Raw genomic sequence first — 56,142 nt, 5'->3', positions numbered from 1 at the left:
AGCATTAGGCCGATGATTGTGTAAATGGTTGTGCTGGTAGGCCAACAGGACGCCTTGAATTGCTGCAATCATCAACATACTATAGGCAAGTAAAGCGGAAAAAATATGCACACCTAAGCCGCTCATCAATACCAGTTTGGTTTCTTCAGAGACTGGAACCGATAATTGTAGCAGCAGCGATAAGGCTATAAACGGAATAGTGAACAAGTTCAGGCTTTCCAGTCTATGAGTGATCGCTGTAATGAGTAGGATTTGCCCTGCCAGCCACATCACATGTGACGCAGCACTGAGGAAGTCCAGTGCCAGATGGTGTTGGTGGAATAGAGGGGCATACAGATAAGCGGCATGGCAACTTGCTGCGACTAACCACATCCAAAGATAATGCTTGCTATAAGCTGGTGGCGGTGTTTGTTTTAAATTCGCTCGCCAGCGTGTCGCCAAAGTTGCCCAGGCGGCTGTATAAAGGAAAATAGCAATGATGCCGATTGTTATCATTATTTTGGTTCAGGTGAATATTCTCAGGGCATAATGGTATAATGGAACCCGCGTTGTGCATAGGGCGTAATCAATAGAATATTCACTTCAAGCTGTTGCGTTTGAAAGAGTCTTGTCAATTTGACATCACATACAACTAATAAGTAGTCAAAAATATGTTTGAAAATCTAAGCGATCGTTTATCTCATACGGTCAAAAAACTTCGCGGCCAGGCGCGCCTCACTGACGAGAATATTAAAGACACGCTGCGTGAAGTGCGAATGGCGCTGCTTGAGGCTGACGTGGCCTTGCCGGTTGTGCGGGAGTTTGTCGCACGGGTAAAAGAGCGTGCCATTGGTAAAGAAGTATTGTCTAGTTTGTCGCCGGGTCAGGCGCTGATCAAGATTGTTAATGATGAGTTGGTTGAAACCATGGGTCAGGCGAATGAGTCGCTTGACCTGAATGCACAGCCTCCGGCAGTCATTTTGATGGCGGGTTTGCAAGGTGCTGGTAAGACAACAACGGCCGGTAAATTAGCACAGCTTTTGAAGTCGCGCGAAAAGAAAACGGTTGGTGTGGTTAGTTGTGACGTTTACCGTCCGGCGGCAATTAAGCAGTTGGAGACTCTGGCAGAGCAAACGGGCGCAGTATTTATCCCGAGTAGTGTTGATCAGCCTCCGGTAGCGATTGCTCAAGCAGCCCTTGCTGAAGCCAAAAAACAATATTTAGATATCTTAATTGTGGATACGGCAGGTCGTCTGCATATCGATGATGAGATGATGAAAGAAATTCAGTCGGTACATGCTGCGATTACACCCGTAGAGACGCTGTTTGTTGTCGATAGCATGACTGGTCAGGATGCCGCGAATACGGCTAAGGCGTTTGGTGATGCCTTGCCACTAACCGGTGTTGTTTTGACCAAAGCAGATGGTGATGCGCGAGGTGGTGCGGCACTGTCGGTTCGACAAATTACTGGTAAGCCGATTAAATTTATCGGTATGGGTGAGAAGCTTGATGCGCTTGAGCCTTTCCATCCGGATCGTATTGCATCACGAATTCTTGGCATGGGTGACGTACTGTCGCTGGTTGAGGAAGCACAGCGTAATGTTGATCATAAGCAAGCGCAAAAGCTGGCGCGTAAGATTAACAAGGGTAAAGGCTTTGATCTTGAAGACCTGCGTAATCAAATGCTGCAAATGGAAAAAATGGGCGGCATGGGTGGCTTAGTCGATAAGTTACCGGGTATGGGGAAGATGGCTGATGTCGTTAATCAGGAGTCAACGAATGTGCAGGTAAAGCGCATGGTTGCTGTGATTAACTCTATGACGCCGCAAGAACGTCGTTTTCCTGACTTAATTAAAGGCTCACGTAAGCGCCGTATCGCTAATGGTTGTGGCTTACAAATACAGGATGTAAATCGCCTGTTGAAGCAGCATAAGCAAATGAGCAAGATGATGAAGAAATTCTCTGGCGGTGGTCTGAAGAAGATGATGCGTGGCATGAAAGGTCAGTTGCCGCCGGGTATGGGTGGTGGTTTCCCCGGAATGTAAAAAATACCGGGAGGCTGCGTGGTAGTCTCCCGATCTTGTCTACTCTGCGACTTTGAGTGCAAGGTATTGATTAGTGCTAGAGCTTATAAGTGTATTGAACACCGTAATTTGATTTGCCGATCAGGGCTCTGAATTTTTGGTTTTTCCTGAGGCGTAGGCTTGTCAGTCGTTTAATGACTCGCTTCGCTCCCAATATGCGTTGATGCATAGATGTCCTTGAGTGAGTCTGTTTATTATTTTTATTTTCAGCTTCGCTCTAAAGCGTGTAGGCAGTCTATTTTATAATGTGACTTGGGGTGAAAGCACGCCTGCCTAAGTCAACTCTATACCGTAGCATCCGGTGCGCCAATGTTTCTCTATACTAGCGGTATATTCTGTAAAATCGCATCTTTTCGGATTTTCTTTGAAAATTCCTCTTTTATTATTTGAAGATTAGCGTACAATTCCGCGTTTCCTTTTCTGGCAGGGTGCTTTGTGCTGTCCTGACAAACTGACTGAAGATATTAAGTATGGTTACAATTCGTATGGCAAGAGGCGGTTCTAAGAAGCGTCCATTTTACAATATCGTAGTAACAGATTCACGTAAGCCACGTGACAGTGGTTACATTGAGCGTTTGGGTTACTTCAATCCTGGAGCACGTGGTCAGGAAGTGCGTTTGCACCTTGAAGACGAGCGTGTTGCACACTGGGTTTCTCAAGGTGCACAGACTAGTCAGCGTGTGACTACATTGTTAAAAGAAGCTGCTAAGGCTGCTGCAACTGCTGCATAAGTGGTCGTTTGACAATGAGTGAGATACAGGATGAGCTAATCGAGCTTGGCAATATCAACGGTGTGTTTGGTATTCAGGGTTGGGTTAAAGTCTTTTCTCATACTTCTCCTCGCATACAAATTACTGATTATCGTCAGTGGGTTGTAAAGCATCAAGGGAAGACGACTGAATACCGGGTACTTCGGGGTCGGGTTCAGGGTAAGGCTATTGTTGCGCAGCTAGAAGGTATTGATGATCGTAATCAATCCGAAGCAATGGTTGGTGCAATTATTTATGTTCGCAAAAGTCAGCTTGAAAAGCTCGATGAAGGCGAATACTACTGGTCAGAGCTGGTCGGTCTGCAAGTCAAGAATCAGGAAGGTGTTGATTTAGGCGAAGTGGAATGGTTGTTCGAGACAGGTAACAACGACGTGATGGTTGTCACTGGGGATAAAGAGCGTTTTATTCCTTACGTCAAAGATCGCTTCGTGAAAAGTGTGGATACTGATGCAGGGACGATTGTCGTTGATTGGGACCCGGACTTTTAACTCATGCAGATTTCAGTCATTACACTGTTTCCTGAGCTAGTGAAATCAGTGATTGCTGAAGGTGTTGTTGGTCGGGCTGCAAAACGTGGCTTGGTTGAATTGAACTGTGTTAACCCAAGGGATTACACAGAAGACATTCATCGCACGGTTGATGACAGGCCGTACGGAGGTGGGCCAGGAATGGTGATGCGTCCGGATTGTTTGTTAAAGTCGATCAGAGCGGAGCGTAAACGTCTTGGTGAAACCAAAGTTGTTTACTTAACGCCTCAGGGTAGGCCGATAAAACAAGATATGCTGAAGTCTCTGAGTGAAGTGGATAGTGTTGTTTTGTTATGTGGTCGCTATGAAGGTATAGATGAGCGCGTGATCGACCTTGAAGTTGACGAAGAGTGGTCGCTTGGTGATTTTGTATTGAGTGGCGGTGAGTTGGCGGCAATGGTCGTGGTTGATGGTGTAACGAGGTTGTTGCCAGAAGCTTTGGGACATGATGACTCTGCCCTGGAGGACTCATTTAGTGATGGTTTGCTAGATCATCCACACTATACGAGACCAGAAAAAATTGAAGACCTTGAGGTGCCAGAGGTTTTGTTGAGTGGAAATCACCAGCATATTAAAAAGTGGCGCAGGAAGCAGGCGTTAGGGCGTACTTATTTAAGGCGACCAGATGTATTGCAAGAAAAAGATTTGAGCAAGCAGGACATGGTTTTGCTTGACGATTTTATGAAAGAAATTAAGACTTCAGAGGTTAAGTCATGAGTTTAATTATTCAACAGCTCGAAGCTGAGCAAATGAACAAAGAAATCCCACAGTTTGGCCCTGGAGATACCGTTGTCGTTCAGGTAAAAGTACGTGAAGGTGATCGCACTCGTCTTCAGGCTTTTGAGGGTGTGGTAATTGCTAAACGTAATCGTGGTCTGAACTCAGCATTCACTGTTCGTAAGATATCTTACGGTGAAGGTGTTGAGCGTGTATTCCAGACATACAGCAACCAGATTTCAAGCATCGAAGTGAAGCGTCGTGGTGATGTTCGTCGCGCTAAGCTTTACTATCTACGTGGTCGTACTGGTAAAGCAGCAAGAATCAAAGAAAAAGTGTAAGGCTACTTACGTTTTTTATACAAAAGGCCCGTGCTGTTACCAGTACGGGCCTTTTTTTATGCGTTCAGAATAGCGTCGCTAAGACGGCTATACAGCACTGATTAAGTTGGAGTGGGGTATAAAGCAAACTACATAAAATAAAAATAAGGTTAGTGGTAAATTTTGGACTTCCTAAAAGACCAAGCAATGTTGTTAGTGGCCGCTATCGCTGCGTTATTGGTAGTGATGTTGTTTATGGTCTTAAAGAAACGCAAGCGGGGCGACAGCGCGAGTAGTGCTTGCTCTGAAGCGCTTGCAGTAAAAGAAGAAATTCTCAAGATGGTACCAAACCCAGTGGTGTTGCTGACAGGACAATATACATTGGTTTACCTTAATCCTGCGGCTGAGAAGTTATTAGACAGTCCGCTTCGTCGAAACCTCGGTAAGCCAGTTAACGGCTTATTTCAGTTATTCAACACCCAAACTAAACTTCCGGTTAAAGATTATCTGGATTTGAATCATGCTGGTGCGTCAGTGAATCAGGCTAAGTTAATTCATTGCATTGTGAAGTATCAGCAATCCATCAATGCGTGGATGAATGTCACGATACAGCCAATTGAGCTGCATGAAGATCCCATGAAATCACAGTACGCGATCTTCCTTGAAGATGTGACGGCAACCAGAGCTGTTGAGTCACAGCTTAATTATATGGAGCGGCACGACAGTCAGACTGGTCTTCTTAATCGTAAGGCATTCGAAGCGGTGTTAAAGGCGTCCATTGATGATGCGAAAAAACATGGTTCATCACACGTGTTTATGGCGCTTTCAATTGATCAGTTCAAGACCATTAATGACACGGTTGGTTATGCGGCTGGCGACTCACTAATTACTAAGGTTGTTTCTGTGCTTAAGCAAACGGTTGCGGGTGAGGGTGATAATATCGGTGGCCGCTTAGCGGGAAATGATTTTGGAGTACTGTTTAAGGAAAGCACACTGTTCTCAGCGGCGAATAAAATGAAAATCATTCGTGATGAGATAGGTGCCTTTCAGTTCAACTGGAATACACGCACCTTTCCTGTGACATTGAGTGGTGGTTTTGTTGTCATCAAAAAAGATACCAGCTCTGCTGCACGAGTACTGACTGAATCTGATATTGCTTGCCGGACTGCACGTAACCACGGTGGTAACCGGGTGATTGCGTATCGCGCTGAAAGTGCAGAAATGCGTCAGGAACAGAGTAATATGGAGGGCGTCTGGAATTTAAAGAAGGCGTTCAAAAATAATAGTTTCGAATTGTTCGCACAGCCTATTCATCCGCTAAAAGAAAGTCAGTTCGGCAAGCCGTTTAGTCATTATGAGTTATTGATACGCATGGTGGGTGAGGACTCTAAGTTTGTTCCACCCGATGAGTTTATTCCGGTTGCTGAGTATTACTCAATGATGCCTGAGCTTGATCGCTGGGTAGTGCGTGAGGCATTTTCGTATATTGCTCAAGTTGAGCCCACTGATAATCCACCAGTATTTGCAATTAACTTGTCAGGCCAGAGTTTGGATGAAGCAAGCTTCAGAGACTTTGTGATGGATGAGTTAAAGACCAGTGGTGCAGATGCGCGTATGATTTGCTTCGAGATCACGGAAGCTGTAGCCGTAAATGACTTAACGCTGGCGACTCGTTTCATCAGTAGTTTAAAGGCTGAAGGCAGTAGTTTCTCACTGGATGACTTCGGCACTGGCGTTAGTTCATATGGTTATCTGCAGTCATTGGATGTTGATTACCTCAAGATAGATGGCATCTTTGTGAAAGATTTGATTAGGGATGGGATTGCCCGAAATATCGTTGAGTCTGTGACGCAGGTAGGTCATTCTATGGGCTTAAAGATCATTGCTGAGTACGTCGAGGATGACAAAATTATTTCTCTGTTGCGTAAGATGGGTGTCGACTACGGGCAGGGTTACGGTATCTGTAAGCCAAAGCCACTAGAAGAAATGATTGTTCCTCATCTTGCTGCAAAGAAAAAAACTGCCGCTGCGGTCTAGGTTCTACAATAGATTTAAGCGGCCTTGTGCTAGACTTTCACCAACGGTGAGTATGGTTTGCACAAGGAGTCTTTATGTTACAGCGAGCGTGGTTGCAGTGCCTTGGCATTGTTATAATTCTTAGTACGCAATCTGCGTGCACATCATTATCAGCAGATATAACCGGTGAAACACCTCGGATTGGCAATGTTGAGCGAACATCATGGGAAAACACTAACCGTGGCATCTATCGGTTCAATAAGGGTTTAGACCGAACGGTTGTAAAACCAATTGCTAAGGGGTATCAAGCTGTCACCCCTGCTATTGTTGACCGTGGCGTGACAAACTTCTTCGGTAATCTAAGTGATGTAAAAACCACCATCAATTCATTATTACAACTCAAAGGCAGAAGTGCAGCCAGTAGTGCCGGTCGCGTTGTTGTGAATTCAACGGTTGGTCTGGGTGGTTTTTTTGATGTGGCTTCAAAGCTCAAGTTGAAAAAATACGATGAAGACTTTGGACAAACCATGGCTCGCTGGGGAGTAAAGTCCGGGCCGTACGTAATGCTACCGTTGCTTGGGCCTTCCACGGTTAGAGATGCCGTTGGATTGGTTGCTGATGGATTTATTGATCCCTCTAGTTACGTGAAATATCCTGTTGCTTTAAATGCAGTTAAAGTCATCGACAAGCGAGCAGACCTGCTGCCAACAGAAAAAGCATTGGAAGATTTGTCGGCTGATCAATACAGTGCGCTACGTGATGTATGGTTGCAGCGAAGGGCATATCAATTGCGTGATGGAAAAGAAGACGCTGCCAGTGAAGAAAAAAGCAATGATATGATCGATTTATTAGAAGAATTGGAAGACGAATAAGAATGAAAATCCATATTTTGGGTATTTGCGGTACGTTCATGGGTGGTATCGCTGCGCTAGCAAGAGCAGAGGGGCATGAGGTCTCTGGCTCTGATGAAAATGTATATCCGCCGATGAGTACATTGCTTGAGTCACAAGGCATCGAAATACAACAAGGCTTTCATGTCGAAGATATCCCTGCTGATGTCGATCAGGTAGTCGTAGGAAATGTCATGTCGCGCGGCAAGCCTGTCATTGAGGCGATGCTTGATAAGGGTATCCCTTATACGTCCGGCCCTCAGTGGTTGTTTGAAAATGTATTGCGAGACCGTTGGGTATTAGCCGTTGCAGGTACACACGGTAAGACAACAACTGCGAGTATGTTGGCGTGGATACTTGAATACGCCAAAATGTCACCGGGTTTTCTGATAGGTGGTGTACCCGAAAACTTTGGTGTGTCAGCACGTTTGGGTGAGACACCTTTCTTTGTCGTTGAGGCTGATGAGTACGATACTGCTTTCTTTGACAAACGCTCGAAATTCGTTCATTACCATCCTAGCACATTGGTATTAAACAACCTTGAATATGATCATGCTGATATTTTTCCGGATCTTGAATCCATCAAAACGCAATTTCATCACTTAATGCGCATGGTGCCGGGTAAAGGGCTGGTCGTAGCTAATGCTGATGAGCCCAACTTACAGGATGTTTTGGATAAAGGCTGTTGGACACCTGTTGAGTCTTTCTCGTCCAGGTCCATTGATGCGAATTGGCGAGTGAAATTGCTAGAGCCATCAGGGCAGCAATTTGAGGTTCAATTTGAGGGTGAAAGCCTTGGTGTCGTCAATTGGTCTTTGATGGGGCAGCACAATGTAAGTAATGCGTTGGCATCAATTGCAGCGGCGCGTCATGTGGGAGTGCCACCGCAACATGCTATTGCTGCGTTGAATGAGTTTGAAAATGTAAAGCGTCGCATGCAACTACGCGGTGAAGTCGGCGGCATACGCGTTTATGACGATTTCGCTCATCATCCTACAGCGATTGAGACTACGCTGTCAGGCCTGAGGAAAAATGTTGGCAATCAGAAGATCGTGGCAATTTTAGAGCCTCGATCCAATACCATGCGTATGGGAGTGCATAAGGCAAAATTAGCAGATTCTTTACAGCTAGCTGATGAAGTTATTTTGTATCAGCCAGAAGGTTTGGCCTGGGATTTAGATCAAGTCACTGAAGGTCTTGGTGATAAAGCAAAAGTCTATTCATCTGTTGATAAGATTGTTGCTGATATGGCGGAGACCTCCTCTACGGGGGATCAGTTGCTAGTCATGAGTAATGGTGGTTTTGACGGTATTCATGACAAACTGTTATCCGCTTTAGAGTCACGATGATGATGCAATCAGCCCCTAAAATAGTAACGTTGATGGTCACTGGTGCCTCTGGTGTGCAATATGGATTGCGCCTGCTGGAAGTGCTGGTTAAGAAGGGCGTGACCGTGAATTTACTGCTGTCGCGCCCCGGCCAACTAGTGATTAATATGGAAACGGATCTGAAAGTACCGTCCCGGGCTAAGGAAGTGCAAGCCTACTTCACTGAGTTATATGGTGCAAAGGAGGGGCAGATCCGTGCATTTGAACGTGAGCAGTGGGTTGCGCCAGTAGCCAGCGGTAGTGGTGTTGCGGATGCAACGGTTATTTGTCCGTGTACCACTGCAACGCTGTCTGCTGTAGCGGTCGGTGCCAGCCGAAGTTTAATAGAGCGTGCAGCGGATGTGTGTTTAAAAGAACGCAGGCCGCTGATCATGGTGGTCAGGGAAACCCCTTTTTCTGATATACATTTAGAGAATATGCTGAAGTTATCAAAGATGGGGGCCGTTATTATGCCGGCCAATCCCGGCTTTTACTGGAAGCCGACATCTATCGATGAATTAATTGATTTCATGGTGGCGCGTATTTTGGATCACCTGAGAATTGAGCATGACCTGACTGCAAGGTGGGGTGATACTCGCTGTTTTTCTTGAAATTTAAAGGCCAAGTCCCTATATTCTTGCGTTCATATAAAATTTAAGGAGCCTGTTGTGGCGACCGTTGATATTACTGCAGAAACGTTTGAAGAAACTATTGAAAAGAACGAGATTGTTATCGTCGATTTTTGGGCGGAGTGGTGTGGGCCTTGTAAGTCTTTTGCGCCTGTTTATGAAGAAGTTTCAAACGAAAGCGAATACGAAAATATCGTCTTTGGTAAAATTGATACTGAAGCACAGCAGGAGCTGGCGGCACACTTCCAGATTCGCTCTATTCCAACACTCATGATTTTCCGTGAGCAGGTTGTCTTGTTCTCTCAGCCGGGAATGTTGACAAATCCACAGTTGAAAGAAGTCATTGGCAAAGTACAAGAGTTAGACATGGCAACTGTCCATGCAGAAATTGCTAAGCAGCAAGACGCTGCAGAGTAATTCATTCTTCATAAGCTTCAATATGTAGTCCGTTAACTGCAATCGTCACGTTTGCGGTTAATTTGAGGATTGTAAGGAAAATACATAGCATGAATCCAGATTATCTAGATTTCGAACAGCCCATTGCCAAGTTGCAAGCTCAGATTGATGAGCTTCGTACGGTTAGTGATAAAGATATTAATCTGGCCGATGATGTGTCGCGCCTTGAGAAAAAGGTGGAGTCGCTGACGAAATCAATTTTCTCAAAGTTGTCTGCAAAACAGGTTGGGCAAATCGCCCGTCATCCTAAGCGTCCTTACACATTAGACGTCGTTGCTGGTCTGTGCACAGATTTTCAGGAGCTGCATGGTGACCGTGCTTATGCTGATGATCATGCCACTGTCGGGGGTATTGCTCGTTTTGAAGGTCGTCCGGTAATGATTATTGGTCACCAGAAAGGCCGTGATACGAAAGAAAATATTCGTCGTAATTTTGGTATGCCAAGACCTGAAGGTTATCGTAAGGCATTACGTCTGCTTAGATTGGCAGAGAAGTTTCACCTGCCGGTTTTGACCTTTATCGATACTGCCGGTGCCTATCCGGGGATTGGTGCGGAGGAGCGGGGACAAAGTGAAGCGATCGCTCGTAACTTGTTCGAAATGGCAAAGCTGAAAACACCGATCGTCGCAACGGTAATGGGTGAAGGCGGTTCTGGTGGTGCATTGGCAATTGGCGTTGGTGATGTGGTGCAGATGATGCAGTATGCTACGTACTCCGTAATCTCACCGGAAGGTTGCGCTTCAATTTTGTGGAAGAGTGCAGATAAGGCTGCCGAGGCTGCTGAGGCGATGGGGATCACGGCTGAGAAGTTACATGCGCTTGGTTTGGTTGACCGTGTTGTCCCTGAGCCTTTGGGTGGTGCTCACCGGAATTACGAAGAAGCGATCGCTAACCTGAAAGAAGCGATTGCCAGCAGTCTGCGTGAAGTGGGTGCATTAAATACTCAGCAGTTATTAGACCGACGCTATGAGCGTTTAATGAGCTACGGTCAGTTTGAAGCATGATCTGCTAGTTGGAATTACGCCGCTGTTTTCCATTCTGGAGCAGCGCGATTTTCTGGTCGCCTACAGTGGTGGACTGGACTCACATGTATTGCTACATCTCATGAGTCGATTGCCCGATATCAATGTTCGGGCAATTCATATTGATCACGGGCTGCAAGATGCTTCGCCTTGGTGGGGGCGTCATTGTCGTGAAATCTGCAATGAGTTATCGGTTCCATTCGAGCGTGTTTCCCTGAATCTGGATGTTCCAGAGGGTGCGAGTCTTGAGGCATACGCGCGGGACATGCGTTACCAGGCGTTTAAGGCGCATCTGCTTGAGGGTGAGGTGTTAGTGACAGGGCATCACCAAAACGATCAGGCTGAAACATTGATGATTCAGTTGTTACGAGGTGCCGGGGTGGCGGGGCTTGCTGCTATGCCAATGATCACGAGCTTTGCTGCAGGTAATCATATGCGGCCTTTGCTGAATTTCTCACGCGAACAACTCGAGTCCTACGCGCAGCAACATCATTTAAGTTTCGTCGAAGATGGCAGTAATGCCGATTTACGATTCGATCGAAATTACTTGCGACATCAAATTTTACCTCAGATAGCTGAGCGCTGGCCTGGTTGTTATCAGACGCTGTCTCGCTCTGCCTTGATTCAGGCGGAGACCCAGCGTTTATTGGATTATTATGTTGCGAAAGATCTGGACGCTATGACAGGTTCTGTGGACGGGACACTGTCAGTCAGTGCCTTGATTCAGTGCGAGCCAGACCGGAGAAGGGCGTTATTGCGGCAATGGATAGTGGTCTCTGGTTTTCGGGTGCCCTCAGCGAAAAAACTACAGCATGTCGTGTCGGATGTGCTGTTTTCAGCGGAAGATGCAATGCCTTGCGTAAACTGGTCTGGTGCAGAAATTCGGCGCTATCAGGGCGATATTTACGTCATGGAACCGTTGTCTGAGCATGATCCGGGTCAGGCCTTTTATTGGGGGTTAGAAGAAGACCTAATGATTGAATCTTTGGGTGTTGTGCTTAAGATGGAGTCATTGGATAGTTGGCAGGAAAAGCTGACCGAAGATCCTGCGAAAGAGATGGGGCTAACAGTTAAGTTCCGGCGAGGTGGTGAGTCAATCTTGCCAAAGGGCAGAAATAAATCTATCCCCCTCAAGCAAATTTTTCAGCAGTTCGCTATTCCACCCTGGATGCGCGATCGAATTCCATTGCTCTATCTCGGTGATGACTTAATTATTGTCTATGGCCTGTGTCAGGTCGAGCCGTAGTTGGGGATTACTGAAAAGCGAGTAAGTCTGATTCGTTCAATTCTTTATTGTCGACTTTAAGGTAAGCAATACCTTCATCAACCGCGATGGCGACTTCTTTTACGCCAGCAACACGGTTAAGTGCTTCGCTCGTTGCTTGTCCATTGGTCAGCATTGCGTGATTCAATTTCAATAACCTGCTCTTGTAAAATTTCGGGGCAGGTAATGATAATGTCAGCGTCAGCCACAGTAGGGCAGCCACTGCGCCAAAGATAAACACAGCGGCTTGTCCAAATTGCTGCAGTAAAAAACCACCGATCACGCCGCCTACAAATATTCCCATAAATTGCGATGTGCTAAATACACCCATTGCCGTGCCTTTGATATTGACGCCAGAGTATTTAGCTACAAGTGATGGTTGTACTGCTTCGAGAAAATTAAAGCTGATAAAGAAGATCAGGAAGCTAAGCAGGAGTAGCCATATTATATTTGAGCTGGCAGCCATGCCAAGTTGGGCTAGTAATAATGCTGCAATGGTGCCAATGAGTAGTGGTTTTATCTTTTGGTACTTCTCTGCAAGGATGATCATTGGAACCGCAAAGATAAACGACAGCCCGAATACCGGTAAGTAGATTTTCCAGTGGGAGGCGCTTGCCAGCTCAAGCTGGTTTTTGAATATTAGCGGTAAGATGGTGAAGTTTGCGGTCATGACCATATGGAGCACAAAGACACCTGCATTCATTCGCAGTAAATTGGCATTCTTAAGCGCAGGCAAGATGTAATCGCCAAGTACGCCAGCATCGCGGTGATGAAAGAGTTTCTTTGGTTGTGGGACCACAAAAGCCACCAAGGCAATGCCGATCAGTGCAAGTAGTGCTGTGATCCAAAAGATGCCTGATAAGCCGTACCATTGATCAAGTATCGGGCCGACAACCATCGCGACTGCAAATGCGACGCCGATGGTCATGCCAATACTGGCCATCACTTTGGCGCGATTATTTTCTTCGGTCAGATCAGCCGCTAGTGCCATAGTGGCAGCTGCAATGGCTCCCATGCCCTGAATAGCCCTGCCAATAATAATGCTATAGATGTTGTCTGAGAGTGCGGCAATCACACTACCGAGTGCAAAAATCAGCAAGCCTCCAATAATAATTTTCTTACGTCCAAAGCGATCAGATAGTAAGCCCAGAGGGATTTGGAATGTCGCCTGTGTTAATCCGTAGACGCCAATCGCTAGGCCGATCAGGAAGGGTGTGGCGTCCTCGAAGCGCTCAGCGTATAGCGGCAGTATCGGTAGGATCATAAATAAACCGAGCATACGAACAGCATATACAGCAGCAAGGGATAGGGCGGTACGTTGTTCGAGTTTATTCATGGAGATTTATATGAGGGTTGTCATGAGATGAGCAAGTCGGCATATTACCAGATAATTTTTTGAAAGCAGAATATCTCATTGTGAAAAAAATCAGTTTGCGCGGGGCGCGTACCCATAACCTCAAAAATATTGATATCGACCTGCCGCGTGACAAGCTGATTGTCATTACCGGGTTGTCCGGCTCGGGAAAGTCATCACTAGCATTTGATACGATTTTTGCGGAAGGTCAGAGGCGTTACGTTGAATCTTTATCGTCCTATGCCAGACAGTTTTTATCCATGATGGAGAAGCCGGATCTGGATCATATCGAAGGGCTTTCACCGGCGATATCGATTGAACAAAAAACTACCTCGCATAATCCACGCTCAACCGTAGGGACGGTGACTGAGATCTACGACTACCTCCGCTTATTGTATGCACGAGCTGGTACACCATGCTGTCCGACGCATGGTCAGGCGCTGGAGGCGCAAACAGTCACGCAAATGGTTGATGCGGTGGTTGCTTTGCCAGAGGGGTCAAAGCTGATGCTGCTCGCACCTGTTGTGAGAAACCGCAAAGGGGAGTACGCCAAGCTATTTGATGAGCTACGAGCGCAGGGTTTTTTACGGGCCAGAGTTAACGGGACAGTTTATGACTTGGACGACACACCAACGCTTGAGTTGCGAAAGAAGCACACCATTGAAGTCGTAGTGGATCGCATCAAGGTGCGGGAAGGCCTTGAGCTGAGGTTGTCTGAATCCTTTGAAACTGCTTTGCGCTTAGCGGATGGTCTGGCGAGTGTGGCGTGGATGGATGATGACTCTCAGGCTGATTTATTGTTCTCTGCAAATTATGCCTGTCCGCATTGTGGTTATTCATTGCCAGAACTAGAGCCAAGGCTGTTTTCATTTAACAGCCCAAGTGGGGCTTGTCCGACGTGTGATGGCTTGGGTGTGCATCAGGCGTTTGATGAATCGCGTGTGGTGACCAAGCCTGAGTTGAGCCTGGCTGAGGGAGCGGTCAGGGGTTGGGATCGTCGCAATGCTTATTACTTTCACCTCATTGATTCATTGGCAGCAGCTTATGATTTCGATGTTGAGACACCTTACAAAGATCTTCCTAAGTCTGTTCAGAAAGTGTTGATGCAAGGGAGTGGTCGAAAAGCGATTGAGTTTCGCTATGTCGGTCAGAAGGGGCAGGTCTATCAAAAGACGCATCCTTTCGAAGGCATACTGAATAATCTGGATCGACGCTATCGGGATACGGACTCCAATAGTGTGCGTGAAGAGCTGATGAAGTACTTATCGACTAGGCCTTGTCCAAGTTGCCATGGTGCTCGTTTGAATGAGGCAGCCAGACATGTCTTCGTCGCGGATAAGAATTTGTCAGAGATCACTGAGTGGGCTATTGGCGAAACGCTGGATTTCTTCAAAAACCTCGAATTGCCCGGTAAGCAGGGTCAAATTGCAGAGAAAATCCTACGCGAGATTAGTTTGCGGTTGGAGTTTTTGGTGAATGTGGGATTGGATTATCTGTCACTAAGTCGCAGTGCTGATAGTTTGTCTGGTGGAGAATCACAACGTATACGTCTGGCTTCGCAAATTGGTGCTGGCTTGGTGGGTGTCATGTACGTTCTGGATGAGCCATCGATAGGTTTGCATCAGCGTGATAATGACCGTTTGCTGAAAACACTGATTCACCTGCGTGATTTGGGGAACACAGTTATTGTTGTAGAGCATGACGAAGATGCGATTCGTCTGGCGGACTACGTGGTTGATATCGGTCCCGGTGCTGGTGCGCACGGAGGAACGATTATTGCGGAAGGTACACCGGAGGAAGTGATGGCGGTACCTGAGTCTTGCACGGGGCAATTCCTGTCTGGTGAGCGGGTAATTGAGGTACCAAAAAAACGTCATCCGGTTGATACAGAGAAAATGCTACGTCTCATTGGGGCGACGGGGAATAATCTGCAGAATGTCACTGCAGAAATTCCAATCGGTTTGATGACGTGTGTGACGGGGGTGTCTGGTTCAGGTAAATCGACCCTTATCAATGCAACCTTGTATCCAAATATCGCGAAGCATTTGAATGGTTCGGATGTCACGGGTGCGGCAGTTAAGAAAATTGAAGGTTTGGAGCTTCTTGATAAGGTGGTTGATATCAATCAAAGCCCGATTGGGCGTACACCGCGCTCTAACCCTGCTACTTATACAGGGGTGTTTACACCGATACGGGAGTTGTTTGCGGCGACACAAGAAGCACGCTCCAGAGGGTATACGCCGGGGCGCTTTAGTTTCAATGTCAAAGGTGGGCGCTGTGAAGCTTGTAGTGGGGATGGTGTGATCAAAGTTGAGATGCACTTTCTGCCTGATGTGTATGTCCCCTGTGATGTTTGTAATAGTCAGCGCTATAACCGTGAAACACTTGATGTTCGCTTTAAGGGTAAAAACATCAATGAAGTCTTGGCGATGACCGTTGAGGAGGCGGTGGAGTTCTTTAGCGCGATACCTGGTATTTATAATAAGTTATCAACGCTTATGGATGTGGGTCTGTCTTACATCACGCTTGGGCAGAATGCGACGACTTTGTCGGGCGGGGAGGCGCAACGGGTTAAGCTTGCAAAGGAACTTTCTAAGCGTGGTACAGGTAAAACGATCTATATATTGGATGAACCCACCACGGGGCTGCATTTTCATGATGTTGATGTATTGTTGAAGGTTTTACATCGATTGCGTGATGAAGGAAATACGGTTGTGATTATAGAACATAATCTGGATGTGATTAAAACAGCAGACTGGGTCGTTGATCTTGGTCCGGAGGGTGGAAATCGAGGTGGAAAGGTTGTGGCGGTAGGAACGCCAGAGCAGGTGGCAAAAAAGAAAGGTTCGTACACCGGATATTATTTGAAGCCAATTTTAGCGAAAGTTTAAGCTTTATAAGTGCTTACAAAATAGTGAGTGCTTTTTCTTCAAATATGTTTAAAAAAAATAACAATTAAATGTTGACAGTCCGGAGGGTCTCGTACAAAATGCGGCGCTCGTTTGGAGGGATTCCCGAGCGGTCAAAGGGGGCAGACTGTAAATCTGCTGCTTCGGCTTCGGAGGTTCGAATCCTCCTCCCTCCACCAAATTTTGCATGTACGGATTTGCATTAGCTTGTAAATCCGTATTTGTATGAGAAGCTTTGCTTCTTGCTGTAAGAAAATGCGGGTGTAGTTTAATGGTAGAACTTCAGCCTTCCAAGCTGACTACGTGGGTTCGATTCCCATCACCCGCTCCATATTGCAAGAAAAGCTGAGTTAGAAAGCAGGAAGGCCCATATAGCTCAGTTCGGTAGAGCGCATCCTTGGTAAGGATGAGGTCACCGGTTCAAATCCGGTTATGGGCTCCAAATTGAAAGAATGTGAATTAATCTCTACTACTCAAGGTGTTGCGAGATGTCTAAAGAAACTTTTGTACGTACGAAGCCGCACGTTAATGTCGGCACAATTGGTCACGTTGACCATGGTAAAACTACGCTGACTGCAGCATTGACTAAGGTCATGGCTGAGAAAATGGGTGGAGCGGTTAAGGCATTCGATGAAATCGATAATGCTCCTGAAGAAAAAGCACGTGGTATAACGATCTCTACGTCACACGTAGAATACGAGTCAGAGACTCGTCATTATGCACACGTTGATTGCCCGGGTCACGCCGACTACGTTAAGAACATGATCACTGGTGCTGCGCAGATGGATGGTGCAATCCTGGTTTGTGGTGCAACTGATGGTCCTATGCCTCAGACTCGTGAGCACATCTTGTTGTCACGTCAGGTTGGTGTTCCATACGTTGTTGTATTCCTGAATAAAGCTGATCTTCTTGCAGAAGATTGTGGCGGTTTCGGTACTGAAGAGTACAACGAAATGGTTGAGTTGGTTGAGATGGAGCTTCGTGATCTTCTGGATACTTACGAGTTCCCAGGTGATGACACACCTATCGTTGTTGGTTCGGCGCTAATGGGTCTGAACGGCGAAGATGCTGATGGTCTTGGTGTTTCTGCGGTTGTCAAGCTGGTTGATGCACTTGATACGCACATTCCAGAGCCAGAGCGTGCAGTTGAAGGTGACTTCATCATGCCGGTTGAGGACGTATTCTCAATCTCGGGTCGTGGTACGGTGGTAACTGGTCGTATCGAGCGTGGTGTAATCAACGTTGGTGACGAAGTTGAAATCGTTGGTATTCGTGATACTCAGAAGACAACGTGTACTGGTGTTGAAATGTTCCGTAAGCTTCTTGATCGTGGAGAAGCAGGTGATAACGTAGGTATTCTACTTCGTGGTACGAAGCGTGAAGATGTTGAGCGTGGTCAGGTGCTTTGTAAGCCTGCTTCAATCAACCCACACACTAAGTTCGAAGCAGAAGTTTATGTTTTGTCAAAAGATGAGGGTGGTCGTCACACTCCTTTCTTCTCAAATTACCGCCCACAGTTCTACTTCCGTACGACTGATGTGACTGGTGCTTGTGAGTTGCCAGAGGGTGTTGAGATGGTTATGCCGGGTGATAACGTTAAGTTGGTTGTTACTCTGATTAACCCGATCGCAATGGATGAAGGTCTACGCTTCGCGATTCGTGAAGGTGGACGTACAGTTGGAGCGGGTGTTGTGGCGAAAGTTGTTGAGTAACATCAACTTTCTGTTATAATCGCGTCCCATTTGTTCGAAGGCGAGGGGGTGTTTCTCCCTCGTTTTGTTGTTTCAGCTAGTTTAGATGTATTTTAAATTAGGCCAGTAGCTCAATTGGCAGAGCGACGGTCTCCAAAACCGTAGGTTGGGGGTTCGATTCCCTCCTGGCCTGCCATCTGAAACACAATAAATTAAATTACAAACAGGTGAGTAAGTAAATGGCAACTAATGCAGAGCCAAAAAACTCAATGATAGATACTATTAAGTTGTTAGTCGGCTTGTTGCTGTTAATTGCTTCAATCGTTGTTTTTTATTTATTCCCGGATGCATCGCTATTATATCGAGTACTAGGTTTGCTGGCTATAGCAGGTGTAGGTGCAGCGATAGCGTTGACATCAACTAAAGGCAAGGGCTTGCTAACCTTTATGGGTCTTGCAAGAACTGAAGTTCGCAAGGTCGTCTGGCCTTCACGTCAAGAGACAATGCAAACCACGCTAATGGTTTTTATCATTGTCGTGATTCTGTCAATATTTCTTTGGTTCGTCGATATGTTCCTGGGTTGGGGAGTTAAAGTACTTCTCGCGACTGGGAGTTAATTGATATGGCTATGAGATGGTACGTTGTTCATGCTTACTCGAACTTTGAAGCTCGTGTAAAAGCTTCTATTGAAGAAAGAGTAGAGCGTCTGGGTTTACAAGAGTACTTTGGCAGTATTCTCGTTCCGACTGAAGAAGTCGTTGAAATGAGAGATGGTCAAAAAAGAAAAAGCTCACGCAAGTTTTTTCCAGGGTATGTTTTAGTTGAAATGGACATGAACGATGAGTCATGGCATTTAATTAAAGATACGCCTAAGGTTTTAGGGTTTATCGGTGGTACCAGTGATAAGCCGGCTCCAATTTCTGAAAAAGAAGCGAATGCGATTATGAATCGCATAGAGGAGGGTGTAGATGCTCCTCGTCCTAAAGTTCTCTTCGAAGTTGGTGAAGTGGTACGTGTTAAAGATGGTCCGTTCAATGACTTTAATGGTGTTGTTGAAGAGGCTAACTATGAGAAAAGCAAATTGCTTGTCTCAGTACAGATTTTTGGACGCTCAACGCCAGTTGAGTTGGAATTCTTTCAGGTTGAAAAGATCTGATTTTAGATAATCTACTGGGGAGTCGTAAGACGTTTGCACCCACTGGAGAGTAATAATGGCTAAGAAAGTACAAGCATACATCAAACTGCAGGTTCCTGCGGGTCAAGCTAATCCAAGTCCACCGGTTGGTCCGGCGCTGGGTCAGCACGGTGTTCAAATCATGGAATTCTGTAAGGCATTCAATGCTGCTACACAGAACGTAGAAAATGGTTTGCCGATTCCTGTTGTAATCACAGTTTACAATGATCGTAGCTTCACATTTATTACGAAGACTCCTCCTGCTGCAGTACTGATCCTTAAGGCGTTAGGCCTTAAGAGTGGTTCTGCTACGCCGAACAGCGTTAAGGTAGGTAAGATGACTCGTGAGCAGGTTGAAGAAATTTGCAAGATGAAAGAGCCAGATCTTACAGCAGCCGATATGGATGCAGCGGTTCGTACAATTGCCGGTACTGCTCGCAGTATGGGTATCGATGTGGAGGGCGTGTAAAATGGCTAAGTTAACTAAGCGTCAAAAAGCGATCGCTGAAAAAATCGATCCAAATGCTGTTTACGCGATTAGCGAAGGTTTTGATCTTTTAAAGGGGCTGCCTCAAAGCAAGTTTACTGAGAGTGTTGATGTGAGTGTCAATCTTGGTGTAGATCCTCGTAAATCTGATCAGGTTGTTCGTGGCGCTACTGTGCTTCCGAACGGTACTGGTAAGACTGTACGTGTTGCAGTGTTTACACAAGGCCCGAATGCTGATGCAGCTAAAGAAGCTGGTGCTGATATCGTAGGTTTTGAAGATCTTGCTGAAGAAGTCAAGAAAGGCAATATGGACTTCGATGTTGTTATCGCTAGCCCAGATGCAATGCGTATCGTTGGTCAGCTAGGTCAGATTCTTGGTCCACGTGGTTTAATGCCAAACCCTAAGGTTGGTACTGTAACACCTAATGTTGCTGAAGCTGTTAAGAATGCTAAGTCTGGTCAGGTTCGTTTCAGAACAGATCGTGCTGGTATCGTACACTGCCGCATCGGTAACGTTGATTTCGATTCTGCTAAGTTAGAAGAGAATCTAGTTGCTCTGTTGGGCGCTTTGAATAAAGGCAAGCCATCAAGTGCAAAGGGTGTTTACTTCAAGAAAGTATCAGTATCCACAACAATGGGTCCTGGTCTGATTGTAGATCACTCGCCAGTTAAGTTTTAATTAGAATTAATATAATCCGGCTCTGCTCATGGTGGAGCCGGATTTGTTGATGCCCTCTGGGCTGCCAGAAATGGCAAACAGATATACTTTTTAGTATGTCGTCCAAGACCGTAGGTGTTTTCAGATGTTTTGGAAACTTAAACGCTCCATTGCCTGCGCAGATGACGTAAGCCAAGTCAGTAATGGTTTGGGGCACGTCACTATAATCATCTTGTTGTTTGAGGTGTTTGATTAACGGTGGTTTGTGCACCGAATTAGAGAGGTAGATGCTGTGGCATTAACTTTGGAAGACAAAAAGAAGATTGTCTCTGAGGTCGCTACGGTGGCTGCAGAAGCTCATTCCGCGGTAGCTGCTGAATACCGTGGTTTGACTGTGGGTGAAATGACAGAAATGCGTGTTAAGGCGCGTGAGACTGGCGTTTACCTGCGTGTTGTAAAGAATAATCTGGCTAAGTTAGCTGTTGCGAATACAGAATTTGAATGTATGAGTGAGAGTTTTTCTGGTCCGTTAGTACTGGCATTTTCTCAGGAAGATCCGGGTTCTGCAGCACGTTTAGTTGAAGCTTTTGCAAAAGATCATGACAAGCTAGTAGTTAAGTCTTTGGCTGTAGGTGGGGAACTTTACCCTGCTTCTGAGCTAGAGCGTTTGTCCAAGTTGCCTACACGCGATGAAGCGTTGGCGATTTTGGCTGGTACTCTGAGAGCACCGCTGGACAAGTTGGCACGTACTATTAACGAAGTGCCTGGAAAGCTTGTACGTACTGTTGCCGCTGTGCGTGATCAGAAAGAAGAGACAGCAGCCTAATTGTAGGTTGTTTGTTTATTAAACTGTTTATACTGACTTAAAGTTTTAGGAGAAATACAATGGCTCTTTCTAAAGAAGATATTCTAGAAGGCATTGCTGAGTTAAGCGTTATGGAGATCGTTGACCTGATCTCTGCAATGGAAGAGAAGTTCGGCGTATCAGCTGCTGCTGCAGTTGCTGCTGCTCCTGCTGCTGGCGCTGCTGCTGGTGGCGAAGCTGCTGCTGAAAAAGATGAGTTTGATGTTGTTATGACTAGCTTCGGCGATAACAAAATCGGCGTAATCAAAGTTGTTCGTGCTATCACTGGTCTTGGCTTGAAAGAAGCTAAGGCAATGGTTGAAGGTACACCTGCAACTGTTAAAGAAGGCGTATCTAAAGATGACGCTGCTGATGTACAAAAGCAACTTGAAGAAGCTGGCGCTGCAGTCGAGCTTAAGTAAGTTGTATACGTTCTGAAAGTAGATTTTTACTTTCAAAAACGATGGGCTGGTAGCAATAATTGCTGCCGGCCTTTTGTCGCTTTAAAGTGCTCCCGCCCGTTACTAGATGAGGAAACACGATGGCTTTGACCTTCACTGAGAAGAAACGCATCCGCAAGGATTTTGGTAAACGTCCACAAGTAATGGATATTCCATCCCTGCTCGCGATTCAATTGAGCTCGTTTCGACAATATTTGCAACCTGGCCTGAAGCCGGAGGAGCGTAAAAATATTGGTCTTCACGGGGCTTTCAGTTCGGTATTTCCAATCAACAGCTACTCTGGGTTTGTTCACCTTGAGTATGTCGACTACCGCTTGAGCGAGCCAGTATTTGATGTTCGTGAATGTCAGTTACGTGGTTTAACTTATGCGTCGTCTCTACGTGTTTTGTTGCGTTTGGTAATCTACGATAAGGATGCACCAAAAAACACACGTGTTGTTAAAGATATAAAAGAACAGGAAGTCTATCTGGGTGAAATGCCTCTGATGACGGACAAGGGAACTTTTGTTATCAACGGTACTGAGCGAGTAATCGTATCTCAGTTGCATCGTTCCCCTGGTGTGTTCTTCGATCATGATAAGGGAAAGACAAATACCTCAGGTAAGCTGCTGCATAATGCACGCGTCATTCCATATCGTGGTTCATGGTTGGACTTTGAGTTTGACCCTAAGGATTCTGTATTTGTACGAATCGATCGTCGCCGCAAATTGCCAGCGACAGTACTTCTGCGTGCATTAGGGATGGAGACAGAAGAAATTCTGGATTTCTTCTTTGACACGATTGAAGTAACCCTCAATAAATCCAAAATTCAAATGGCCTTAGATCCTCAACGTTTACGTGGAGATCTGGCTACATTCGATATCACTGTTGAAGGTGATGTCATTGTTGAGAAAGGCCGTCGTATCACGGCTAAGCATATCCGCACCCTGGAAAAATCTGGCGTTAAGACAATTGAAGTGCCAGAAGAGTACATGGTCTCAAAAGTAATTGCTCATAATATCGTTGATAAATCGACGGGTGAGATGCTGGTTGCTGCCAATGCTGAAATTACTGATACAGTGATTGAAACGTTGCGTGATAACGGCATTAAAAAGTTCGAGATTCTCTACACTAACGAGTTGGATTGTGGTGCATTCATTTCGAATACATTGAATGTTGACCAAACTCAGTCACAGCTTGAAGCGCAGGTAGAAATCTACCGCATGATGCGCCCGGGTGAGCCACCAACCAAAGAGTCAGCAGAAAATTTATTCCATAACTTGTTCTTCACTGAAGAGCGTTATGACTTGTCTGACGTTGGACGTATGAAGTTCAATCGTCGTCTTGAGTACTCAGAAGAAGTTGGCCCGTCAATTCTGTTTGATAAGCGTTACTTAAGTTCGCGCACTGATGCACTATCAAAAGAGCAGATCGAGAAGTATGGTGAACAGTACGATAAGTTGAAGGCTGACGGTAAAGCAGACTCAGATATCGTTAATGTACTAAAGTGTCTGATCGACATCCGCAATGGTCATGGCGTGATTGATGATATCGATCATCTTGGTAATCGCCGTGTACGAAGTGTTGGTGAGATGGCAGAAAATGCCTTCCGAATCGGTCTGGTTCGTGTTGAGCGTGCAGTTAAAGAGCGTTTGACTGTTGCTGAGAGCGAAGGTCTGATGCCACAGGATATGGTAAACGCTAAACCTGTTTCAGCTGCTGTTAAAGAATTCTTCGGTTCAAGTCAGTTATCTCAGTTCATGGATCAAAACAATCCATTGTCTGAAGTAACGCACAAGCGTCGTATATCAGCACTTGGCCCTGGTGGTTTGACACGTGAGCGTGCGGGCTTTGAGGTACGTGACGTACACCCAACTCACTACGGACGTGTTTGTCCTATCGAAACGCCTGAGGGACCAAACATCGGTTTGATCAACTCATTGGCTGTTTTCGCAAAGACTAATGATTATGGTTTCCTTGAGACGCCGTACCGAAAAGTGACTGATGGTGTTGCTACTGCACAGATCGATTATCTATCTGCGATTGAAGAGTCACGCTTTGTAATCGCACAGGCGAATGCTGAGTTGGATGACGATAATCGCTTTGTAAAAGACATGATCTCAACTCGCTATCAAAATGAATTCACACTGTCACCTGCGTCAGATGTTGAATACATGGATGTATCGCCAAAACAGATCGTATCGGTTGCTGCTTCATTGATTCCTTTCCTTGAGCATGATGATGCTAACCGCGCACTGATGGGGTCAAACATGCAACGTCAGGCAGTTCCATGTCTGCGTGCTGAGACTCCGGTAGCTGGTACTGGTATGGAACGTGTGGTTGCGGTTGACTCCGGTTCAACGGTATCTGCACGTCGTGGTGGTATTGTTGATGCGGTAGATGCTGCTCGTATTGTGGTTCGTGTAAATGATGACGAAGCGCAGGGTGGTGGTGTTGATATCTACAACCTGATCAAGTACACGCGTTCGAACCAGAATACCTGTCTGAATCAGCGTCCAATTGTTAAGGTGGGTGATGTAATTGCTCGTGGTGATGTGTTGGCGGACGGTTCGTCGACTGACTTGGGTGAGTTGGCGCTAGGTCAAAACATGAAGATTGCCTTCATGCCTTGGAATGGTTACAACTTTGAGGATTCTATTCTTATCTCTGAGCGTGTTGTTGAAGAAGATCGTTTTACATCGATTCACATCGAAGAGATAACTTGTTTAGCGCGTGATACTAAGCTGGGTCCTGAAGAGATTACAGCCGATATTCCAAACGTTAGTGAAGGTTTGTTGTCTAAACTTGATGAGTCAGGAATCGTACATGTCGGTGCAGAAGTAAAGCCTGGTGATATCTTAGTTGGTAAAGTCACTCCAAAGGGTGAGACCCAGCTGACTCCAGAGGAAAAGCTACTGCGTGCAATCTTTGGTGAAAAGGCATCTGATGTTAAAGATACCTCATCACGTGTTTCTACCAGTATGTACGGAACGGTTATTGATGTTCGTGTCTTCACTCGTGATGGTGTTGAGAAGGATGAGCGAGCTAAGTCGATCAATGAGTCAGAGTTAGCAAAAGTTCGTAACGACCTTCGTGATGAGCTCCGCGTATTTGAAGAAGATTTATTTGATCGTGTTGCTAAGTTGGTTCTGAATAAGGTTGCTGACGGCGGCGTCGGTGATATCAAGTCAGGCGGTAAGGTAACTCGCACTTATCTGGATGAGCTTGAGCGTAAAGACTGGTTTGCACTTCGCATGCGTAACGAAGAAGTGAATGAGCAGCTTGAAGCAATGCACCAATTGCTATTGGATCAGAAGAAGTACTACGAAGAGCGTCTTCAGAAGCAGAAAGAGAAACTGACTGCTGGTGATGATCTTGCTCCTGGTGTATTGAAGATGATCAAGGTATATGTCGCGGTTAAGCGTCGTATGCAACCAGGTGACAAAATGGCGGGTCGTCATGGAAACAAGGGTGTTGTTTCACGCATTGTTCCTGTTGAAGATATGCCTTATATGGCCAACGGTGAGCCGATCGATATCGTACTAAACCCATTGGGTGTACCGTCTCGAATGAACGTCGGTCAGGTATTGGAGACGCATTTAGGCTGGGCTGCAAAGGGTTTGGGTGAGAAAATCGGCCGTATGGTTGATGCGAAAGCTCAGATTGATGATTTGCGTGCATTCCTGAGTGAAGTTTACGGTACTGGTGGTAATCCGAGTCAGGGTGCAGGTGATATTGCTGAAATGAACGACACAGAAGTGTTGGAGATGGCTAATAATCTACGTCGCGGTGTACCAATGGCGACACAAGTATTTGATGGTGCTTCTGAAAAAGAAATCCATGCAATGCTGAAACTTGCTGATTTACCTGAGACTGGACAGATTCAATTGCATGATGGTCGTACCGGTGATCCGTTTGAGCGTGAAGTAACCGTCGGTTACATGCACATGCTGAAGCTGAATCACTTGGTTGACGATAAGATGCACGCACGTTCGACCGGACCTTACAGTCTTGTTACGCAGCAGCCGCTGGGTGGTAAAGCCATGTTTGGTGGTCAGCGCTTCGGTGAGATGGAGGTTTGGGCACTGGAAGCTTACGGTGCTGCATACACCTTGCAGGAAATGTTGACGGTGAAGTCGGATGACGTTCAGGGACGTAACCGCATGTATAAGAACATTGTTGATGGTAACTTGAGTATGGAAGCAGGTATGCCTGAGTCCTTCAATGTACTGATGAAGGAAATTCGCTCGCTGGGTATTCATATCGAGCTTGAGAGTGACTAAGAGTGATGTCTTAAGTGGTGAGGTGATAAGCACCTCGCCACCGTTCCATTACGTAGCAACAATGTAAAAGCAGAATTTAAGGCGATTAATATGAAAGATCTATTAAATATCTTTAAGCAGCAGACTGAAGCAGAAGAGTTTGACCGCATCCGAATCGGTCTGGCCTCTCCGCAAATCATTCGCTCTTGGTCGTATGGTGAAGTAAAAAAGCCGGAAACAATCAATTACAGAACTTTCAAGCCTGAACGTGATGGCCTGTTCTGCGCTAAGATCTTTGGTCCTGTTAAGGATTATGAGTGTCTATGTGGTAAGTATAAGCGCCTGAAGCATCGTGGTGTTGTATGTGAAAAATGTGGTGTTGAGGTAACTCAGACTAAAGTACGTCGTGATCGTATGGGTCATATTGAGCTGGCATGTCCGGTTGCTCATATCTGGTTCCTGAAGTCACTGCCGTCACGTATCGGTTTGTTTCTTGATATGACGCTGCGTGATATTGAGCGTGTATTGTATTTTGAAGCCTTTGTCGTTGTTGAGCCTGGAATGACAACACTTGAGCGTGGCCAGTTGCTTAGTGATGAGGCTTATTTAGAAGCTGTTGAAGAGTTCGGTGAAGAATTCGAAGCAGGGATGGGTGCTGAAGCAGTACTTCAAATGTTGCGTTCTGTTGATCTTAAAGATTCTATCTCGCAAATGCGTGAGGAAGCAGCGGCAACTAACTCCGAAACTAAGCTTAAGCGTATCGGTAAGCGTTTGAAGTTGATGGAGTCATTCCTTGAGTCTGAGAATAATCCGGAGTGGATGATTCTGACGATTCTACCGGTTCTGCCACCTGATTTACGTCCGCTTGTACCACTGGATGGTGGTCGTTTCGCAACATCTGATCTGAATGACTTGTACCGTCGTGTTATTAATCGTAATAACCGTCTACGTCGTCTATTGGATCTGAATGCACCGGATATCATTGTTCGCAATGAAAAGCGTATGCTTCAGGAGTCTGTTGATGCATTGTTAGATAACGGCCGTCGCGGTCGTGCAATTACCGGTTCTAACCGTCGTCCTCTGAAATCTTTGGCAGATATGATCAAAGGTAAGCAGGGTCGTTTCCGTCAGAACCTACTTGGTAAGCGTGTTGATTACTCTGGTCGTTCTGTAATCGTGGTTGGTCCTACTTTGCGTTTGCATCAGTGTGGTCTGCCAAAGAAGATGGCGCTTGAGTTATTCAAGCCATTCATCTTCGGTAAGCTGCAGCGTCTAGGGCTTGCAACGACTGTTAAAGCAGCTAAGAAATTAGTTGAGCGCGAAACATCAGAAGTTTGGGATATTCTTGCGGATATCATTCGTCAGCATCCTGTTATGCTGAACCGTGCACCAACTCTTCACCGTTTGGGTATTCAGGCGTTTGAACCGGTGCTGATCGAAGGTAAAGCGATTCAGTTACATCCATTAGTCTGTGGCGCATTCAATGCTGACTTCGATGGTGACCAAATGGCGGTACACGTGCCATTGTCTATCGAAGCACAAACTGAAGCGCGTGTATTGATGATGGCAACAAACAACGTGCTGTCTCCTGCAAATGGTGAGCCAATCATTGTACCTTCTCAGGATATCGTTCTTGGTTTGTACTATATGAGTCGTGAAAGCATCAATGCGAAAGGTGAGGGCATGATGTTTGCTTCCACTGATGAGGCATTGCGCGCTTATGAGACTGGTCAGGCGTCACTTCATGCAAAAGTTAAGGTTCGTATAAACGATACAGCCTTAAGTGAGGGTGGTGATGTAGAGCACAGCACGCGTGTTGTCGACACAACGGTCGGTCGTGCGATTCTGCAGACAGTTCTGCCTGATGGAATGCCTTTTGACTTGCTAAATCGTGTATTGAAGAAGAAGTCTATTTCTAACCTTATCAATGAAGCATATCGTACCGTTGGTTTGAAAGAGACAGTTATCTTTGCGGATCAGCTGATGTACACCGGTTACCGTTACGCAACGAAAGCTGGTATGTCTTTCTGTGCAAATGACATGGAAATTCCTGAAACAAAGAAAACGATTCTTGCTCGTGCAGAGGAAGATGTTAAAGAGATTCAGGATCAGTATGCGTCTGGTTTGGTAACACAGGGTGAGCGTTACAATAAGGTTGTTGATATCTGGGCTCGTACCAATGATCAGGTTGCTAAGGCAATGATGGACGGTCTTGGTAAAGAGACTGTGATCAATGCAAAAGGTGAAGAGGAAGAGCAAGACTCTTTCAACTCGGTATACATGATGGCGGACTCCGGAGCTCGTGGTTCTGCCGCTCAGATTCGTCAGTTAGCGGGTATGCGTGGTTTGATGGCTAAGCCAGATGGTTCGATCATCGAAACACCGATCACCTCTAACTTCCGTGAAGGACTGAACGTACTACAGTACTTTATTTCAACTCATGGTGCTCGTAAGGGTCTTGCTGATACTGCATTGAAGACAGCTAACTCGGGTTATCTGACACGTCGTCTGGTAGATGTAGCACAGGACATGGTAGTAACCAGTGTTGACTGTGGTACTTCTGAAGGTCTGATGATGAAGCCAATCATCGATGGTGGTGATGTGGTTGAGCCATTGAGCCAGCGAGTATTGGGTCGCGTCACTGCTGTTGATGTGAAGAACGCCAAGGAAGAAGTTGTTATCCCAGCAAATACGCTGTTGGATGAGTACTGGACGAACAGTCTGGACGATCTTGGTGTCGATGAGGTTGTAGTACGCTCTGCGATCACCTGTGAAGCTGATCATGGTGTTTGTGCTCATTGTTATGGGCGTGATCTTGGTCGTGGACATCTGGTTAATCAGGGTGAGGCAGTCGGTGTTGTAGCTGCTCAGTCGATTGGTGAGCCAGGTACTCAGTTGACGATGCGTACGTTCCACATCGGTGGTGCGGCAAGTCGAGCTGCTGCTGACAGTAATATTACCGTTAAATCTGCAGGTAAGATTCGACTGACTAATGTTAAAACGGTGACGAATAAAGATGGCAACTTAGTTGCAGTATCTCGTTCCGGTGAGTTAAGTGTTGAAGACGATCATGGTCGTGAGCGTGAGCGTTATAAAGTAGTTTACGGTGCGGTTATTACCGTTGCTGAAGGTGATGAAGTGGATCGCGGTCAGATTGTTGCTAACTGGGACCCGCATACGCATCCGATCGTATCTGAAGTTGCGGGTACACTGGACTTTGTAGACTTCCAGGATGGGGCAACGATTAATACACAGATCGATGAAATGACGGGCTTGAGTTCAACTGTTATTACCGATCCGGCAAGTCGTGGAGCAGGTGCTAAGGATATGAACCCAATGGTTCGTATCTTGGATGAGAATGGCGAAAGCATGTTCTTTGAAAATAGTAGTATCCCGGTTCAGTACCCATTGGCGGGTGGTGCGATCATTGGTTTGTCCAATGGCGCAGCAGTGCAGGTTGGTGATGTTATTGCTCGTTTGCCACAAGAATCTTCAAAGACTCGTGATATCACCGGTGGTCTGCCTCGGGTTGCTGACTTGTTTGAAGCGCGTAAACCTAAGAATGCAGCGATCCTTGCTGAAATCTCAGGTACCGTTGCGTGGGGTAAGGAAACTAAAGGTAAGAAGCGTCTGATGCTAACAGCTGATGACGGTGAAACCTATGAAGTGCTGATCCCTAAGTGGCGTAACCTTGATGTGTTTGAGGGTGCTAAGGTTGAGAAGGGTGAAATGATTGCAGGTGGTGAGCCTAGTTCTCACGATATCTTGCGACTACTTGGCCCTGCGAGACTAGCTGAATATCTTGTGAAAGAGATTCAGGAGGTTTATCGCCTTCAGGGTGTAAAGATCAATGATAAACACGTTGAGATTATCTCTCGCCAGATGATGCGCAAGGTGTTGATCACTGGTTCTGGTGACAGTCCATTCCTTAAGGGAGAGCAGCTGGATTACAGTCAGGTTAAAGAAGTTAACGACCAGCTGGAAGCAGAAGGTAAGTTGGTCGCCAAGTTTGATCGCTTACTATTAGGTATCACTAAGGCATCATTGGTTACTGACTCGTTCATTTCTGCTGCGTCGTTCCAGGAGACAACACGAGTACTGACAGAGGCTGCGGTTCGTGGTGCTGCTGATGACTTACGTGGTCTGAAAGAAAACGTCATTGTAGGTCGTTTGATTCCTGCAGGTACTGGTCTTGCTCATCATGTTGAACGTAAGAAGAATGGAAAGACAGGTTTAGCGTCTAACTTGGGTCTGGGCACAATGCCAGTTCCCGGTGATGTCGTGTTTGATGTTGAATCAACCGCGTCTGCTGAGCCGATCGAGATAGATGTTACACCGATTGAGATTGATGAATAAGCTTAGGGATTTGTTGGATTTCTGAGTTATGTAAATTAACTGACGCGAATGGAGAAAAACTCCAACTATTCTATGTTCCAAGCTTGACAGCGTTCGGCTTGAAGCATAGAATTTCGCGCCTTCAATGGGCTTATTAAGGGTCGATTGTATTAGTGGAGCTTTGCTGTTGAAACAAAGTTCCTTTGAAATTAGGAGAAGTTTTTTCAATGGCAACGATTAACCAGTTGGTTCGTAAACCACGTGCACGTAAACCGGAAAAAAGTAATGTTCCGGCGTTAGAAGCATGCCCTCAAAAGCGTGGTGTTTGCACGCGTGTATATACAACAACCCCTAAGAAGCCAAACTCTGCGCTTCGTAAGGTGGCTCGTGTACGTTTAACTAACGGCTTTGAAGTAAGTAGTTATATCGGTGGTGAAGGTCATAACCTTCAGGAGCACTCGGTGGTACTGATTCGTGGTGGTCGTGTTAAAGATTTACCTGGTGTGCGTTATCACGTTGTTCGCGGTAGCTTGGACACACAGGGTGTACAAAACCGTAAGCAAGCTCGTTCTAAGTATGGCGCAAAGCGTCCTAAGAGCTAATTGAATCAACGAATTGTTAAAGAGATAGATCATGCCTAGAAGAAGAGAAGTCCCCAAGCGTATTATCCTTCCAGATCCGAAATTCGGAAGTGAGTTGCTTGCAAAATTCGTAAATACCATCATGAAAGATGGTAAGAAATCAATCGCTGAAAGCGTTGTTTATGGTGCACTAGACGCGATTGCTGCTAAGAAAGGCACTGAAGGTGTTCAGGTTCTTGAAGAAGCACTTGATAATGTTCGTCCTTCGGTTGAGGTTAAGTCTAGACGTGTGGGTGGTGCAACTTACCAGGTCCCTGTTGAAGTTCGTTCGTCTCGTCAGAATGCACTTGGTATGCGTTGGTTGGTTGACGCTGCTCGTAAGCGCGGTGAGAAGTCGATGGCACTTAAGCTTGCTGGCGAACTGATGGATGCATCTGAAAAGCGTGGGTCAGCGGTTAAGAAGCGTGAAGATACGCATCGCATGGCAGAAGCAAACAAAGCGTTTGCTCACTTCCGCTGGTAAGTGCAGTAGGATAAAGGAAATATCGCTGTGTCCAGAGTGACTCCCGTTGAACAGTATCGTAATGTCGGTATTATGGCTCATATCGATGCTGGTAAGACAACCACCACTGAGCGTGTTTTGTTTTATACTGGCGTATCTCACAAAATCGGTGAGGTGCACGATGGCGCAGCAACCATGGACTGGATGGAGCAAGAGCAGGAAAGAGGTATTACGATCACCTCTGCTGCAACTACTTGCTTCTGGTCCGGCATGGATAAGCAGTTTGATCAGCACAGAATCAATATCATAGATACACCCGGGCACGTTGACTTCACTATTGAAGTTGAACGGTCACTGCGTGTGTTGGATGGTGCTGTTGCTGTGTTTTGTGCGGTCGGTGGTGTTGAGCCTCAGTCTGAGACAGTCTGGCGTCAAGCAGATCGCTACAACGTTCCGCGAGTTGCTTTCATCAATAAGATGGATCGCACTGGTGCGGATTTTTTGCGTGTTGTAGATCAGATTAAGACTCGGTTGGGTGCAAATCCGGTTGTTCTTCAGTTAGCCATTGGTGCTGAGGAAGAGTTTGCCGGTGTTATAGACTTAGTTCGCATGAAAGCCATTTATTGGAATGATGCGGATATGGGTTTGACTTACCGCGAAGAAGAGATTCCGGCGGAATTGGCTGATCAGGCTAGCGAGTATCGTGAGCTACTTGTCGAAACGGCGGCAGAATCTGACGATGAAATGATGGAGGCTTATCTTGAAGGGGGTGAGTTGACATCAGAACAAATTCAGCAGGGTTTGCGCAAAAGAACAATAGCAGGTGAGATTGTGCCTGCAATGTGTGGTTCTGCGTTCAAGAATAAAGGCGTGCAAGCGGTGCTTGATAGCGTTGTAAGTTATCTGCCATCTCCCATAGATGTCCCTGCTATTGAGGGTGTTACTGATGATGGTGCCGGCAGTGGAGAGCTTCGAAGTGCCGACGATAACGAGCCTTTTGCGGCACTAGCATTTAAGATAGCAACAGATCCGTTTGTAGGCTCACTTTGTTTCTTTCGTGTCTACTCTGGAGTGTTGAAGTCCGGTAGTGTGATTTTTAATCCACGTAAAGGTAAGCGAGAGCGCATAGGCAGAATCCTTCAAATGCACTCTAACTCGCGCGAAGAAATCCAGGAAGTCAGGGCTGGTGATATTGCTGCAGCAGTAGGTCTGAAAGAGGTGATTACAGGTGATACTCTGTGTGATCTTGATAAGAAAATTACCCTTGAGCTCATGGAGTTTCCGGAGCCGGTAATCTCAGTTGCCGTTGAGCCCAGAACAACTGTTGATCAAGATAAAATGAGTTCTGCGCTAGCGAAGTTAGCGCAGGAAGATCCATCATTTCGTGTACATACAGATGATGAAAGTGGTCAAACAATCATATCAGGTATGGGTGAGTTGCACCTTGATATCATTGTTGACCGTATGAAAAGAGAATTTAGCGTTGATGCTAATGTGGGGGCGCCTCAGGTTTCTTACCGTGAGTGCATCCGCAAAGCTGCCAATGCGGAAGGAAAATTTATCAGGCAGTCTGGCGGAAAAGGTCAGTATGGTCATGTCTGGTTGAAGCTTGAACCCAAAGATGAGGGTGCAGGCTACGAGTTTGTTGATGCTATTACAGGCGGGGTGATTCCAAAGGAGTTTATCTCGGCGGTAGATCAGGGTGTCAAAGAGCAGTTGGAAAACGGAGTGCTTGAAGGTTATCCATGTGTGGATATCAAGGTGACACTCTATGATGGTTCCTTCCATGATGTTGACTCTAGTGAGTTATCGTTTAAGGTCGCGGGCTCGATGGCTGTTCGTGAAGGTGTGCTTCAGGCTGATCCGGCATTGTTAGAGCCGGTGATGAAGGTTGAGATAGTTACACCAGAAGAGAGTATGGGTGATGTCATGGGTGATTTAAATCGCCGACGTGGTGTCGTTCAAGGTATGGATGATTCGCCATCTGGGAAAATCATTCGTGCGGAAGTTCCGTTGGGTGAAATGTTTGGTTATGCCACTGATTTGCGTTCAGCAACTCAAGGTCGTGCCAGCTACTCAATGGAGTTTGCGAAATACGCATTAGCGCCAAAAAAGACGCAGGTGCGGTGATGAGAATAGGTGAATAGTCATGTCTAAAGAAACTTTTGTACGTTCAAAGCCGCACGTTAATGTCGGCACAATTGGTCACGTTGACCATGGTAAAACAACGCTGACTGCAGCACTGACTAAGGTCATGGCAGAGAAGATGGGCGGCGCGGTTAAAGCATTTGATGAAATCGATAATGCTCCTGAAGAAAAAGCACGTGGTATAACGATTTCTACGTCACACGTAGAATACGAGTCAGACACTCGTCACTATGCGCACGTTGACTGCCCGGGTCACGCTGACTACGTAAAGAACATGATTACTGGTGCTGCACAGATGGATGGTGCGATTCTGGTTTGTGGTGCGACTGATGGCCCTATGCCTCAGACTCGTGAGCACATCTTGTTGTCACGTCAGGTTGGTGTTCCATACGTTGTTGTATTCCTGAATAAAGCTGATCTTCTTGCTGAAGACTGTGGTGGATTCGGTACTGAAGAATACAACGAGATGGTTGAGCTGGTAGAGATGGAGCTTCGTGATCTTCTGGATACATACGAGTTCCCTGGTGATGATACGCCAATCGTAGTTGGTTCTGCGCTAATGGGTCTGAACGGCGAAGATGCTGATGGTCTTGGTGTTTCTGCGGTGGTTAAGCTGGTTGATGCACTTGATACTCACATTCCTCAGCCAGAGCGTGCTGTTGAAGGTGATTTCATCATGCCGGTTGAGGACGTGTTCTCAATCTCAGGTCGTGGAACAGTAGTAACTGGTCGTATTGAGCGTGGTGTGATTAACGTTGGTGATGAAGTTGAGATTGTTGGTATTCGCGACACTCAAAAGACGACATGTACTGGTGTTGAAATGTTCCGTAAGCTTCTTGATCGTGGAGAAGCAGGCGATAACGTAGGTATTCTACTTCGTGGTACGAAGCGTGAAGATGTTGAGCGTGGCCAGGTGCTTTGTAAGCCTGCTTCAATCAAGCCTCACACTAAGTTCGAAGCAGAAGTTTATGTTCTGTCAAAAGATGAGGGTGGTCGTCACACTCCTTTCTTCTCTAACTACCGTCCACAGTTCTACTTCCGTACGACTGACGTGACAGGTGCTTGTGAGTTGCCAGAGGGTGTTGAGATGGTTATGCCGGGTGATAACGTTAAGTTGGTTGTTACCTTGATTAACCCGATCGCAATGGATGAAGGATTGCGTTTTGCGATTCGAGAAGGTGGTCGTACCGTTGGTGCGGGCGTTGTAGCTAAGGTTGTTGAGTAAGAATTATGTCTAATCAAAGAATCCGTATTCGTTTAAAAGCGTTCGACCATAAATTAATCGATCGTTCTGCTAGCGAAATTGTTGAAACTGCTAAAAGAACAGGGGCTCGTGTTAAAGGTCCGATCCCATTGCCAACGCGCAAAGAGCGTTTCACTGTTTTGATCTCTCCGCACGTAAATAAAGATGCGCGTGATCAATACGAGATTCGTACACATAAGCGTCTGATGGATATTGTTGATCCAACAGAAAGAACTGTTGATGCACTAATGAAGCTGGATCTTGCAGCTGGTGTAGATGTACAGATCAAATTGAATTGATTTACTGCTAGTTAGAGTAGAAATAAGCAACAAAATATTTGGTAATAACTAGTGGTTTTCTAGTGCTACAAAAATGTGAATTTTATTGTTTATTAATGCTCTTGGTTCTGGCATAATTCAGCGCTTTCTTGGCTCGACCTCTGGTCGGGCCAATTTTTTCCAACAAAATAATGTTTAGAAGATAGCTCATCGTGGGCGTTTTTTAAGAGAGGTGCCACATGGCAATCAGTTTGCTGGGTCAAAAAGTTGGGATGACTCGAGTATTTAATGAAGATGGTTCTGCTACACCTGTAACAGTTCTAGAAGTTGCTCCTAACCGTGTATCACAGGTTAAGACAGTTGAAACTGACGGTTACAATGCCGTTCAGTTAGTAACTGGTACAAAAAAGGCTTCACGTGTTAATAAAGCACTTGCTGGTCACTATGCGAAGGCGGGTGTTGAAGCAGGTACTGCAGTACGTGAAGTTAGAATCGATCCTACAGAATATGAGCTTGGCTCGAGTATTTCTGTAGATGTATTCGAAGACGGTCAAATGATTGATGTGACTGGTGTTTCCAAAGGTAAAGGTTTTGCTGGTGTACTAAAGCGCTGGAACTTTGCTGGTAAAGACGCTACTCACGGTAACTCAATCAATCACCGTACTCCGGGTTCGATTGGTCAAAACCAGACTCCTGGCCGCGTTTTCAAAGGTAAGAAAATGTCAGGTCACATGGGTTCTGTAAATCACACTACACAAAACCTTCAGGTTGTTCGTGTAGATGCTGAAAGAAATTTGTTGCTGGTTAAAGGTGCAGTACCTGGGGCGAAAGGCTCAAGTGTTGTAATCAAGCCAGCTGTCAAGGGTTAATTACGATGGAATTACAAATCACCAATGGTGGTTCGTTGGAAGTCAATGAAGCGATCTTCGCTAAAGATTTCAATGAAACACTGGTTCACCAAGCGGTAGTAGCCTATATGGCTGGCGGCCGTTCTGGGACTAAGGCACAAAAAACTCGCTCAGAAGTGAGTGGCGGTGGCGCTAAGCCATGGCGTCAAAAAGGTACTGGACGTGCGCGTGCTGGTACTTCTCGCGGTCCAATCTGGCGTAAAGGTGGTGTTACATTTGCTGCAAAGCCACGTGACTACTCTAAGAAGTTAAATAAGAAAATGTATCGCGCTGCGATTCGTTCTATTTTCTCTGAGTTGGTTCGTCAGGATCGTTTGGTTTTAGTTGATGACTTTTCAATTGAAGAGCCAAAGACAAAGCTGATGGTCGCAAAATTAGCAGAATTGGCATGTAACGATGTGCTAATTATTACTGATGCTGATGATATGAATGTTCACCTGTCAACTCGCAATATCCCACATTGTGAAGCTCTGGATGTGACTTCTCTAAACCCTGTTAGTTTGGTTGGTCATGAGAAAGTTCTTATGACAACTGCTGCACTAGCTAAAGTTCAGGAGTGGTTAGCATGAACCAGGAACGTATCTATCAAGTTGTCTTCGGTCCACACGTAACTGAAAAGACAGTAAATATCTCTGAAATTGCAAACATGCAGGCTTTTAAAGTTTCTGTAGATGCAACTAAACTTGAAATCAAAAAAGCAATTGAGCAACTTTTTGAAGTTAAAGTTGATACTGTTCGTACCGTTAAAGTTAAAGGTAAGCAGAAAAACTTCGGTCGTCGTGCTGGAAAGCGCAAAGATTGGAAGAAGGCTTACGTTAAACTTGCTGATGGTCAGGCTATCGATCTTGGAGCTGAGGGATAAATCATGGCATTAGTTAAGATGAAGCCAACTTCTCCTGGTCGTCGCCATCAGGTTAAAGTTGTCAACAAAGAATTACACACTGGTAAGCCGCACAAGGCTTTGCTAGAGAGTCAAAGTAAGTGTGGTGGTCGTAATAATAACGGTCGTATCACTACTCGCCACGTTGGTGGTGGGCATAAGCAGCACTATCGTCTTATTGACTTTAAGCGCAATAAAGATGGTGTACCTGCGACGGTTGAGCGTTTGGAGTACGATCCAAATCGTACAGCTAACATCGCTTTGTTGAAGTATGCAGATGGTGAGCGTCGCTACATCATTGCGCCAAAGGGTGTTTCTGCAGGTGCTTCTATTATCTCTGGTGATTCAGCAGTTATTTCTGCTGGTAACGCTATGCAGATTAAAAATATTCCTGTTGGTACCGTTATTCACTGTGTTGAGATGAAACCTGGAAAGGGTGCTCAAATAGCACGTAGTGCTGGTACTTCTGTTCAGTTGATTGCTCGGGAAGGTCGCTACTCAACATTACGTCTTCGCTCTGGCGAAATGCGTAAAGTATTGTCTGCTTGTCGCGCAACAATCGGTGAAGTAGGTAATCAGGAGCACGGTCTTCGTAAGCTTGGTAAGGCTGGCGCGACACGTCATATGGGTATACGCCCGACAGTACGTGGTGTTGCAATGAATCCTATCGACCACCCACATGGTGGTGGTGAAGGTAAAACATCAGGTGGTCGTCATCCTGTATCGCCTTGGGGTACTCCTACTAAGGGCTTCAAGACTCGCAAGAATAAAAGTACGGATAAGTTGATCGTACGTCGCAGAAATAAGAGGTAATTGACGTGCCACGTTCCCTAAAGAAAGGTCCTTTCGTTGATCATCACTTGATGAACAAAGTACTTACAGCTGTAAAGAATAATGATCGTAAGCCAGTTAAGACATGGTCTCGTCGTTCAATGATTCTTCCTGAGATGGTTGGTCTAACTATCGCGGTACATAATGGTCGTCAACATGTCCCAGTTTTGATTAACGAAAATATGGTTGGACACAAGTTAGGTGAGTTTTCACCAACTCGCTTGTTCCGTGGTCATGTTGCGGATAAAAAAGCTAGGTAAATGATGATGGAAGTTTCAGCAAATTTAAGATTCGCACGAATCTCACCTCAAAAATGTCGCTTGGTGGCCGATCAAGTTCGTGGAATGCCTGTTGAGCAAGCGCTAGAGTTATTAGCGTTTAGCCCTAAGAAAGGCGCTGCGATCATTAAGAAAGTACTGAACTCAGCAATTGCTAATGCTGAGCATAACGAAGGTGCTGATATCGATGAGTTGTCTGTAACAAAGATCTATGTTGATCAAGGTCCGACAATGAAGCGTATTATGCCTCGTGCAAAAGGTCGCGCAGATAGAATTCTTAAGCGTACAAGTCATATTACGCTAGTTGTTGGCGATAAAGAGGTTTAAGTCATGGGTCAAAAAGTAAATCCAACTGGCATTCGTCTTGGTATCGCAACTGACTGGCGTTCTAAGTGGTATGCAGAAGGTAAAGAATATTCAACTTTCCTTCACAAGGACTTGGAAGTACGTAGTTTCTTGGAAAAGAAGCTCGCAAGTGCTTCAGTAAGTCGAATTCAGATTGAGCGTCCGGCGAAATCTGCATTCATCACAATTCACACTGCTCGACCTGGTGTTGTAATTGGTCAGAAAGGTGCAGATATCGAGAAGCTACGTCAGGAAACTGCAAAGCTGATGGATATTCATCCAAACAACGTTAAGCTGAATATCGAAGAGATTCGCAAGCCTGAACTGGATGCAAAATTAGTTGCAGAAAGTATTGCAAATCAGCTGGAACGTCGTATTATGTTCCGCCGTGCTATGAAGCGTGCCGTTAGTAATGCTATGCGTCTTGGTGCTTTAGGTATCAAGGTCAGTGTTTCGGGTCGCTTGAACGGTGCTGAGATTGCTCGTACTGAGTGGTATCGTGAAGGTCGTGTGCCATTGCACACACTTCGTGCAGATATCGACTATGCGACTTCCAGAGGTAACACAACTTACGGTGTAATTGGTGTGAAGGTCTGGATCTATAAGGGCGAGGTTTTTGATCTCGAACAGAAGCAAGCTAGTTCTAGTCAAAAGAACGGCAAGAAGAAGTAATTTAGAGGTTCGAGATGTTACAGCCTAAAAGAACTAAATTCCGCAAGCAGTTTAAAGGTCGCAACCGTGGTCTTGCTGTTACCGGTAGTAAAGTAAGTTTTGGTGAGTTTGGTCTGAAAGCTACAGAGCGTGGAAGACTAACAGCTCGTCAAATCGAATCAGCACGTCGTGCTATGACTCGTCATATCAAACGTGGTGGTAAAATTTGGATCCGTGTTTTTCCTGATAAGCCAATTACCAGCAAGCCATTAGAAGTACGTATGGGTAAAGGTAAGGGTAACGTTGAGTATTGGGTTTGCCAAATTCAGCCAGGCCGGATGTTATATGAAATGGAAGGTGTTTCAGAAGAGTTAGCTCGTGAAGCTTTCGCACTTGCTGCAGCAAAACTTCCAATGAAGACAGTGTTTGTTACTCGTGAGGTAATGTAATGAAAGCGAGTGAATTACGTAGTAAAAGTGCTGAAGAGCTGAATGAAGAGTTGTTAAGCACGTTGAAAGAGCAGTTTGCTCTTCGCATGCAGCAAGCAACTGGTCAGCTTTCTCGTCCTTCTGATATGAAGTTGGCAAGACGTAAGATTGCTAGAATCAAAACAATCTTAAACGAAATGCAGGCAGGTAAGTAATCATGAGTGAAGAAGCACAAGTTTCAAGCACAGAAGTAAAACACACGATGCAAGGCGTCGTGGTTGGCGACAAGATGGATAAGACGATTACTGTCATGACTGAGCGTAAAGTTCGTCATCCTATCTATGGTAAGTACATCCGTCGTTCAACAAAATATCATGTTCATGATGAAGAGAATGTTTGTAAAGTAGGCGACACAGTGATTTTTCACGAGTGCCGTCCACTTTCTAAAACAAAATCTTGGTCATTGATCAAAAAAGTTGTTGAAGGCGCTTAATTGCACCTTCAACGTATTTAACGCTGAAGTCGGAATATAAATCATGATTCAGATGCAAACTGTTCTACAAGTAGCAGATAATAGTGGTGCTCGCAGAGTCAAGTGCATAAAAGTACTTGGTGGATCGCATCGTCGCTATGCGGCGATTGGAGATATCATCAAAGTAAGTATTCAGGAAGCAATTCCACGTGGCAAAGTTAAGAAAGGCGACGTTTACAATGCAGTTGTTGTTCGTACAGCAACAGGTGTTAGACGCAGAGACGGATCTCTAATTCGTTTCGATGGTAACTCTGCAGTTTTACTTAACTCTAAAAATGAGCCAATGGGTACTCGTATCTTTGGTCCTGTAACACGTGAGTTGAGAGCTAAAAACTTCATGAAAATTATTTCTCTTGCTCCAGAAGTGCTTTAAGGCTAGGTATTACTGATGAATAAGTTAAATAAAGGTGATGAGGTCGTTGTAATTAGCGGTAAGGACAAAGGTCGTCGCAGCACAATTACAAAGATCCTTGATGGTAAGGTTTTAGTTCAAGGCGTGAACACTGCTAAGAAACATCAAAAAGGTAATCCTAATGCAGGTGTTACTGGTGGCATTATCGATAAAGATTTGCCAATTGATATTTCTAACGTGATGTTGGTTAACCCAGCCACCGGCAAGGGTGATCGTGTTGGTATTAAGGTTCTGGAAGACGGGAAAAAGGTTCGCTTTTTCAAGTCCAACGGCGAAATAGTAGGGGCTTGAGGTTATTACGATGGCTAGATTAGAAGAGCTTTACAGAGAGAAGCTTGTGAAGGAATTACAAGAATCTCTAGGTTGTAGTAACGTAATGGAAGTGCCTAAAATTACGCACATTACATTAAATATGGGTCTTGGCGAAGCAGTTGGCGATAAGAAGATTATCGAAAAAGCTGTTGAAGATATGGCATTGATCTCAGGTCAGAAGCCTGTTGTAACAATGTCTCGCAAGTCTATCGCAGGTTTTAAAATCCGTGATAACTGGCCTATTGGTTGCAAGGTAACCTTACGTCGCGAAAAAATGTACGAATTCCTTGATCGTTTGATCACTGTTTCGATTCCTCGTGTACGTGATTTCCGTGGTTTGAATCCTCGCTCATTTGATGGTCGTGGTAACTACAATCTTGGTTTCAATGAGCAAATCATTTTCCCTGAGATTGATTACGACAAGATCGATGCTATTCGCGGGCTGGATATTGCTATTGCAACAACAGCTAAGACAAATGAAGAAGGTAAAGCATTGTTAGATGCTTTCAAGTTCCCCTTCAAGAAATAGAGGTTTTAAGCAATGGCTAAGAAATCAATGATTGCACGCGAAGCAAAGCGTACTAAGTTAGTAGAGAAATATGCTACTAAACGTGCTGAGCTTAAAGCGATTATCAATAAACCAACAAGTAGCTTTGAAGAAGTGATGGCAGCTGTGGATAGTCTACAGAAGTTACCAAGAAACAGCAGTGCAGCACGTCAACGTCGTCGTTGTGCTCTGACTGGTCGCCCTCATGGTGTTTATCGTAAGTTTGGTCTATCACGTATTCAGCTAAGAGAAGCTATGATGCGCGGTGATGTTCCAGGCTTATCAAAAGCTAGCTGGTAAGGAATACGTATTATGAGTATGAGCGATCCTATTGCAGATATGCTAACGCGTATCCGTAACGGTCAACGAGCCAGTAAGAGCAGTGTTTCTTTCCCGGCGTCAAAGTTGAAAAAGTCTGTATTAGAAGTCTTGGTATCAGAAGGTTATATTTCTGGTTACGCTTCTGGCGAATCAGATGGTAAGCCGACTATTACTGTTGATCTTAAGTACTATCAGGGTAAGCCTGTTATCAGTAAGATCCAACGTGTCAGTCGTCCTGGCTTGCGCATTTTTAGAGGTAAGGACGATTTACCTGAGATCCTTGGTGGTCTTGGTGTAGCAATTGTTTCAACCTCAAAAGGTGTGATGAGTGGAAAAGCAGCTAAAGCAGCAGGCTTTGGCGGCGAAGTAATCTGCTCAGTTGAATAAGAAGGTCTGAATCATGTCAAGAATTGCAAAAAATCCTGTTGTCGTACCTTCGGGCGTACAACTGAAAATTGATGGTCAGAACCTGGAAATCAAAGGTGCTAAAGGTGCTTTTGATTACACTGTTCACAAAACTGTTCAGGTTTCTGAAGACGATGGAAAACTAAACTTCGCACCTGCCGAAGGCTGTAATGACTCAGCTTGGGCAATGGCGGGAACTATGCGCTCACTAGTGAGCAATATGGTTCAGGGCGTTAGTGAAGGTTTCGAGCGCAAGCTTGAGCTGGTTGGTGTTGGTTATCGTGCACAGATGAGTGGCAAGGCAATCAACCTATCACTAGGTTTCTCGCACCCGGTTCTATTTGAACTACCTGAAGGTGTATCTGCTGAACTTCCTAGCCAGACAGAAATTATTCTGCGTGGTCCGGACAAGCAGGTGTTAGGTCAGGCTGCGGCGAACATCCGCGCTTATCGCCCACCAGAGCCTTACAAAGGTAAGGGTGTTAAGTACGCTGGTGAACATATTGTTCGCAAAGAAGCGAAGAAGAAGTAAGATTTAGTAGAGGTTTATGATGAACAAGAAAGATGCTCGTATTCGTCGTGGTAAGCGCAGTCGTTCCAAGATGCGTGAATTACGCGTAGATCGATTGTCAGTACATCGTTCTTCTCGCCACATCTATGCTCAGGTTATTTCTGCAGAAACAAATGAAGTGCTCGCTAGTGCTTCAACTGTAGAAAGTGGTCTGCGTACAGATTTGGCGTTCACTGGTAACACTGATGCAGCGACTGCAGTTGGTAAACTAGTTGCAGAGCGTGCAAAAGAGAAAGGCGTTGAATCAGTTGCATTCGATCGCTCAGGTTTTAAATATCATGGCCGTATTAAGGCGCTTGCAGATGCAGCGCGTGAAGCGGGACTACAGTTCTAAGGTGACCCTGAATGGCGAAGCAAGATAATACAGATGTAGCTGCAGATGGCCTGCAGGAGAAACTGGTTCACGTAAACCGCGTTGCAAAAGTAGTAAAAGGTGGACGTGTATTTGGTTTTACAGCACTAACAGTAGTTGGTGATGGTAACGGACGAATCGGTTTTGGTTACGGTAAAGCTCGTGAAGTACCTGTTGCGATTCAAAAAGCAATGGAAAAAGCACGTAAGAGCATGGTAACCGTACCATTAGTAGACGGCACACTTCAGTACCCAATTGATGCACGTCACGGTGCTGCTCATGTATTCATGAAGCCAGCATCTGAAGGTACAGGTATCATTGCCGGTGGTGCGATGCGCGCAGTATTTGAAGTGGTTGGTGTTAAAAACGTACTTGCTAAGTGTGTTGGTTCACGTAACCCGATCAATGTTGTTCGTGCAACGATCAAAGGTTTAGGCGACATGAACTCTCCTGAGATGATTGCTGCTAAGCGTGGAAAAACCGTTGAAGAGGTGAAGAGCTGAGATGGCTGCTGAAAAATCTTTAAAGGTGACCTTGTATAAGAGTCTTAACGGACGTCTTAAGTCACACCAGGATTGCGCACATGGTTTAGGTATTCGTAAGATGCATAACCCAGTTGTTGTAATTGATACTCCAGAGAACCGTGGCATGATCAATAAGATCTCGTACATGGTTAAAGTCGAGGAAGTTTAATCATGAGACTTAATACTCTAAAGCCTGCTGACGGTAGTACTAAAGACCGTAAGCGCGTTGGTCGCGGAATTGGTTCTGGTCTTGGTAAGACTGCCGGTCGTGGTCATAAAGGACAAAAATCTCGCTCTGGTGGTTTCCACAAGTCAGGATTTGAAGGTGGTCAGATGCCTTTACAGCGTCGTCTGCCAAAAGTTGGTTTTACGTCGCGTAAGTCACGTGTTACCACTGAAGTCCGTTTAAACGAGATTGCATCTCTTGAAGCTGAGATCGTTGATCTTGAAGCTCTGAAAGCTGCAAATATTGTTAGTAAAAACATTCGGTTTGCTAAAGTTATTTTGTCTGGCGAGATCAATAAAGCTGTGACACTTAAAGGTATCGGTGCTACCAAGGGCGCACAGTCTGCCATTGAAGCTGCCGGGGGCAAAGTCGAAGAATAACAACCGGAGATTACTCTGTGGCACGTCAGAATCCTACAAGTATGCTCGGTGGTTTGAGCAAGTCAGCTGAAATAAAACAAAGATTACTCTTTGTTTTTTTCGCTCTGATTGTTTATAGAATTGGTACTTTTATACCGATTCCGGGTGTTAACCCGGCCGCATTGCAGCAGTTTTTTGATCAAAACACCGGAACTATTCTCGGTGTTTTTAATATGTTTTCTGGTGGAGCACTACAGCGATTAAGTCTGTTTGCACTTGGTATCATGCCCTACATTTCGGCATCTATCATCGTGCAGCTGATGACAACTGTTGTACCGTCACTAGAGCAACTTAAGAAAGAGGGTGAGGCTGGTAAGCGAAAGATTACTCAGTACACTCGCTACGGGACTGTTGGTCTTGCGCTGTTCCAAAGTATCGGTATTGCCGTTGCTTTAGGTGGGCAAGATCTTGGTGGTGGTCAAACAATCGCATTGAATCCAGGTTCTGGCTTTGTCATCACTACGGTGATCTCACTAGTAACAGGCACTCTTTTCTTGATGTGGTTGGGAGAGCAGATTACTGAAAGAGGTATCGGTAACGGTATTTCTTTGATTATCTTCGCGGGTATTGTTGCTGGTTTACCAAGCGCAATTGGCGGAACACTTGAGTTAGCTAGAAATGGTGAACTACGTCCTGAGTTTGTAATTATTCTTTTGGCGATGGCTGTACTGGTTACTGCGTTTGTTGTGTTTGTTGAGCGTGCTCAACGTCGCATCACCGTTAACTATGCTAATCGTCAGCAAGGCAGAAAAATGGCAATGGGGCAGTCAAGCCACTTGCCTCTGAAGTTGAATATGGCTGGTGTTATTCCGCCGATTTTTGCTTCAAGTATTATTTTGTTCCCTTCAACCCTTGGATCGTGGTTCTCACGTTCAGAAGGTATGGAGTGGATGGCTGCGATTGTGAATAAGCTGCAACCTGGTCAGCCTCTGTATATTCTGTTTTATGCATTGGCGATCATATTCTTTACGTTCTTCTACACAGCGTTAGTGTTTAACTCTCGCGAAACTGCAGATAACTTAAAGAAAGCGGGTGCGTTTATTCCGGGTATCAGACCAGGTCGTGAAACAGCTAAGTATATCGATGGTGTAATGACTCGCTTAACAGCAGTTGGTGCTATCTACATTACATTAGTGTGTTTGTTACCTGAGTTCTTGATTTATGGTTGGAAGGTTCCGTTCTACTTCGGTGGTACTTCCTTGTTAATCATCGTGGTTGTTGTAATGGATTTCTTGGCTCAAGTTCAGGGGCATATGATGTCTCAGCAGTACGAAGGCCTGATGAAGAAAGCGAATTTTAAAGCTGGTGGCAAGAACAAGCCGCGTACCAGTTGATAGTATTCTGTTGAGGATTTTAAGATGAAGGTACGTGCTTCAGTAAAAAAGATGTGTCGTAACTGCCGCGTTGTAAAACGCAAAGGTGTAGTACGAATCATTTGTTCTGACCCAAGACATAAACAACGTCAAGGTTAAAACAAACCTAGGTAGGAAAGAAGCTACTATAGAGATGCAATTTGCATCTCTATAAGTTTTTTTTCGCTTGTATTGATTAACGTCGATGATTGGGGTAAAGTCCCCCGTCCCTCGACTGCCTGGAGATAGGTTAATGGCTCGAATAGCGGGTATTAATATCCCTGTTAACAAACATGTTGTGATCGCTTTGACTGCGATTTACGGTATTGGACGTACACGTTCACAACAAGTTTGTGATGCTGCAAATGTTGTAGCAACTACGAAAATTCGCGACCTGACTGAGGACGAAGTTGAAAAGCTGCGTACTGAGATTGGTAAGTTCACTGTAGAAGGTGACTTGAGACGTGAAGTTTCAATGAATATCAAGCGTCTGATGGACCTTGGTTGCTACCGTGGTATTCGTCACCGTCGTGGTCTTCCACTACGTGGCCAACGTACTAAAACAAATGCTCGCACGCGTAAAGGCCCTCGTAAGCCGATTCGCAAGTAACAGACGATAGGAATTGAAACATGGCTAAAGCCACAAAAGCGCGTAAAAAAGTCAAAAAGTCCGTAAGCGATGGTATCGCTCACGTACATGCGTCTTTCAATAACACAATTATCACAATCACTGATCGTCAGGGTAATGCTCTTTCTTGGGCTACTGCTGGTGGTTCTGGATTCCGTGGTTCCCGCAAGAGTACACCATTCGCTGCGCAGGTTGCTGCAGAGCGTGCTGGTGAAGCTGCGAAAGAATATGGTCTAAAGAACTTGGATGTAATGGTCAAAGGGCCTGGTCCTGGTCGTGAATCTGCTGTTCGTGCATTGAACAACATTGGTTACAAGATCACACAGATTATGGATGTTACACCGATTCCACATAACGGTTGCCGTCCACCAAAGAAACGTCGCGTTTAGTCGCAATATTCAGGAGATAGGTTATGGCCCGATATATTGGTGCTAAGTGTAAATTAATGCGTCGTGAAGGAACAGATTTGTTCCTGAAAGGGCGTGGTCGTTCTTTGGAAGGTAAATGTAAACTGGATAAAATTCCAGGTGTACACGCTGAGCGTCGTACCCGCCTTTCTGAATACGGTCTACAGCTTCGTGAGAAGCAGAAAGTTAAACGTTCTTACGGTGTGCTTGAAAAGCAATTCCGTAACTACTACAAGAAAGCTTCACGTCTTAAAGGTTCTACAGGTGAAAACTTGCTACAACTTTTAGAGTGTCGTTTGGATAACGTTGTTTACCGCATGGGTTATGCATCTACCAGAGCTGAAGCTCGTCAGATGGTAAGTCATAAGTCAGTAATGGTTAATGGTTCTTTAGTAAACATCCCTTCATACTCAGTTAAAGCTGGTGATACTGTTTCTATTCGTGAAAAAGCGAAAAAGCAAACTCGCATCCAGGATGCTATGTCTGTTGCTGAGCAACTAGGCTTCGTCGGTTGGGTTGAAGTTGATGCAAAGAAACTTGAGGGTACATTCAAAGCTGTACCAGAGCGCGACGAGTTATCTTCAGAGATCAATGAGTCTCTCATCGTGGAACTTTACTCTAAGTAATAAGCTGTTTATTCAGTTTCATTATTTAGTTATTTTTGAGGGATTGTTATAGTGTCTACTGCAACAGATTTACTAAAGCCTCGTAACATTCAGGTTAGTGAAGTCAATGGCCGGACATCTAAGATAGTACTGGAGCCGCTTGAACGCGGCTTTGGTCACACTCTTGGTAATGCTCTGCGTAGAATACTTCTATCGTCTATCTCTGGTTGTGCCGTTACAGAAGTTAAGATCAGCGGTGTTGATCACGAGTACACTGCTATAGAAGGTGTTAAGGAAGATGTTGTTGAGATTCTATTGAATCTTAAAGGTCTTGCTGTACGTCTGAATGAGAAAGATAGTGTTACTTTGGATCTACGCAAATCTGGTCCTGGCACTGTAACTGCTGCTGATATTCGTCTTGATCATGACGTCGAGTTAATTGACCCTGATCACGTTATCGCAACCATCACATCTGATGTTGAGCTTGAAATGAGCATCACTATCGCACGTGGTCGTGGTTATCAGCCAGCTAGTGTTCGTCGTGGGCCAGATGCTGAAGAGCTACCATTGGGTACCTTAGTGCTTGATTCTAGTTTCAGCCCAGTGGTTCGTGTCGCATACACAGTTGATAGTGCGCGCGTTGAACAGCGTACAGATATGGATAAGCTGATCATCGAGCTTGAAACTGATGGTTCAGTTGGTCCACAAGAAGCAATTAGTCGCGCAGCGACAATTCTTCATGAGCAATTAGCTGTCTTCTTCGATCTGACAATCGTAGAGCAAGAGCCTGTAGAAGAGCCTGAGCCAGAAGTTGACCCTGTTCTGTTAAGACCAGTTGATGACTTAGAGCTTACTGTTCGTTCTGCGAACTGCCTGAAGGCAGAACAAGTTTATTACATCGGTGATTTGGTACAGAAGACAGAGAACGAACTGTTGAAAACTCCAAATCTTGGTAAGAAATCTTTGACTGAAATCAAAGATGTATTGGCGTCACACGGTCTTACACTAGGTGCAAGATTAGAGAACTGGCCGCCATCGACCATCGATAAATAATTCTGCCGATTGGCATAGATTAGAATTTAGGTAAGGATGTAGAAAATGCGTCATCGTAATATTGGCCGTCAATTGAGCCGTAACAGTAGCCATCGTAAGGCGACACTTCAGAGTCTTTCTAATGCAGTCATCCTGCATGGAGCTATCAAGACTACTGTAGCTAAAGCTAAAGAGCTTCGTCGTGTGGTTGAGCCACTAGTGACTCGTGCTAAAGTTGATTCAGTACATAACCGTCGTATCGTGTTTGCTCGTCTTCGTGACAAGGAAACAACAGGTATTTTATTCAATGAATTAGGTCAGCGTTATCAGGATCGCCCTGGTGGCTACTTGCGTATCATCAAGTGCGGTTATCGTGCTGGTGACAACGCACCAATGGCTTACATTGAGTTTGTTGACCGTCCGGAAGAAGCTGCATAATTCTTTACTGACGTGTTAAAAAAAGCTGAGTATATCTCAGCTTTTTTTATGCCTGCTATTTGAGTATCAAATCATCTGCTATGTCATACTGACCTTTTGTAAGTCTTCATAGGTGTAATGCATCATGGATGTCATTGTTGACAAGATAGAGCCCGCCGATAAATCTAAAAAATCAGCAAGAATGTTTACCTTCGGAAATCTGATTGCTGTTTCTTTCCCTCCATTTTTCGTACTTTGGTTTGGTGCGTCGATTCTTGTCTATGCTATTTACCGTCACCATCCGAACAAGCGTGTGGGGTACTACACTCAAATTGCGGCCTACTACTACTATGCAATGGCCGGCTTACTAGTGCCCTTGCTAACCTTTGCGCCAGATGGCTTTCTGAGAAATAACTGGGTGTTGTTGTGGGCGATTTACGCTGTGGTTATGGTAATATTATCTTTTTTTCTGTTACGGAAAATTAATAACGAAGTGTGGGAAGATGTTCACTACAAGGGAAAAGAATGAACGAATTACGTAATGATTGGTTGGTAGAAGAAGTTGAAGCTTTATTCGAGCTTCCATTTAATGATCTGTTGTTCCGTGCACATCAATTGCATCGTGAAAACTTCAATGTCAATGAAATACAAATGAGTACTTTGTTGAGTATCAAAACAGGTGCATGCCCGGAAGATTGTTCTTACTGTTCTCAAAGTGCCATTAACGATACTGGCTTAGAGCGTGAGCGTCTATTGGAATTGCAGGCTGTAAAAAAGGCTGCCGCTGAAGCAAAAGCAAATGGCTCCACACGTTTCTGTATGGGCGCCGCATGGCGTAACCCTACTGACAAAAGCTTGGACAAAGTGATTGATATGGTCACGGAAGTCAAAGCAATGGGTATGGAGACATGTGTGACCCTCGGCATGTTGACAGAGCAGCAAGCCAAAAGGCTCAATGAAGCAGGTTTGGACTACTATAATCATAATCTGGACACATCTCCTGAGTTCTATGGTGAAGTCATCACAACTCGCACCTACCAAGATCGTATCGATACGATTCAACATGTTCGTGATGCAGGTATCAATGTCTGTTCGGGTGGTATTTTAGGTATGGGTGAGACCCGCTACGACCGTGCTCGCTTATTGCAAGAGTTAGCTAACTTGCCTGAACATCCGGGTTCAGTACCGATCAATGACCTTGTTCAGGTGAAAGGTACGCCTCTGGATGGTATCGATAAACTGGATGCTTTTGAGTTCATTAGAACTGTCGCTGTAGCAAGAATTCTGATGCCAAAGTCATATGTGCGTTTATCAGCAGGTCGTACTGAAATGAATGAACAGACTCAGGCGATGTGTTTCTTTGCAGGTGCCAACTCCATGTTCTATGGAGACCGTCTGCTAACTACTGAGAACCCTGAGGAAGATAAAGACAAGGCCTTGTTAGCAAAGTTAGGTATGCAACCTGAGAAAGCTAAGTTTGAAGTGACTAATGAGGAAGAGGTGGATGTCTCATCGCTGGATCATATCAAAGTCGCAGTTGAAGAAAAGGTATCTGCTACCGCATAAAATTACTTCAGCTATTCGCTAAGACTGAAAAGCCCGGAACACTGAGTGTATCCGGGCTTTTCTATGTGTCTAAACGAACTTAAGTCAGCTCTTTAATCAGATCAGGAATTAGTTTAGATACTTCGCCAGTCATCAGAGTAAACTCAATATCAACTCTTTCCTCGTGCGATTGAGGATCCTGTTCATTCATTTGCTCATCCAAAACATCGAGGAATTTAAGCTTTTTGATGATGAGATCATCTGCAACCACAAAGCTTATTTTTTTATCCCAGACGAGTGCTAATTTAGAAACTACTTTACCAGATTGTAGGTTGCTCTTTACTTCATCGGTACCTAACTCGTGCTTCCTAAAGGCTGCGATACCCTGATCTTCACCAGAACCTTTTAGTTCAGTTTCATCGCCAATCTCAAACGGCTCCGGGGATTGATATTCTGTTAGCCACTGAGTCAGAATAGGACTAACAGCCTCGGACTTTGGTGGAACAACCGGAAGGCTACCAATTGTCTTTCTCAGTAGCGTACTAAAGGCTTCTGCGCGAGTAGCTGATGGTGTATTGATGACTAGCCAACCACCTTTTAAGTCAATCCAGGCATCAAGCTTTTGAGTGCGTGTGAATGCGCGAGGCAGTAGTTCATCTTCGATTCTTTCGCGTAGTTCCTTTTTCTCTTTGGCGCCAACACGACGATTCTCGCGTTCTTGTAATTCTGTAACGCGCTCATCCAACTCTTCCTTAACGACAGATGCCGGCAGCAGGCGCTCTTGTCGTGCCATTGTTAGCAATACAAAGTTATTGACAGAGTGAGTATAGGCTTGCGAGTTTTTGCCAAGAGGCGGAACCCAGCCCATGCTTTCACGTTGTGTCGCTGAACATTCAACAAATGGCTTAGCACTTAATGCTTCGTGTAGCGAGTCTGCATCTTGCTTGAATTCTTTTTCGAACTGATACAGGTAGAGATTTTTAAACCACATAATATTTATTTTAGCTGGGAAAAAGAGGCGAGATTATGCACCAATTGATTCAGTGGCACAAAGCGGTGTGTTTAAATTTATTATTTACCGCCACCCAGGCACTCCGGTGACTCTGGAACTTTGCCAGCTTTTTCAAAGTATTCGTCTGGGGTCAGTGTATGTATCGCCAGCGCATGAATCGTTTGTAGCTCCTCACTCAGAGTCTTATTAACCATACGATGACGACCTATTAAGCGTTGTCCCTCAAACTCAGCCGATACAACGGTTACTTTAAAATGCGACTCAGAACCTTCCGGAACATTGTGCATATAACTCTCGTTGACTACTTCTAAGTAATCAGGTGAAAAGGTTTGCTCTAGCTTTTGCTCAATAATAGATTGAATGGTCATGAATTAAGAATCCTTAACGATCAGAAATTACCTTGAATTCGGGCGAGTCTGCTACCATATCTAGCGGAAACCCAAACTACAATTAATAATGAATTGGACAGGCAGCATGCAGCAGAAACAACGTTTTGACAAGCTTCAGCAATATGTGAGTGGCAAAATTATTGGCCAAAGTGATTTGGTAAATCGCTTATTAGTGGCGATGCTCGCCGATGGTCATTTACTTGTTGAAGGTGCGCCTGGTTTGGCAAAGACTAGGGCTATCCAAGTATTAAGTGAGGCTGTTGAAGGGGATTTCCATCGAGTGCAGTTCACACCAGACTTATTGCCGGCAGATATAACAGGTACAGAAATATTCCAGCCGCAAACAGGCGAGTTTGAATTTAGAAAAGGGCCGTTGTTTCATAACTTGGTGTTAGCTGATGAAATTAACCGTGCCCCTGCAAAGGTACAGTCCGCACTGCTCGAGGCGATGGCTGAGCGTCAAATAACCGTTGCCGGAGTCACTTATAAATTAGCTGAACCATTCATGGTGATGGCTACTCAAAATCCTATCGAGCAAGAAGGAACCTATCATTTACCAGAAGCCCAGCTGGATCGTTTCCTCATGCATGTCAGAGTAGGGTATCCAAATCTTGAAGCGGAAAAGCAAATCCTCCATCTGAATCGAGCGGAAGCATTAGATGATATTCAAAAGACCACACATGCACCTGAGATACACATCACAAAGCAGGATATAAGCGAAGCGCGTCAGCAAGTAATGCAGCTTTACATGGCTGATAGTGTCGAGGAATATCTGCTACAGCTGGTGATGGCAACGCGTCAGCCCGAAGCGTATAGCGAGGAGCTTGCTGGAATCATCGCTTTTGGTGCCAGCCCTCGTGCAACCATGGCATTAGACCGGTGCGCCAGAGCGCATGCTTGGCTCAATGGGCGTGACTACGTCGGACCGGATGATGTGCAGAGTATTGCTCACGATGTATTGAGACATCGTATTTTGCTGAGCTTTGAAGGTGAAGCAAGCGGTAAAACCAGTGATGAAGTAATCGACACATTATTAAGCTTGGTTGCCGTTCCTTAAGTCATGAAAACCGCGATGAAACAACGCGATACATCTGGTGCTGGTTTGGTTTTCAGCACACTCGATAGCTTGTTATCCCAACAGCAGTCGGCCCGTATGCTGATGCAAAAAAACCGCTACCGCAAAGCCACAAAGCAAGCCGGTAATCATCAGGTACGACAACTTGGCCGAGGGATGGAGTTTGCCGAATCACGTCCGTACAGTCCTGGTGATGACATCCGCAGTATGGATTGGAAAGTGACAGCGCGCACTGGTGAACCTCACACTAAGTTATTCGAAGAAGAGCGCGAACGCCCCGTATTGTTGTGGTGTGATTTCAGGCCCAGTATGTTCTTTGCAACGCGTGGTCAGTTTAAGTCAGTTGTGATGTGTGAACTGAGTGCGATATTGTCATGGAAAAGCTGGTTGTCTGGTGACCGCATCGGTGCTCTGTTACTGAGTGGGTCAGAGCACATGGAAATGCGTCCCGCCAGAAGTAAGTCAAAGGTGCTACAACTGTTGCAACGTCTGGCAGATTATTCAATGCTTATTCCCGACTTTAGTGTAAAGGCCGACGTAAGTTTGGCGGACTCTTGGCAGCGACTAAGACGTGTGTTATCTCCGGGCAGTCAGGTGGTCTTATTGAGTGATTTCAGAAGTCTGGATGCTGAGGCAGAGCAGCAGTTACGTCGGATAGCACGTCACGCTAATTTGACCTTAGTTGCAATTACTGACCCTTTTGAGCATCAGCTACCTGAAAAAACTCAGCTCAAATTAAGCGATGGTCTACGGTTTTTGAGACTCAACACAGCAAAAGCGGGTATTCGGAAAGATTATCGTGAGCGTGATTTGAGCCATACAGAGCAAGTGCGCCAGCTGGCTATGCAATGCCATGCTAATCTCATTGAGGTATCCACTGCTGACAGCGAGCAGGTGCGTCTGGCAAAACTCAGGGGAGCAGGTGTATGAACCCGAACCCTCTGGATCAGTTAAAAGATATTCATCTGCCGACTGAGGTTAGCTGGTGGCCAATAGCACCGGGTTGGTGGTTACTGGCACTTCTTGTCCTGCTAGTACTATTCACATTGTGGAAGCTATGGCGTAAATCTCGTCAGGCATCACAGCGCTATCAGCAAATCGTTACAGCCGTTGATGAGTTGGAAGCGGATAGTCAGTTGGATGAAAAAGAGTGGTTGGCTGCATTGTCAGCACTGTTAAGACGTCTCGCTATTAATCTTGATGGTCGTCAGCAAAGTGCCGGTTTAGTCGGGAAGGAGTGGTTGGCTTACCTCGATAAACAAGGGAATACGCAGGCATTCACACAAGGTGTCGGTCAAGTATTGGCTAGTTCACCTTATCAGGCATCAGTTGACTATAATCGTAAGGAATTGCTGACATTGGTTCGGCGCTGGTTAAAAGTGCAATCCAGACGAGGTCCTACTCATGCTTGAGTGGCAGTGGATTTGGTCATTTGCATTATTGCCGCTACCGCTCTTGGTTTGGTGGTTATTAAAGCCAACTGTTAGTAAATCTGAGGCTGCGCTGCGTGTGCCATTTATACAGGATTTACCACAGCCCGCAAACCTTGAAGCTAAACGTAGTTGGCGCTGGCTGGCAAAGCTATGCGCGGTAATAGCTTGGTGTGCATTAATAGCAGGGTTAGCGCGTCCGGTCATGGTGGGTGAGCTGGTACAGCTACCGGTCAGTGGCCGAAATCTAATGCTGGCAGTCGATCTCTCGTTGAGTATGCAGGAAGCGGATTATCAGCTAGGCAATAGAAACGTGGATCGCCTGACCGCCACTAAATATGTGGCCGGTGAATTTATTGAGCGTAGAGAAGGTGATCGCATCGGTTTGATTTTGTTTGGAGATCAGGCTTATCTGCAAGCGCCGCTGACATTTGATCGTAAAACGGTGCGGCGTTTACTGGATGAATCTGCACTGGGGTTAGCCGGACGAAATACCGCCATTGGTGATGCAATCGGTCTGGCGCTGAAGCGACTCAATGAGCAGCCAGATTCTGAGCATATTTTGGTGTTAATGACTGATGGTGAGAATACTGCCGGAGCAGTCTCTGTGGACGATGCCGCGCAAATGGCGGCTAAAAATGGTTTGAAAATTTACACAGTCGGGATTGGTTCAGAACATCAAAGTAACAGAGGTGGCTTCTTTGCACCACAGCGTTCTGGATTGGATGAAGCAACACTGATCAGAATTGCCGATATGACCAATGGGCAGTATTTCAGAGCAAGTGATACGGATACTTTCCTGGAAATTTATAACGAACTGGATCGTCTGGAACCGATAGAAAGGAATCAACAACAATGGCGTCCGCGTACTGACCTTTTCTACTGGCCGTTAGCTTTAGCACTCCTGCTTGGCATGTTGAGTATCCTGATTCGGGAGAAAAGCGAATGAGTATGTTAGACGACTTTCATTTCATTTATCCCTATTGGTTTTTGCTGATCCCCGTAATCTTGTTGTTAGTTTGGTGGTTAGCAAAGCGCTCGGTCGGTAATCAGGCTTGGCAGCACTTTATCGATGAGCGTTTACGCCCGTTTGTCATTAGCGGTCAACAACAGGGTGATGGCCGTTGGTTGAGATACAGTGTGCTGCTTGCTTCATTGATAGCAATTATTGCACTCGCCGGACCGAGTTGGCAGAAGCGCGAATTACCCGCTTTTCAGACGCAGCAAGGTTTGGTTCTGGGGTTTGATCTTTCCAGCTCAATGTTGGCGGCTGATGTCGCTCCTAATCGCCTGAATCGTGCGCGATTCAAATTAATGGATTTGCTTCAATTGCGCAATGAAGGGCAAACCGGCTTAGTGGTGTTTGCCGGTGATGCATTTGCGGTAAGTCCGCTGACGGATGATCGTGAGAACATTATTGCACAAGTCAAAAACCTATCTCCGGGCATCATGCCAGCACAAGGCAGTTTGGTTTATCGGGGTATTGATGAGTCGGTCGAGCTATTAAGACAGGCAGGTTATGCTCAAGGCGATATTCTGATCATTGCTGATGGCGTTGCTGATTTAAGCAGAACGTTAAGAAGCGCCGAAGCTGCCAATGTAGCGGGCTATCGTGTATCGGTCGCGTCTATTGGAAGTGAAGAGGCTGTGACTATCCCATTATCTCAAAATGATGTATACCGCGATCAACAGGGCCAGCCAATTTTGGTTAAACAGAATAAGTCTTCATTGCAAGACATTGCAGACAGTGGTGGTGGCATCTTCCAGTCTTTAAGCCTTGGGGATAGTGATATTGAGCGTTTTCAGCAATTTTTCCAAAGCGATAACTCTCCACTATTAGAAAATACTGAGCGCTCTGTGGAACACTGGCAAAACGAAGGTATCTGGCTGTTGTGGCTGTTGCTACCAATGGCGGCTCTTTTATTTAGAAAAGGGTATTTGTTTAGTGTGGTGATGACTTCAGGTCTGCTAGTGGGGCTGCTTAGTGTGCCACAAAACAGCTATGCATTTACTTGGGATGATCTGTGGTTGAATGCTGATCAGCAAGCGCATCGCGCCTTACTTAATCAGGATGCCGAGGCAGCCAAGGCATTGTTCAAGTCTCCTGAGTGGAAAGCAGCAGCGGCGTATCGCAACGGTGACTATGAAGAGTCCGCCGGTTTATTTGAGCAACAGCAAACTGTTGATTCTCACTATAACCGTGGCACGGCACTGGCTAAGTCGGGCAAGATTAAAGAGGCAATCGAAGCATACGATCAGGCCCTGTCCTTGCAGCCTAATCATGAGGACGCGAAGTTTAATCGTGATTTATTAGAAAAAATGCAGAACCAGCAGAACCAACAGAACCAGCAGAACCAGCAG

Annotated in this window: 65 protein-coding genes and 4 tRNA genes (1 of these 69 running past the window's edge); 65 read left to right on the top strand and 4 right to left on the bottom strand. The window is 45.5% G+C overall.

The window, feature by feature from the left end; genetic code table 11:
* Window positions 1-495, bottom strand: partial view of a cytochrome C assembly family protein gene (locus DKW60_RS02755; protein ID WP_109836133.1) — the 5' portion only. Its footprint begins 315 nt before the window's first position; 495 of the gene's 810 nt are visible here — the first part of the coding sequence; the start codon lies at window positions 493-495; its stop codon lies off the left edge, out of view.
* 155 nt (window positions 496-650) lie between these two features.
* On the opposite strand from DKW60_RS02755, the gene ffh reads away from it, so the two are divergent.
* From ffh to tilS, 12 genes are all read left to right on the top strand, one after another.
* Complete coding sequence (gene ffh / locus DKW60_RS02750) at window positions 651-2,024, top strand: signal recognition particle protein (RefSeq protein ID WP_109836132.1); 1,374 nt, start codon at window positions 651-653, stop codon at window positions 2,022-2,024.
* 509 nt (window positions 2,025-2,533) lie between these two features.
* Entirely contained in the window at window positions 2,534-2,794 is a 261-nt protein-coding gene (gene rpsP, locus DKW60_RS02745) for a 30S ribosomal protein S16 (RefSeq protein ID WP_109836131.1), read from the top strand.
* Window positions 2,795-2,808: 14 nt separating this feature from the next.
* Window positions 2,809-3,321: a ribosome maturation factor RimM gene (gene rimM / locus DKW60_RS02740; RefSeq protein WP_181389557.1), complete on the top strand. Its 513-nt coding sequence runs from the start codon at window positions 2,809-2,811 to the stop codon at window positions 3,319-3,321.
* Window positions 3,322-3,324: 3 nt separating this feature from the next.
* A complete protein-coding gene (trmD, locus tag DKW60_RS02735; RefSeq protein WP_109836130.1) occupies window positions 3,325-4,077 on the top strand; it encodes a tRNA (guanosine(37)-N1)-methyltransferase TrmD in 753 nt (250 codons plus the stop codon).
* Window positions 4,074-4,418, top strand: a complete 345-nt coding sequence (gene rplS / locus DKW60_RS02730) for a 50S ribosomal protein L19 (protein ID WP_109836129.1) — start codon at window positions 4,074-4,076, stop codon at window positions 4,416-4,418. Before trmD ends, rplS begins: the two co-directional genes overlap by 4 nt.
* A gap of 162 nt (window positions 4,419-4,580) precedes the next feature.
* Window positions 4,581-6,434: a sensor domain-containing protein gene (locus tag DKW60_RS02725; RefSeq protein ID WP_146203420.1), complete on the top strand. Its 1,854-nt coding sequence runs from the start codon at window positions 4,581-4,583 to the stop codon at window positions 6,432-6,434.
* A gap of 74 nt (window positions 6,435-6,508) precedes the next feature.
* Window positions 6,509-7,285, top strand: a complete 777-nt coding sequence (locus tag DKW60_RS02720; protein ID WP_109836127.1) for an MlaA family lipoprotein — start codon at window positions 6,509-6,511, stop codon at window positions 7,283-7,285.
* A 2-nt stretch (window positions 7,286-7,287) separates the two neighbouring features.
* Entirely contained in the window at window positions 7,288-8,652 is a 1,365-nt protein-coding gene (gene mpl, locus DKW60_RS02715; RefSeq protein ID WP_109836126.1) for a UDP-N-acetylmuramate:L-alanyl-gamma-D-glutamyl-meso-diaminopimelate ligase, read from the top strand.
* The gene (locus tag DKW60_RS02710) at window positions 8,649-9,281 is read left to right on the top strand and encodes a flavin prenyltransferase UbiX (RefSeq protein ID WP_425451283.1); all 633 of its coding nucleotides are present in this window, start codon (window positions 8,649-8,651) and stop codon (window positions 9,279-9,281) included. The genes mpl and DKW60_RS02710 overlap by 4 nt, the downstream gene beginning before the upstream one ends.
* Before the next feature lie 57 nt (window positions 9,282-9,338).
* The gene (gene trxA / locus DKW60_RS02705) at window positions 9,339-9,716 is read left to right on the top strand and encodes a thioredoxin (RefSeq protein ID WP_109836125.1); all 378 of its coding nucleotides are present in this window, start codon (window positions 9,339-9,341) and stop codon (window positions 9,714-9,716) included.
* An 89-nt stretch (window positions 9,717-9,805) separates the two neighbouring features.
* Window positions 9,806-10,759 carry an acetyl-CoA carboxylase carboxyl transferase subunit alpha gene (gene accA / locus DKW60_RS02700; protein WP_109836124.1) on the top strand — a complete coding sequence of 318 codons (954 nt, stop codon included), beginning with the start codon at window positions 9,806-9,808 and terminating at the stop codon, window positions 10,757-10,759.
* Complete coding sequence (gene tilS, locus DKW60_RS02695) at window positions 10,749-12,023, top strand: tRNA lysidine(34) synthetase TilS (protein WP_109836123.1); 1,275 nt, start codon at window positions 10,749-10,751, stop codon at window positions 12,021-12,023. The genes accA and tilS overlap by 11 nt, the downstream gene beginning before the upstream one ends.
* A gap of 7 nt (window positions 12,024-12,030) precedes the next feature.
* On the opposite strand, the gene DKW60_RS02690 is transcribed toward tilS, so the two are convergent.
* Window positions 12,031-13,377 (bottom strand): MFS transporter, encoded by a 1,347-nt coding sequence (locus tag DKW60_RS02690; RefSeq protein WP_109836122.1) that lies wholly within the window; start codon window positions 13,375-13,377, stop codon window positions 12,031-12,033.
* Window positions 13,378-13,457: 80 nt separating this feature from the next.
* On the opposite strand from DKW60_RS02690, the gene uvrA reads away from it, so the two are divergent.
* The 48 genes from uvrA to bioB all read left to right on the top strand — a co-directional run bounded on the left by uvrA (window position 13,458) and on the right by bioB (window position 49,896).
* Window positions 13,458-16,286 (top strand): excinuclease ABC subunit UvrA, encoded by a 2,829-nt coding sequence (gene uvrA / locus DKW60_RS02685; protein ID WP_109836319.1) that lies wholly within the window; start codon window positions 13,458-13,460, stop codon window positions 16,284-16,286.
* A 113-nt stretch (window positions 16,287-16,399) separates the two neighbouring features.
* A tRNA-Tyr gene (locus DKW60_RS02680) sits at window positions 16,400-16,483 on the top strand.
* Between the two features lie 78 nt (window positions 16,484-16,561).
* Window positions 16,562-16,635, top strand: a tRNA-Gly gene (locus tag DKW60_RS02675).
* 34 nt (window positions 16,636-16,669) lie between these two features.
* A tRNA-Thr gene (locus tag DKW60_RS02670) sits at window positions 16,670-16,746 on the top strand.
* Window positions 16,747-16,792: 46 nt separating this feature from the next.
* Window positions 16,793-18,016 (top strand): elongation factor Tu, encoded by a 1,224-nt coding sequence (gene tuf, locus DKW60_RS02665; protein WP_109836121.1) that lies wholly within the window; start codon window positions 16,793-16,795, stop codon window positions 18,014-18,016.
* 99 nt (window positions 18,017-18,115) lie between these two features.
* A tRNA-Trp gene (locus DKW60_RS02660) sits at window positions 18,116-18,191 on the top strand.
* A 43-nt stretch (window positions 18,192-18,234) separates the two neighbouring features.
* Window positions 18,235-18,612, top strand: coding sequence for a preprotein translocase subunit SecE (gene secE, locus DKW60_RS02655; RefSeq protein WP_109836120.1), 378 nt, complete (start codon window positions 18,235-18,237; stop codon window positions 18,610-18,612).
* A gap of 5 nt (window positions 18,613-18,617) precedes the next feature.
* Entirely contained in the window at window positions 18,618-19,151 is a 534-nt protein-coding gene (gene nusG / locus DKW60_RS02650; protein ID WP_109836119.1) for a transcription termination/antitermination protein NusG, read from the top strand.
* 55 nt (window positions 19,152-19,206) lie between these two features.
* On the top strand, window positions 19,207-19,638 hold the full coding sequence (rplK, locus tag DKW60_RS02645) for a 50S ribosomal protein L11 (RefSeq protein ID WP_109836118.1): 432 nt from the start codon (window positions 19,207-19,209) through the stop codon (window positions 19,636-19,638).
* 1 nt (window position 19,639) lies between these two features.
* A complete protein-coding gene (gene rplA, locus DKW60_RS02640) occupies window positions 19,640-20,335 on the top strand; it encodes a 50S ribosomal protein L1 (RefSeq protein WP_109836117.1) in 696 nt (231 codons plus the stop codon).
* Window positions 20,336-20,606: 271 nt separating this feature from the next.
* A complete protein-coding gene (rplJ, locus tag DKW60_RS02635) occupies window positions 20,607-21,140 on the top strand; it encodes a 50S ribosomal protein L10 (RefSeq protein WP_109836116.1) in 534 nt (177 codons plus the stop codon).
* Between the two features lie 59 nt (window positions 21,141-21,199).
* Window positions 21,200-21,580 carry a 50S ribosomal protein L7/L12 gene (gene rplL / locus DKW60_RS02630; RefSeq protein WP_109836115.1) on the top strand — a complete coding sequence of 127 codons (381 nt, stop codon included), beginning with the start codon at window positions 21,200-21,202 and terminating at the stop codon, window positions 21,578-21,580.
* 119 nt (window positions 21,581-21,699) lie between these two features.
* The gene (gene rpoB, locus DKW60_RS02625; protein ID WP_109836114.1) at window positions 21,700-25,881 is read left to right on the top strand and encodes a DNA-directed RNA polymerase subunit beta; all 4,182 of its coding nucleotides are present in this window, start codon (window positions 21,700-21,702) and stop codon (window positions 25,879-25,881) included.
* Window positions 25,882-25,971: 90 nt separating this feature from the next.
* Window positions 25,972-30,216, top strand: a complete 4,245-nt coding sequence (rpoC, locus tag DKW60_RS02620) for a DNA-directed RNA polymerase subunit beta' (RefSeq protein WP_109836113.1) — start codon at window positions 25,972-25,974, stop codon at window positions 30,214-30,216.
* 206 nt (window positions 30,217-30,422) lie between these two features.
* Window positions 30,423-30,797: a 30S ribosomal protein S12 gene (gene rpsL / locus DKW60_RS02615; RefSeq protein ID WP_109836112.1), complete on the top strand. Its 375-nt coding sequence runs from the start codon at window positions 30,423-30,425 to the stop codon at window positions 30,795-30,797.
* A gap of 31 nt (window positions 30,798-30,828) precedes the next feature.
* Window positions 30,829-31,299: a 30S ribosomal protein S7 gene (gene rpsG, locus DKW60_RS02610; RefSeq protein WP_109836111.1), complete on the top strand. Its 471-nt coding sequence runs from the start codon at window positions 30,829-30,831 to the stop codon at window positions 31,297-31,299.
* A 27-nt stretch (window positions 31,300-31,326) separates the two neighbouring features.
* The gene (gene fusA, locus DKW60_RS02605) at window positions 31,327-33,408 is read left to right on the top strand and encodes an elongation factor G (RefSeq protein WP_109836110.1); all 2,082 of its coding nucleotides are present in this window, start codon (window positions 31,327-31,329) and stop codon (window positions 33,406-33,408) included.
* A gap of 19 nt (window positions 33,409-33,427) precedes the next feature.
* Window positions 33,428-34,651: an elongation factor Tu gene (tuf, locus tag DKW60_RS02600; protein ID WP_109836109.1), complete on the top strand. Its 1,224-nt coding sequence runs from the start codon at window positions 33,428-33,430 to the stop codon at window positions 34,649-34,651.
* A 5-nt stretch (window positions 34,652-34,656) separates the two neighbouring features.
* Window positions 34,657-34,968 (top strand): 30S ribosomal protein S10, encoded by a 312-nt coding sequence (gene rpsJ / locus DKW60_RS02595; protein WP_109836108.1) that lies wholly within the window; start codon window positions 34,657-34,659, stop codon window positions 34,966-34,968.
* A 218-nt stretch (window positions 34,969-35,186) separates the two neighbouring features.
* Window positions 35,187-35,816, top strand: a complete 630-nt coding sequence (gene rplC / locus DKW60_RS02590; protein ID WP_109836107.1) for a 50S ribosomal protein L3 — start codon at window positions 35,187-35,189, stop codon at window positions 35,814-35,816.
* Window positions 35,817-35,821: 5 nt separating this feature from the next.
* Window positions 35,822-36,424, top strand: a complete 603-nt coding sequence (gene rplD, locus DKW60_RS02585) for a 50S ribosomal protein L4 (RefSeq protein WP_109836106.1) — start codon at window positions 35,822-35,824, stop codon at window positions 36,422-36,424.
* Window positions 36,421-36,717: a 50S ribosomal protein L23 gene (gene rplW / locus DKW60_RS02580; RefSeq protein ID WP_109836105.1), complete on the top strand. Its 297-nt coding sequence runs from the start codon at window positions 36,421-36,423 to the stop codon at window positions 36,715-36,717. The genes rplD and rplW overlap by 4 nt, the downstream gene beginning before the upstream one ends.
* 3 nt (window positions 36,718-36,720) lie before the next feature.
* Complete coding sequence (gene rplB / locus DKW60_RS02575) at window positions 36,721-37,548, top strand: 50S ribosomal protein L2 (RefSeq protein WP_109836104.1); 828 nt, start codon at window positions 36,721-36,723, stop codon at window positions 37,546-37,548.
* A 5-nt stretch (window positions 37,549-37,553) separates the two neighbouring features.
* Window positions 37,554-37,826, top strand: coding sequence for a 30S ribosomal protein S19 (gene rpsS, locus DKW60_RS02570; protein WP_022954427.1), 273 nt, complete (start codon window positions 37,554-37,556; stop codon window positions 37,824-37,826).
* 6 nt (window positions 37,827-37,832) lie between these two features.
* A complete protein-coding gene (gene rplV / locus DKW60_RS02565) occupies window positions 37,833-38,171 on the top strand; it encodes a 50S ribosomal protein L22 (RefSeq protein ID WP_109836318.1) in 339 nt (112 codons plus the stop codon).
* Between the two features lie 3 nt (window positions 38,172-38,174).
* On the top strand, window positions 38,175-38,861 hold the full coding sequence (gene rpsC / locus DKW60_RS02560) for a 30S ribosomal protein S3 (RefSeq protein WP_109836103.1): 687 nt from the start codon (window positions 38,175-38,177) through the stop codon (window positions 38,859-38,861).
* 14 nt (window positions 38,862-38,875) lie between these two features.
* The gene (rplP, locus tag DKW60_RS02555) at window positions 38,876-39,289 is read left to right on the top strand and encodes a 50S ribosomal protein L16 (protein WP_109836102.1); all 414 of its coding nucleotides are present in this window, start codon (window positions 38,876-38,878) and stop codon (window positions 39,287-39,289) included.
* Window positions 39,289-39,483, top strand: coding sequence for a 50S ribosomal protein L29 (gene rpmC / locus DKW60_RS02550; protein ID WP_109836101.1), 195 nt, complete (start codon window positions 39,289-39,291; stop codon window positions 39,481-39,483). The genes rplP and rpmC overlap by 1 nt, the downstream gene beginning before the upstream one ends.
* Window positions 39,484-39,485: 2 nt before the next feature.
* Complete coding sequence (gene rpsQ, locus DKW60_RS02545; RefSeq protein ID WP_109836100.1) at window positions 39,486-39,761, top strand: 30S ribosomal protein S17; 276 nt, start codon at window positions 39,486-39,488, stop codon at window positions 39,759-39,761.
* A 43-nt stretch (window positions 39,762-39,804) separates the two neighbouring features.
* Complete coding sequence (rplN, locus tag DKW60_RS02540) at window positions 39,805-40,173, top strand: 50S ribosomal protein L14 (RefSeq protein WP_109836099.1); 369 nt, start codon at window positions 39,805-39,807, stop codon at window positions 40,171-40,173.
* A 15-nt stretch (window positions 40,174-40,188) separates the two neighbouring features.
* The gene (gene rplX, locus DKW60_RS02535; RefSeq protein ID WP_109836098.1) at window positions 40,189-40,503 is read left to right on the top strand and encodes a 50S ribosomal protein L24; all 315 of its coding nucleotides are present in this window, start codon (window positions 40,189-40,191) and stop codon (window positions 40,501-40,503) included.
* A 10-nt stretch (window positions 40,504-40,513) separates the two neighbouring features.
* On the top strand, window positions 40,514-41,053 hold the full coding sequence (gene rplE / locus DKW60_RS02530; protein WP_109836097.1) for a 50S ribosomal protein L5: 540 nt from the start codon (window positions 40,514-40,516) through the stop codon (window positions 41,051-41,053).
* A gap of 12 nt (window positions 41,054-41,065) precedes the next feature.
* On the top strand, window positions 41,066-41,371 hold the full coding sequence (rpsN, locus tag DKW60_RS02525; RefSeq protein ID WP_109836096.1) for a 30S ribosomal protein S14: 306 nt from the start codon (window positions 41,066-41,068) through the stop codon (window positions 41,369-41,371).
* A 12-nt stretch (window positions 41,372-41,383) separates the two neighbouring features.
* On the top strand, window positions 41,384-41,779 hold the full coding sequence (gene rpsH / locus DKW60_RS02520) for a 30S ribosomal protein S8 (protein WP_109836095.1): 396 nt from the start codon (window positions 41,384-41,386) through the stop codon (window positions 41,777-41,779).
* Between the two features lie 13 nt (window positions 41,780-41,792).
* Window positions 41,793-42,329 carry a 50S ribosomal protein L6 gene (gene rplF / locus DKW60_RS02515; protein ID WP_109836094.1) on the top strand — a complete coding sequence of 179 codons (537 nt, stop codon included), beginning with the start codon at window positions 41,793-41,795 and terminating at the stop codon, window positions 42,327-42,329.
* Window positions 42,330-42,348: 19 nt separating this feature from the next.
* Window positions 42,349-42,702, top strand: coding sequence for a 50S ribosomal protein L18 (gene rplR, locus DKW60_RS02510; protein WP_109836093.1), 354 nt, complete (start codon window positions 42,349-42,351; stop codon window positions 42,700-42,702).
* Window positions 42,703-42,713: 11 nt separating this feature from the next.
* Complete coding sequence (gene rpsE / locus DKW60_RS02505) at window positions 42,714-43,223, top strand: 30S ribosomal protein S5 (RefSeq protein ID WP_109836092.1); 510 nt, start codon at window positions 42,714-42,716, stop codon at window positions 43,221-43,223.
* Between the two features lies 1 nt (window position 43,224).
* Window positions 43,225-43,413 carry a 50S ribosomal protein L30 gene (gene rpmD / locus DKW60_RS02500; RefSeq protein WP_109836091.1) on the top strand — a complete coding sequence of 63 codons (189 nt, stop codon included), beginning with the start codon at window positions 43,225-43,227 and terminating at the stop codon, window positions 43,411-43,413.
* 2 nt (window positions 43,414-43,415) lie between these two features.
* Window positions 43,416-43,850, top strand: a complete 435-nt coding sequence (gene rplO / locus DKW60_RS02495; protein ID WP_109836090.1) for a 50S ribosomal protein L15 — start codon at window positions 43,416-43,418, stop codon at window positions 43,848-43,850.
* 41 nt (window positions 43,851-43,891) lie between these two features.
* Entirely contained in the window at window positions 43,892-45,223 is a 1,332-nt protein-coding gene (gene secY / locus DKW60_RS02490) for a preprotein translocase subunit SecY (protein ID WP_109836089.1), read from the top strand.
* A 24-nt stretch (window positions 45,224-45,247) separates the two neighbouring features.
* Window positions 45,248-45,361: a 50S ribosomal protein L36 gene (gene rpmJ / locus DKW60_RS02485; RefSeq protein WP_109824826.1), complete on the top strand. Its 114-nt coding sequence runs from the start codon at window positions 45,248-45,250 to the stop codon at window positions 45,359-45,361.
* Window positions 45,362-45,494: 133 nt separating this feature from the next.
* Window positions 45,495-45,851: a 30S ribosomal protein S13 gene (gene rpsM / locus DKW60_RS02480; protein ID WP_109836088.1), complete on the top strand. Its 357-nt coding sequence runs from the start codon at window positions 45,495-45,497 to the stop codon at window positions 45,849-45,851.
* 20 nt (window positions 45,852-45,871) lie between these two features.
* Window positions 45,872-46,258 carry a 30S ribosomal protein S11 gene (gene rpsK, locus DKW60_RS02475; protein ID WP_109824821.1) on the top strand — a complete coding sequence of 129 codons (387 nt, stop codon included), beginning with the start codon at window positions 45,872-45,874 and terminating at the stop codon, window positions 46,256-46,258.
* A 23-nt stretch (window positions 46,259-46,281) separates the two neighbouring features.
* Window positions 46,282-46,902, top strand: a complete 621-nt coding sequence (gene rpsD / locus DKW60_RS02470) for a 30S ribosomal protein S4 (protein WP_109836087.1) — start codon at window positions 46,282-46,284, stop codon at window positions 46,900-46,902.
* 48 nt (window positions 46,903-46,950) lie between these two features.
* Window positions 46,951-47,934, top strand: coding sequence for a DNA-directed RNA polymerase subunit alpha (locus DKW60_RS02465; RefSeq protein WP_109836086.1), 984 nt, complete (start codon window positions 46,951-46,953; stop codon window positions 47,932-47,934).
* 45 nt (window positions 47,935-47,979) lie between these two features.
* A complete protein-coding gene (gene rplQ / locus DKW60_RS02460) occupies window positions 47,980-48,351 on the top strand; it encodes a 50S ribosomal protein L17 (protein ID WP_109836085.1) in 372 nt (123 codons plus the stop codon).
* A gap of 124 nt (window positions 48,352-48,475) precedes the next feature.
* Window positions 48,476-48,859, top strand: a complete 384-nt coding sequence (locus DKW60_RS02455) for a hypothetical protein (protein WP_109836084.1) — start codon at window positions 48,476-48,478, stop codon at window positions 48,857-48,859.
* The gene (bioB, locus tag DKW60_RS02450) at window positions 48,856-49,896 is read left to right on the top strand and encodes a biotin synthase BioB (protein ID WP_109836083.1); all 1,041 of its coding nucleotides are present in this window, start codon (window positions 48,856-48,858) and stop codon (window positions 49,894-49,896) included. Before DKW60_RS02455 ends, bioB begins: the two co-directional genes overlap by 4 nt.
* A gap of 79 nt (window positions 49,897-49,975) precedes the next feature.
* Here the strand turns inward: bioB and DKW60_RS02445 are convergent, their stop codons facing one another.
* Both DKW60_RS02445 and DKW60_RS02440 read right to left on the bottom strand, forming a co-directional pair.
* Window positions 49,976-50,866: a recombination-associated protein RdgC gene (locus DKW60_RS02445; RefSeq protein WP_109836082.1), complete on the bottom strand. Its 891-nt coding sequence runs from the start codon at window positions 50,864-50,866 to the stop codon at window positions 49,976-49,978.
* An 80-nt stretch (window positions 50,867-50,946) separates the two neighbouring features.
* Window positions 50,947-51,255: a BolA family protein gene (locus DKW60_RS02440; protein ID WP_109836081.1), complete on the bottom strand. Its 309-nt coding sequence runs from the start codon at window positions 51,253-51,255 to the stop codon at window positions 50,947-50,949.
* A gap of 106 nt (window positions 51,256-51,361) precedes the next feature.
* On the opposite strand from DKW60_RS02440, the gene DKW60_RS02435 reads away from it, so the two are divergent.
* The 5 genes from DKW60_RS02435 to DKW60_RS02415 all read left to right on the top strand — a co-directional run.
* Window positions 51,362-52,333, top strand: a complete 972-nt coding sequence (locus DKW60_RS02435; protein ID WP_109836317.1) for an AAA family ATPase — start codon at window positions 51,362-51,364, stop codon at window positions 52,331-52,333.
* Window positions 52,334-52,348: 15 nt separating this feature from the next.
* Entirely contained in the window at window positions 52,349-53,281 is a 933-nt protein-coding gene (locus DKW60_RS02430) for a DUF58 domain-containing protein (RefSeq protein ID WP_181389556.1), read from the top strand.
* Window positions 53,278-53,763: a DUF4381 domain-containing protein gene (locus DKW60_RS02425; RefSeq protein WP_109836079.1), complete on the top strand. Its 486-nt coding sequence runs from the start codon at window positions 53,278-53,280 to the stop codon at window positions 53,761-53,763. Before DKW60_RS02430 ends, DKW60_RS02425 begins: the two co-directional genes overlap by 4 nt.
* Window positions 53,756-54,730: a VWA domain-containing protein gene (locus tag DKW60_RS02420; RefSeq protein WP_109836078.1), complete on the top strand. Its 975-nt coding sequence runs from the start codon at window positions 53,756-53,758 to the stop codon at window positions 54,728-54,730. Before DKW60_RS02425 ends, DKW60_RS02420 begins: the two co-directional genes overlap by 8 nt.
* Window positions 54,727-56,142 (top strand): VWA domain-containing protein (locus DKW60_RS02415; RefSeq protein ID WP_109836077.1); only part of this gene is annotated, 1,416 nt, incomplete at its 3' end. The genes DKW60_RS02420 and DKW60_RS02415, both read left to right, overlap by 4 nt.

The sequence above is a fragment of the Leucothrix pacifica genome (assembly GCF_003172875.1).
Taxonomy (GTDB): domain Bacteria; phylum Pseudomonadota; class Gammaproteobacteria; order Thiotrichales; family Thiotrichaceae; genus Leucothrix; species Leucothrix pacifica.
This window is presented reverse-complemented; position numbering and strand designations above follow the sequence as displayed.

Coding starts and splice junctions, on each gene's coding strand:
- rpmJ (WP_109824826.1), top strand. CDS start 45,248: ATGAAGGTACGTGCTTCAGTAAAAAAGATGTGTCGTAACTGCCGCGTT.
- rpsQ (WP_109836100.1), top strand. CDS start 39,486: ATGAGTGAAGAAGCACAAGTTTCAAGCACAGAAGTAAAACACACGATG.
- DKW60_RS02420 (WP_109836078.1), top strand. CDS start 53,756: ATGCTTGAGTGGCAGTGGATTTGGTCATTTGCATTATTGCCGCTACCG.
- rplA (WP_109836117.1), top strand. CDS start 19,640: ATGGCTAAGTTAACTAAGCGTCAAAAAGCGATCGCTGAAAAAATCGAT.
- rpoC (WP_109836113.1), top strand. CDS start 25,972: ATGAAAGATCTATTAAATATCTTTAAGCAGCAGACTGAAGCAGAAGAG.
- ffh (WP_109836132.1), top strand. CDS start 651: ATGTTTGAAAATCTAAGCGATCGTTTATCTCATACGGTCAAAAAACTT.
- rplV (WP_109836318.1), top strand. CDS start 37,833: ATGGAAGTTTCAGCAAATTTAAGATTCGCACGAATCTCACCTCAAAAA.
- rplD (WP_109836106.1), top strand. CDS start 35,822: ATGGAATTACAAATCACCAATGGTGGTTCGTTGGAAGTCAATGAAGCG.
- rpsN (WP_109836096.1), top strand. CDS start 41,066: ATGGCTAAGAAATCAATGATTGCACGCGAAGCAAAGCGTACTAAGTTA.
- rplB (WP_109836104.1), top strand. CDS start 36,721: ATGGCATTAGTTAAGATGAAGCCAACTTCTCCTGGTCGTCGCCATCAG.
- secY (WP_109836089.1), top strand. CDS start 43,892: ATGCTCGGTGGTTTGAGCAAGTCAGCTGAAATAAAACAAAGATTACTC.
- accA (WP_109836124.1), top strand. CDS start 9,806: ATGAATCCAGATTATCTAGATTTCGAACAGCCCATTGCCAAGTTGCAA.
- rpsD (WP_109836087.1), top strand. CDS start 46,282: ATGGCCCGATATATTGGTGCTAAGTGTAAATTAATGCGTCGTGAAGGA.
- tuf (WP_109836109.1), top strand. CDS start 33,428: ATGTCTAAAGAAACTTTTGTACGTTCAAAGCCGCACGTTAATGTCGGC.
- rpsH (WP_109836095.1), top strand. CDS start 41,384: ATGAGTATGAGCGATCCTATTGCAGATATGCTAACGCGTATCCGTAAC.
- rpsP (WP_109836131.1), top strand. CDS start 2,534: ATGGTTACAATTCGTATGGCAAGAGGCGGTTCTAAGAAGCGTCCATTT.
- rplS (WP_109836129.1), top strand. CDS start 4,074: ATGAGTTTAATTATTCAACAGCTCGAAGCTGAGCAAATGAACAAAGAA.
- rpsE (WP_109836092.1), top strand. CDS start 42,714: ATGGCGAAGCAAGATAATACAGATGTAGCTGCAGATGGCCTGCAGGAG.
- DKW60_RS02690 (WP_109836122.1), bottom strand. CDS start 13,377: ATGAATAAACTCGAACAACGTACCGCCCTATCCCTTGCTGCTGTATAT.
- rplP (WP_109836102.1), top strand. CDS start 38,876: ATGTTACAGCCTAAAAGAACTAAATTCCGCAAGCAGTTTAAAGGTCGC.
- mpl (WP_109836126.1), top strand. CDS start 7,288: ATGAAAATCCATATTTTGGGTATTTGCGGTACGTTCATGGGTGGTATC.
- rplX (WP_109836098.1), top strand. CDS start 40,189: ATGAATAAGTTAAATAAAGGTGATGAGGTCGTTGTAATTAGCGGTAAG.
- rpmD (WP_109836091.1), top strand. CDS start 43,225: ATGGCTGCTGAAAAATCTTTAAAGGTGACCTTGTATAAGAGTCTTAAC.
- DKW60_RS02710 (WP_425451283.1), top strand. CDS start 8,649: ATGATGATGCAATCAGCCCCTAAAATAGTAACGTTGATGGTCACTGGT.
- rplQ (WP_109836085.1), top strand. CDS start 47,980: ATGCGTCATCGTAATATTGGCCGTCAATTGAGCCGTAACAGTAGCCAT.
- trmD (WP_109836130.1), top strand. CDS start 3,325: ATGCAGATTTCAGTCATTACACTGTTTCCTGAGCTAGTGAAATCAGTG.
- rpsL (WP_109836112.1), top strand. CDS start 30,423: ATGGCAACGATTAACCAGTTGGTTCGTAAACCACGTGCACGTAAACCG.
- secE (WP_109836120.1), top strand. CDS start 18,235: ATGGCAACTAATGCAGAGCCAAAAAACTCAATGATAGATACTATTAAG.
- rplL (WP_109836115.1), top strand. CDS start 21,200: ATGGCTCTTTCTAAAGAAGATATTCTAGAAGGCATTGCTGAGTTAAGC.
- rpsK (WP_109824821.1), top strand. CDS start 45,872: ATGGCTAAAGCCACAAAAGCGCGTAAAAAAGTCAAAAAGTCCGTAAGC.
- DKW60_RS02720 (WP_109836127.1), top strand. CDS start 6,509: ATGTTACAGCGAGCGTGGTTGCAGTGCCTTGGCATTGTTATAATTCTT.
- rplO (WP_109836090.1), top strand. CDS start 43,416: ATGAGACTTAATACTCTAAAGCCTGCTGACGGTAGTACTAAAGACCGT.
- DKW60_RS02440 (WP_109836081.1), bottom strand. CDS start 51,255: ATGACCATTCAATCTATTATTGAGCAAAAGCTAGAGCAAACCTTTTCA.
- DKW60_RS02445 (WP_109836082.1), bottom strand. CDS start 50,866: ATGTGGTTTAAAAATCTCTACCTGTATCAGTTCGAAAAAGAATTCAAG.
- DKW60_RS02425 (WP_109836079.1), top strand. CDS start 53,278: ATGAACCCGAACCCTCTGGATCAGTTAAAAGATATTCATCTGCCGACT.
- rpsM (WP_109836088.1), top strand. CDS start 45,495: ATGGCTCGAATAGCGGGTATTAATATCCCTGTTAACAAACATGTTGTG.
- nusG (WP_109836119.1), top strand. CDS start 18,618: ATGGCTATGAGATGGTACGTTGTTCATGCTTACTCGAACTTTGAAGCT.
- rplW (WP_109836105.1), top strand. CDS start 36,421: ATGAACCAGGAACGTATCTATCAAGTTGTCTTCGGTCCACACGTAACT.
- DKW60_RS02455 (WP_109836084.1), top strand. CDS start 48,476: ATGGATGTCATTGTTGACAAGATAGAGCCCGCCGATAAATCTAAAAAA.
- rpsJ (WP_109836108.1), top strand. CDS start 34,657: ATGTCTAATCAAAGAATCCGTATTCGTTTAAAAGCGTTCGACCATAAA.
- rplC (WP_109836107.1), top strand. CDS start 35,187: ATGGCAATCAGTTTGCTGGGTCAAAAAGTTGGGATGACTCGAGTATTT.
- rpoB (WP_109836114.1), top strand. CDS start 21,700: ATGGCTTTGACCTTCACTGAGAAGAAACGCATCCGCAAGGATTTTGGT.
- tuf (WP_109836121.1), top strand. CDS start 16,793: ATGTCTAAAGAAACTTTTGTACGTACGAAGCCGCACGTTAATGTCGGC.
- rimM (WP_181389557.1), top strand. CDS start 2,809: ATGAGTGAGATACAGGATGAGCTAATCGAGCTTGGCAATATCAACGGT.
- rplK (WP_109836118.1), top strand. CDS start 19,207: ATGGCTAAGAAAGTACAAGCATACATCAAACTGCAGGTTCCTGCGGGT.
- rpsC (WP_109836103.1), top strand. CDS start 38,175: ATGGGTCAAAAAGTAAATCCAACTGGCATTCGTCTTGGTATCGCAACT.
- bioB (WP_109836083.1), top strand. CDS start 48,856: ATGAACGAATTACGTAATGATTGGTTGGTAGAAGAAGTTGAAGCTTTA.
- rplN (WP_109836099.1), top strand. CDS start 39,805: ATGATTCAGATGCAAACTGTTCTACAAGTAGCAGATAATAGTGGTGCT.
- DKW60_RS02430 (WP_181389556.1), top strand. CDS start 52,349: ATGAAACAACGCGATACATCTGGTGCTGGTTTGGTTTTCAGCACACTC.
- rplR (WP_109836093.1), top strand. CDS start 42,349: ATGAACAAGAAAGATGCTCGTATTCGTCGTGGTAAGCGCAGTCGTTCC.
- rplE (WP_109836097.1), top strand. CDS start 40,514: ATGGCTAGATTAGAAGAGCTTTACAGAGAGAAGCTTGTGAAGGAATTA.
- rpmC (WP_109836101.1), top strand. CDS start 39,289: ATGAAAGCGAGTGAATTACGTAGTAAAAGTGCTGAAGAGCTGAATGAA.
- rpsG (WP_109836111.1), top strand. CDS start 30,829: ATGCCTAGAAGAAGAGAAGTCCCCAAGCGTATTATCCTTCCAGATCCG.
- DKW60_RS02435 (WP_109836317.1), top strand. CDS start 51,362: ATGCAGCAGAAACAACGTTTTGACAAGCTTCAGCAATATGTGAGTGGC.
- rplF (WP_109836094.1), top strand. CDS start 41,793: ATGTCAAGAATTGCAAAAAATCCTGTTGTCGTACCTTCGGGCGTACAA.